Source organism: Pseudomonas delhiensis (assembly GCF_900187975.1).
GTDB lineage: Bacteria > Pseudomonadota > Gammaproteobacteria > Pseudomonadales > Pseudomonadaceae > Pseudomonas > Pseudomonas delhiensis.
In genome coordinates, this window is record NZ_FZPC01000024.1 from 55036 (window position 1) to 110450 (window position 55415).

A 55415-nucleotide genomic window follows, 5' to 3' on the forward strand; every position below is an offset into this window, starting at 1 on the left:
ACTGCGCGTGCGCAACCGCGATGGCCTGTTCGAAGCACTGGGCACCCGCTTCGTGCTGCGCCAGGACGCGCACGACAGCCTGCTCAGCGTGCAGCAGGGCGCCGTGGCCATCGCCCCGCGCCGCCTCGGCCTGGCCCGCACGGTGGTCGAGGCCGGCCATCGCTACCGCGTCGACGCCGACGGCGCCACGCCCCTGGCCGCCACCGGCATGGACAGCAGCGCCTGGGCCGAGGGCCTGATCGTCAGCCGCGACATGCGCCTGGCCGACTTCCTCGCCGAGGTCGCCCGCTACCGCCACGGCCACCTAGGCTGCGACCCGCTGGTGGCCGACCTGCGCCTGTCCGGCGTGTTCCGCCTGGACGACACCGACAAGCTGCTCGACCTGCTGCCGCGCACTCTGCCGGTACGCGTCATGCGCCGCAGCGACTGGTGGGTGACCGTCGAGGCCCGCGCCTGAACCGGACTCCCCTGTAGGAGCGAGCTTGCTCGCGAACGGAGTTTCCAGGTGGCTTAGGTGTTTTGGTTTGACTCCGTCCCCTCTCCCCAGCCCTCTCCCTGAAGGGAGAGGGGGCTTGTCCGTGCCGAGAAAGGGAATGGTTTCAACTGGAAACCTTCGGTGTTGCCGGTTAACTCTGGAATACCCACGCGCTCCGAACGGTCCCCTCTCCCTTCAGGGCGGGGCGCGCAGTCGAGGGTTAGGGAGAGGGCGCTCTCATGCCTGGCACCGCCACGACCGGGGAGCTCCATTCGCGAGCAAGCTCGCTCCTACGAAGAGCCGCATGGGCGCCATCGGAAACATTTTTCGCGGATGAGAATTATTTTTGTCGGGTTTTCCGCGCTGGCCCGGCATGGAGATAAACCCTCCCATTCCTCGCCCTGACGGATACCTCTCCATGCGTGCAGTCCCGGCTCGATCATCCGCCCCGAACTCCCCCGCCAGCCGCCTCGCCACCGCCGTGCGCGGTGCCCTGCTCTGCGCCGCCCTGGGTAGCGCCCTGCCCCTGACCGGCTTGGCCGCCGACGCCGCCGGCATCACCCGCAGCCGCGCCTACGCCATCCCCGCCGGCCCCCTGGGCGAGGTGCTCAACAGCTTCGCCCGCGAAGCCGGCATCACCCTCTCCACCACCCCGCAGCAGACCGCCGGCCTGCAGTCCGAGGGCCTCAACGGCACCTACTCGGTGGACCAGGGCCTGACCCGCCTGCTCGCCGACACCCCGCTGCAGGCCGAGGACCAGGGCGACGGCAGCTACGTGCTGCGTGCCGCCGGGCCCAAGGACGCCCTGGCCCTGCCCGCCACCAGCGTGTTCGCCCTGGGCAACGCGCTGGGCAGCGAGGACGGCTACCTGGCTACCCATAGCCAGATCGCCACCAAGACCTCCAAGGCCCTGCTGGAAACCAGCCAGAGCGTCTCGGTGGTGACCCGCGAGCAGATCGACGACCAGGGCTCGAAGACCGTGCAGCAGGCCATCCGCTACACCCCGGGCATCTTCACCGGCCAGGTCGGCGCCTCCAACCGCTACGACTACATCGTCATGCGCGGCTTCGCCGACAACAGCGTGGACAACATCTACCTGGACGGCCTCAAGGCCATGGGCGACAGCGGCACCTTCAGCTCGATGCAGATCGACCCGTACTTCCTCGAACGCATCGACGTGCTCAAGGGCCCGTCCTCGGTGCTCTACGGCCGCAGCCTGCCCGGCGGCCTGGTGGCGCTGACCAGCAAGAAGCCGCTGTACGAGGACTACCACCAGGTCACCGCCAGCGTCGGCAACATGCAGCAGAAGGAACTGGGCTTCGACTTCAGCGGCCCGCTGGACGACGAGAAGCGCATCGCCTACCGCCTGGTTGGCCTGGGCAAGGGCGCCGACACCCAGTTCGACCACACCAAGGAAGAGCGCTACGCCATCGCCCCGAGCCTGGCCATCGACTTCAGCGACGACACCACCCTGACCCTCCAGGGCTACCTGCAGCACGACCCCAACGGCGGCTACCACAGCGGCGTGCCGGCCGACGGCGCGCTGTACCACCACAACGGCCGCAAGATCGACCGCGAGTTCTTCGACGGCGAACCCGACGTCGACGACTTCGACCGCACCCAGCGCATGTTCGGCTACCAGTTGGAGCACCGCATCGACGACACCTGGTCGGCGCGGCAGAACTTCCGCTACCTGCAGTCCGACGTGAGCCTGGCGCAGGTCTACGGCTACGGCTGGACCGCGCCGGACAGCAACGAGCTGACCCGCTACTTCTCCGGCGCCCGCGAGCGCCTGGAGGCCTACATCATCGACAACATGGCCCAGGCCGAATTCGCCACCGGCGCGGCCCGCCACACCCTGCTGATGGGCCTGGACTACCAGCGCCGGCACACCTCGGTGGACTGGTCCTCGGGCTCGGTGGCGCCCATCGACGCCTTCGACCCGGTGTACGGCGACAGCGCCATCAGCTACTACCCGGACGACAACCACACCCGCCGCCTGGAACAGACCGGCGTCTACGCCCAGGACCTGATCGACCTGGACAACTGGCGCTTCTCCCTGGGCATGCGCCAGGACTGGGTGACGGTGGAAGACAAGAACCGCAGCACCGGCAGCAAGGCCGACGACGACTGGAAGAAATTCACCGGCCGCGCCGGCGTGCTCTACCTGTTCGACAACGGCGTGGCGCCCTACGTCAGCTACTCCGAGTCGTTCAACCCCAACGCCTACTCCGACCAGGACGGCACCCCGCTGGCGCCCACCGAGGGCAAGCAGTGGGAACTGGGCCTGAAGTACCAGCCGCCGGGCAGCGCCAGCCTGTACACCGCCTCGCTGTTCCACATCACCCAGGAGAACGTGGCGACCAAGGAGCCGCAGGACAACTTCTACACCTCGGTGGGCGAGATCCGCTCCCAGGGCCTGGAACTGGAAGCGCACATCCAGGCGACGCGGAACCTCAAGGTGCTCGGCAGCTACACCTACACCGACATCACCTACACCAAGTCGCTGGACGGCAACCAGGGCCACACCCCGAACCAGGCGCCCAAGCACATGGCCTCCATCTGGGCCGACTACGCCTTCGACGCCGGCCCGCTGGACGGCCTGAGCATCGGCAGCGGCGCCCGCTACGTCGGCGAGACCTGGGCGGACAAGGAAAACACCCTGCGCGTGCCCGACTACACCCTGGTCGACGCCCGCATCGGCTACGACCTCGGCAAGCTCGGCATGAAGGGCCTGGACGTCAGCCTCAACGCCAACAACCTGCTGGACAAGGACTACGTGGCCTCCTGCTACAACCTCGACTACTGCTACTTCGGCGAGAAGCGCAACGTCACCGCCACGGTCAACTACCAGTTCTGACCCCACGCCGCCCGCCCCGCGGGCAGGCATTCCCTGCAGGAGCGAGCTTGCTCGCGAACGGGCCCCGCTGCGGGAGCGGTTCGCGAGCAAGCTCGCTCCTGCAAAATCCCCTCGCGTCACCAGCCGCCTCTCCCGCCAATCCCTCGCCTTTCCCCCGCGTCCCCTGATGGCGCACTGATAGGTAGCACCCGCAGCCGATCTGCTACCTCGCTGTGCAGAAATTTCCCAATGCTGCGTAAAAACCATTCCACAGGTGAAACAAGCGGGCGTTTCACACCGGGAACGCACAACTATTTGATTAATAAGGAATAAACAAAACTCTTCGAAAGAAAAATCACGTGGCATTGTTCATGCATAAATCAACGCACCGTATATGAAACAAGGTGAGATGAATTACATGGCTGCCACCCAAGAGCTGTACGCCGTCGTCGAACCGGGAAACCCCGCCTTGCAGGCCCGGGAAGGTGCGCGGCCGGCCGACGTGGAGATCGTCTTCGAGAACGTCGGCAAGTGCTTCCCCAAGAAGGGCGAGCGCGATGCGCCCTTCGCCGTGCGCGGGCTCAACTTCAGCATCCGCAAGGGCGAGGTGGTGTCCATCATCGGCCCGTCCGGCTGCGGCAAGAGCACCCTGCTGAACATGGGCAGCGGGCTCTACACGCCCAGCGAGGGCGCCGTGTTCGTCGGCGGCGAGCGCGTCGTCAAGCCGGTGGCCAAGGTCGCCTTCATGCTGCAGAAGGACCTGCTGATGCCCTGGCGCAGCATCCGCCGCAACGTCGAGCTGGGCCTGGAGATCCAGGGCGTGCCGGCGGCGCGGCGGCGGCCGGTGGCCGAGCGGCTGATCGAGAAGTGCCACCTGGCCGGCTTCGGCGACCACTACCCGTTCCAGCTCTCCGGCGGCATGCGCCAGCGCGCGGCCCTGGCCCGCACCCTGGCCATCGACCCGCAGGTGCTGTTCCTCGACGAGCCGTTCTCGGCCCTCGACGCCCAGACCAAGATGATCCTCCAGCAGGACCTGGCGCAGACGCTTTACGAGCAGCGCAAGACCGCGCTGTTCATCACCCACGACCTGATGGAAGCCATCGCCCTCTCCGACCGCATCCTGGTCATGAGCGCCCGCCCCGGCAACATCATCGAGGAAATCGAGGTCGACCTGCCGCACCGCGACAACCCCCTGGAACGCCGCAAGCTGCCCGGCGCCGGCCCCCTGGTCGGGCGCCTGATGGACCTGCTGAAAGTCGGCGACGACCCCCTCCACTGACCCCGCACGAGGACCCACTCATGCGCAAGACCCTGCTCTCCCGCCTCGCCGGGCCGCTGCTCGCCCTCTGTGCCTTCGGTGCCAGCGCCGCACCCACCGAAGTCACCTACCTGCTGCCGGCGCCGCCCAGCTCGCCGGCCTTCGCGCCCTGGATCATCGCCCAGCAGAAGGGCTACTACGCCCGGGAGAACCTCAAGGTGACCTTCCTCGCCGGCAAGGGCGGCGTCGACGTGGCCAAGCAGATCGGCTCGGGCAACGCCCTGGTCGGCGGCGCCATCGGCGACACGCCCATCGTGGTGCGCGCCAACGGCGTGCCGGTGAAGGCCGTGGCGGTGCTCGGCGGCGGCGGCGTGACCCTGCTGGCGGCCCGTGGCGACAGCGGCATCGACTCGGTGAAGGCGCTCAAGGGCAAGACCATGACGGTGATGTCCTACTCCGACACCACCTACTACGCCCTGCTCGCCTCGCTGCGCAAGGCCGGCCTGGGGCGCGACGACGTGGACATCCAGGCCGCCGGCCCGGCCGGCGTCTGGCAGCTGTTCTCCGCCGGCAAGGCCCAGGCCATGGCCGGGGTGCCGGACTGGGTGGTCAACGCCGAGGACGCCGGATTGGAGGCGAAGCTGCTGCCCCAGGACCAGGTGTTCGAGAGCATGGCCCAGGCCATCCTCGCCTCCGACGACGCCATCGCCAACCACCCGGAGGTGGTCCAGGGCGTGGTCAGCGCCACCCTCAGGGGCATGGCCGACATCATGGCCGACCCCAGGGGCGCCGCCGCCACCTTCGCCGCCGCGGTACCGGCCTACAAGGGCAAGGAAGCCTCGCTGGAGCGCATCTTCCAGCTCTACGACGAGCACGTGTACCCGGGCCAGGCGGTCCCCGGGCAGATCGACGAGCAGCGCCTGGCCAGCGTCGCCCGCTTCTACGTCGAGGAGAAGATAGTGCCGCGCGCCACCCCGCTGGCCGAGCTCTACACCAACCGCTTCGTCGAGGCCAACGCCGCCCGCCTGGCGCAACAGTGATCCCCCGGAGTCCGACATGACGCTTTCCCGTTCGAGCGCCGGCAGCCTGGTGCTGCTGGTGCTGTTCCTCGCCCTCTGGCAATGGGGCCCCGGCCTGCTCGGCATGCCCGAGTTCGTCCTGCCCAACCTCACCCGCGTGGCCCAGGAAGCGGTGGCCATGTGGCAGACCGGCAACCTGCTGGAGCACACCCTGATCACCACCCTGGAGATCATCGTCGGCTTCGCCCTGGGCGCCCTGCTGGGCATCGTCATCGGCGTCGCCCTGGGCCTGTCGCCGGCCGCCGAGGCCATGCTCTCGCCCTACATCCTGGCGCTGCAGATCGCCCCCAAGGTGGCCTTCGCCCCACTGTTCGTGATGTGGCTGGGCTACACCGTGTACCCGAAGATCCTCATCGCCATCCTCATCGTGTTCTTCCCGGTGATGATCAACGTGCTCTCGGCGATCCGCACCGTCGACCCGGACATGATCAACCTGGTGCGCGCCCTCAGCGCCACCCGCTGGCAGCTGTTCCGCCTGGTGGAGTTCCCCTCGGCCATGAGCGCCCTGTTCTCCGGCCTGCGCATCGCCTCCACCCTGGCGGTCATCGGCGTCACCGTCGGCGAGCTGGTGGGCGGCAACAAGGGCCTGGGCTTCCTGCTGGTGGACGCCGAGGGCCAGGGCAACACCGCCGGGGTGTTCGTCACCATAGTCGCGCTGACCGTCATCGGCGTGCTCGCCTATGCCGCCGTGGTCTGGGCCGAGAAGCGCGTCCTCCACTACCTGCCCAAGGCCAACCTGGCCACGGCCTGAGGACGCGAACATGAGCACCGATACCCTCCTGCAAGGCCGCCGCATCCTCATCACCGGCGGCGCTGGCGGCCTCGGCCTGGCCTTCGCCGAGGCCGCGGCACGGGCCGGCGCCCGGGTGGCGATCGCCGACGTCCGCGACGCCGAGGTCCAGGCGGCCGCCGCCGGCCTGCGCGAACAGGGCCTCGCGGTCGACGGCCTGGCCCTCGACCTGCGCGAGCCGCAATCCATTTCCACCTGCGTGGCCCGGGCCGTGGAACGCCTCGGCGGCCTCGACGGCCTGGTCAACAACGCCGCGGTGACCCACTCCGGCGGCAAGCCCGCGCAAGCGCTGGACATCGCCACCTGGGACCTGGTCATGCAGGTCAACGTGCGCGGCACCTGGCTGATGACCAACGCCTGCCTGCCGGCGCTGCGCGAAAGCGGCCGTGGCGCCGTCGTCAACCTGGCCTCCGACACCCCGCTGTGGGGCGCCCCCAACCTGCTCGCCTACACCGCCAGCAAGGGCGCGCTCATCGCCATGACCCGCAGCCTGGCGCGGGAGCTGGGCGCCGACGGCATCACCGTCAACGCCATCGCCCCCGGCCTGGTGGAGGTCGAGGCCACCGCCTACGTCCCCGCCGAGCGCCACGCGCTGTACCGCCGGCAGCGCGCCATTTCCCGAGCGCAGCTGCCGGCGGACGTGACCGGCGCCGTGCTCTTCGCCCTGTCCGACCTGTCCCGCTTCGTCACTGGCCAGACCCTGCCGGTCAACGGCGGGTTCGTCATGCTCTGAGGAGAAAAACCGATGACCGATCTCAACGCGCAACAACAGCCCCGCACCTGGGACCGCCCCGAAGGCGCCAGCTTCGAGCAGTGGTGCAACTCGCGCATCGCCCGCTATTCCACCCGCCAGTACGACTGGAACGCGCTGAAGTTCCAGGCCGACTACGACCCCAAGTACCGCCGCGCGCAGATGCGCTACATCGGCACCGGCGGCACCGGCGTCAGCGCCGACAACAACACCATCCCGTCCGAGCACTTCACCTTTTCCACCATGGTCATCCCGGCCGGCCATGAGGGGCCGCCGCACCTGCACGTCGACGTCGAGGAGGTCTTCTTCGTGCTGCGCGGCAAGCTCAAGGTGATCCTGGAAAAGGACGGCGAGCGCTTCGAGACCATCCTCGGCGACCGCGACGTGATCTCGGTGCCGCCGGGCGTGTACCGCGAGGAAATCAACATCGGCGACGAGGACGCGCTGATGTGCGTGATGCTCGGGGCGAAGAAGCCGGTCACCCCGACCTACCCGCCGCAGCATCCGCTGGCCAGCATCAAGCGCTGAGGGCCGGACGATGACGGCGATGACCGCGGCGGCCGCCTGGCAGGCCGACCTGGAACGCGACTTCCCGCAGCGCCTGGTGCGCCACGGCGAAACCGTCGCCGCTGTGCGCGAGGCCGGCGCAACCGACGCACCGGCGCTGGTGCTGCTGCATGGCATCGGCTCCGGCGCGGCCTCCTGGCTGCCGCTGGCGCAACGCCTGAAGGACCGCGCGCGGATCATCGCCTGGGACGCCCCCGGCTACGGCGAGTCGACGCCGCTGGCCGAGGCCGCGCCGCGGGCGGAGGCCTACATGGGCCGCCTGCGCGAACTGCTGGATGCGCTGGGTGTGCGGCGTTGCCTGCTGCTCGGCCATTCCCTGGGCGCGATGGCCGCCCTGGCCCTGGCCAATGCCGAGCCGCAGCGCGTGGCCCGCCTGGTGCTGCTCAGCCCCGCGCGCGGCTACGGCGCACGCCCGGGCGAAGGCGAGGCGGTACGCAGCCGGCGCCTCGCCGGGCTGGCCAGCGAAGGCATCGCCGGCCTCGCCGAGCGCCGCGCGCCGGCCATGCTCGGCGCCAACCCGGGCGCCGCGGCGCTGGCCTGGGTGCGCTGGAACATGGCGCGGCTCAGGCCCCACGGCTACCGCCAGGCGGTGGAGCTGCTGTGCGGCGACGACCTGCTGCGCCTGGGCCGCCCGCCCGTGCCCAGCGAGGTGCTGTGCGGCAGCGAGGACGGCATCACCCCGCCCGCCGCCTGCCGCGAAGTCGCCGAAGCGCTGGCGGCGCCCTTCCAGCTCATACCCGGGGCCGGCCACGCCAGCCCCATCGAATGCCCCGAAGCCCTGGCCGGGCTGCTTGCCCGGCTTCTCGAGCACTGCCAAGGACTGAAACCATGAGTACCGACACCCTCAACGAACCCCAGGAACGCTACATGGTTCCGGGGCTGGAGCGCGGCCTGACGCTGCTGGGCGAGTTCACCCGCCACGACCGCACCCTCACCGCCCCGGAGCTGGCGCGCCGCCTGCAGTTGCCGCGCACCACCATCTTCCGCCTGCTGGCCACCCTCGAGGCCCTGGGCTTCGTCACCCGCAGCGGCAACGAATACCGCCTGGGCATGGCGGTGCTGCGCCTGGGCTTCGAGTACCTGGCCTCGCTGGAACTCACCGAGCTGGGCCAGCCGATCCTGCGGCGCCTGTGCGACGCCATCGGCTACTCCTGCAACCTGGTGGTACGCGACGGGCGCAACATCGTCTACGTGGCGAAGATCTCGCCGCCGTCGATCCTCACCAGCGCGGTCAACGTCGGCACCCGCCTGCCGGCCCACGCCACGGTGCTCGGGCGCATCCTCCTGGAGGACCTGGACCTCGCCGCGCTGCGCGAGCTGTACCCGGAGAAACAGCTGGAACGCTTCTCCGAGGGCACCCCGCGCAACGCCGAGGAACTCTTCGACCTGGTGCAGAACGACCGCCTGCGCGGCTACGCCCTCAGCGAAGGCTTCTTCGAGGCGAGCATCTCCACCGTCGCCGCGCCGGTGCGCGACCACACCGGGCGGGTCTGCGCCGCCATGGGCGTGACCATCCCCGCCACGCGCATCGCCGAGCACCTGCTGGAGCCGCTGGTGCGCCAGGTGCGCAACAGCGCCGAGGAACTCTCCGGCCTGCTCGGGCACATGCCCAACCCCAACGTGCTGTCGCTGCAGAGGGTCCACCCATGAGCCTGTGCGACCTCAGCGGCCGCGTCGCCGTGGTCACCGGCGGCAGCTCCGGCATCGGCCTGGCCACCGTCGAACTGCTGCTGGAAGCCGGCGCCGCAGTGGCCTTCTGCGGCCGCGACGGCGAGCGCCTGGCACAGGCCGAGGCCGGGCTGCGCCAGCGCTTCCCCGAGGCGCGCCTGCTGGCCGCCACCTGCGACGTGCTCGACGCCGGCCAGGTGCGCGGCTTCGCCGCGCGCTGCCAGGCACAGCTGGGCGCCGCCAGCATGCTGGTGTGCAACGCCGGGCAGGGCCGCGTCTCCACCTTCGCGCAGACCAGCGACGAAGCCTGGCGCGAGGAACTGGAGCTGAAGTTCTTCTCGGTGATCCACCCGGTGCGCGCCTTCCTCGAACAACTGGAAGGCCAGCCCGACGCCGCCATCGTCTGCACCAACTCGCTGCTCGCCAGCCAGCCGGAGCCGCACATGGTCTGCACCTCGGCGGCCCGCGCCGGGCTGAAGAACCTGGTGCGCTCGCTGGCCTGCGAGTTCGCGCCCAAGGGCATCCGCGTCAACGGCATCCTCATCGGCCTGGTGGAGTCCGGCCAGTGGCGCCGGCGCTTCGAGGCCCGCGAGCAGCGCGAGCAGGACTGGGCGCAGTGGACCGCGCAACTGGCCCGCCAGAAGCAGATTCCCCTCGGCCGCCTGGGCCTGCCGCGCGAAGCCGCCAATGCCCTGCTGTTCCTCGTTTCACCGCTGTCGGCCTACACCACCGGCAGCCACATCGATGTATCCGGAGGCCTGTCCCGCCATGCGTAACGAAAACCCGGTCACCGTGGGCGCCGTCGTCGCCGCCTTCCTCGAGCAGTGCGGGGTCAAGGCCGCCTTCGGGGTGATCTCGATCCACAACATGCCGATCCTCGATGCCTTCGCCAGCCGCGGCAACCTCCGCTTCGTGATGGCCCGCGGCGAGGCCGGCGCCACCAACATGGCCGACGCCTATGCCCGCGCCAACGGCAGCCTGGGCGTGTGCCTGACCTCCACCGGCACCGCCGCCGGCAATGCCGCCGGCGCCCTGGTCGAGGCGCTCACCGCCGGCACCCCGCTGCTGCACCTGACCGGGCAGATCGAGACGCCCTACCTGGACCAGGACCTGGCCTACATCCACGAGGCCCGCGACCAGTTGGCCATGCTCAAGGCGGTGTCCAAGGCGGCCTTCCGCGTGCGCAGCGCCGAGACCGCCCTGAGCACCCTCAAGCTCGCCGTGCAGACCGCCCTGAGCGCGCCGGCCGGGCCGGTCAGCGTGGAGATCCCGATCGACATCCAGTCCGCCCATATCCCCATGCCCGAAGACCTGGCGCCGCTGCCGGTGCCGGTCGCCGTGCCCACCGCCGAGGCCCTGGACCGCGTCGCCGAGCGCCTGGCCGGCGCACGGCGGCCGATGCTCTGGCTCGGCGGCGGCGCCCGCCACGCCGGGCGCGAGGTGAAGCGCCTGATGGACCTGGGCATCGGTGTCATCACCTCGACCCAGGGCCGCGGCGTGGTCAACGAGGACGACCCGCGCTGCCTCGGCGCCTTCTCCCAGAACAAACAGGTGGAAGCCTTCCTGCAGGGCTGCGACGCACTGCTGGTGGCCGGTTCGCGGCTGCGCAGCAACGAGACCTTCAAGTACGCCCTGAAGCTGCCCCAGGTGACCTACCGCATCGACGCCAACCCGGCCATCGAGGGCCGCTGCTACAACAGCGAGCTGTTCATCTGCGGCGACTCGGCGCTGGCCCTCGCCGGCCTGGCCGACCGCCTGGAGGGGCGGCTGCAGGTCGAGCCCGGCTTCCGCGACGAACTGCGCGGGATTCGCGAACGCTCCCGCGCACAACTGATGGACGAGCTGGGCCCCTACGCCTCGATGGTCGAACAGCTGCAGGGCATGACCGGCCGCGACTTCACCTGGGTGCGCGACGTGACCCTGTCCAACAGCATCTGGGGCAACCGCCTGATCCACCTGTTCCACCCCCAGGCCGGCATCCACGCCCTCGGCGGCGGCATCGGCCAGGGCCTGGCCATGGGCATAGGCGCGGCCATCGCGGCGGCGGAGAACGCCCCGCAGCGCAAGGTCTTCGCCCTCTGCGGCGACGGCGGCTTCATCCTCAACCTGGGCGAGATCGCCACCCTGGTGCAGGAAAAGGCCAAGGTGGTGATCCTGCTGATGAACGACCAGCGCTACGGCGTGATCCGCAACATCCAGGACGCCGTGTACGGCGGCCGACACTGCTACGTCGACCTGCACACCCCGGACTACGCGCGCCTGGCCGAGTCCGTGGGCCTGCGCCACGCGCGCATCAACGACCTCAAGGACTTCGCCGGCGTGCTGGAAAGCGCCCAGGCCAGCGACGGCCCCTTCCTGCTGGAAGTGGACATGTGCGCGGTGGGCAACTTCGCCAAGGCCTTCGCCGGCCCGCCGAACATGGAAACCCGCCACCAGAAGGCCACGGCCTGAGGACCCTGCCATGCTGCACATCGCCATGATCGGCTGCGGCGCCATCGGCCTCAGCGTGCTGGAACTGCTCAAGGACGACCGCGACCTGGCGCTCGACCAGGTGGTGGTCCCCGCCGGCCACCTCGACCAGGCGCGCCAGCGCCTGGCCGGCATCGCCGCCCAGGCCCGCGTCGGCGAGGCGCTGGACTACGCCCGGCGCCCCGACCTGCTGGTGGAATGCGCCGGCCACGCGGCCCTGGCCGAACACGTGATCCCGGCCCTGGAACGCGGCATCCCGTGCCTGCTGGTGTCCATCGGCGCGCTCTCCGAGGACGGCCTGGCCGCGCGCCTGGAAGACGCCGCGCGGCGTGGCGGCACCCGGGTGGAACTGCTCTCCGGGGCCATCGGCGGCATCGACGCGCTGGCCGCGGCCCGGGTCGCCGGGCTGGACTCGGTGGTCTACAGCGGACGCAAGCCGAGCCGCGCCTGGAAGGGCACGCCGGCCGACGAGCGCTTCGACCTCGACGGCCTCACCGAACCCACGGTGATCTTCGAAGGCAGCGCCCGCGAGGCCTCCTCGCGCTACCCGAAGAACGCCAACGTCGCCGCCACCCTGTCGCTGGCCGGCCTGGGCCTGGACGCCACCCGCGTGCGCCTGATCGCCGACCCCACCAGCGAGGAGAACGTGCACCACTACCAGGCCCGCGGCGCCTTCGGCGAATTCGAGATGACGCTGCGCGGCAAGCCGCTGGCGGCCAACCCCAAGACCTCGATGCTGACCGTGCTCAGCATCGTCCGCGCGCTGGGCAACCACGCCCACGCCGTTTCCATCTGAGGACAGCGCCATGCTCGATCTCGACGCCATCCAACCCATCTGCATCGCCGGCCAGTGGCGCCTGGGCAGCGGCGACCTCTACGCCAGCCACTACCCGGCCGACGGCTCGGTGGTCGCGCGCCTGCACGCCGCCGGCCTGGCCGACGTGGAGGAAGCCATCCAGGGCGCCCAGCGCGCCTTCCTCCACAGCGGCTGGGCGCAGCGCAAGCCCCACGAACGCGCCGCGGTGCTGTACCGCGTGGCGCAGCTGATCCGCGAGCACGCCGAGGCACTGGCGCAACTGCAGCGCCTGGACAACGGCAAGCCGATCCGCGAGACCCGCGCCCTGGTCGCCAGCGCCGCCGCCACCTTCCAGTTCTTCGCCGCGGCCTGCGAGACACTGGAGGAAAGCATCACCCCCTCGCGTGGCGACTACCTGAGCATGAGCCTGTACGAGCCCATGGGCGTGGTCGCCGCCATCACCCCGTGGAACTCGCCGATCGCCTCCGAGGCGCAGAAGCTGGCGCCGGCCCTGGCCGCCGGCAATGCGGTGCTGATCAAGCCGGCGGAGATCACCCCGCTGGCGGCCCTGGCCCTGGCGCGCCTGTGCATCCAGGCCGGGGTGCCGGCCGGGCTGCTCAGCGTGCTGCCGGGCAAGGGCTCGCTGATCGGCGACGCCATCACCCGCCACCCGCTGGTCAAGCGCGTGTCCTTCACCGGCGGCACCCGCACCGGCAAGCACATCGCGCGCATCGCCGCGGACAAGATGATGCCGGTGTCCATGGAGCTGGGCGGCAAGTCGCCGACCATCGTCCTCGAAGACGCCGACCTCGACCACGCGGTGGCCGGGGTGCTCTACGGCATCTTCAGCAGCTCGGGGGAATCCTGCATCGCCGGCTCGCGGCTGTTCGTCGCCCGGCCGCTGTACGAACCCTTCCTGCAACGCCTGGTCGAAGGCGCCGAGCGCCTGCGCATCGGCGACCCGGCCGACGAGGCTACGCAGATGGGGCCGCTGATCAGCGAGCGCCACCGCGAAAGCGTCGAGCGCTACGTCGACCTCGGCCTGTCCGAGGGCGGGCGCCTGCTCGCCGGCGGCCGCTGCCCGGAAGGCAAGGCGTACGAGCGCGGCTGGTACTACACCCCGACCATCATTGATGGCCTGCGCAACGGCGCGCGCCTGTGCCAGGAAGAGGTGTTCGGCCCGGTGCTGGTGGCCCTGCCCTTCGACGACGAGCGCCAGCTCGTCGAGCAGGCCAACGACAGCGTCTATGCCCTCGCCGCCGGCATCTGGAGCCGCGACTTCCAGCGCGCCTGGCGCCTGGGCCGCGCGGTGCAGGCCGGCACCGTGTGGATCAACACCTACAAGCAGTTCTCCATCGCCACCCCCTTCGGTGGCTGGAACGACAGTGGCCTGGGCCGTGAGAAAGGCCGCCTGGGCATCCTCCAGTACATGGAGCAGAAAGCCCTGTACTGGGGCCTCAACCAGCAGCCCATCGCCTGGGCCGGAGCGACAGCATGAGCGTACTTGGCATCGACGAGATCACCTACGGCGTGGAAGACCTGCCGCGCTGCCGGCGCTTCTTCGAGGACTGGGGCCTGGCCCTGGTCGGCGAGCAGCCCGATGAAGTGGTCTTCGAAACCCTCAACGGCTGCCGCGTGGTGCTCGCCGCCCTGGACAAGCCCGGCCTGCCGCCGGCCATCGAGCCCGGCTCGACGGTGCGCGAGGTGGTCTGGGGCGTCGAAAGCGCCGACGACCTGGCGCGCTACGCCAGCCGCATCGCCGCGGCGCCGGACTTCGTCGAGGGCGGCGGGCGCATCGGCTGCACCGACCCCAACGGCCTGGCGATCCGCCTGCAGGTCACCCGCAAGCGCGAACTGGTGCTGGAGGAGTGCGGCGCGCACAACACCTGGAACAGCAAGGCGCGGATCAACAAGCCCAGCCCGGTGTACGAGCGCGCCACCCCGGTGGAGGTCGGCCACGTGGTGTTCTTCGTCAAGGACGTCAACGCCTGCGAGGCCTTCTACCGCGAGGCCTTCGGCTTCCAGACCTCGGACCGCTACCCCGGCCGCGGGGCCTTCCTGCGCACCGCCGAGGAAGGCGGCCACCACGACCTGTTCATGCTCCAGCTGCCGGCCCCGCGCGCCGGGCTGAACCACGTCGCCTTCACCGTGCGCGACATCAACGAGGTGTTCGGCGGCGGCATGCACATCGCCCGCTGCGGCTGGGACACCGAGATCGGCCCGGGCCGCCACCCGGTGTCCTCGGCGTTCTTCTGGTACTTCAGGAATCCCGCCGGCGCGCTGGTGGAGTACTACGCCGACGAGGACCAGCTGACCGGCGACTGGCAGCCGCGCAGCTTCGAACCCGGCCCCACGGTGTTCGCCGAATGGGCCATCGCCGGCGGCCTGGACGGTGTCACCCGGCGGCAGAAAGGCGCCGAGGGTCCGCAAGGCAAATTCCTGACCGAAAAGAACAAGAACTGAGGAGAAAGCCCATGTCCAAGCTGAAGATCGGCGTGCTCGGCGCCGGCATCGGCGGCCTGTGCGCCGCCATCGCCCTGCTGCGCGCCGGGCATGACGTCATCGTCTACGAACAGGCCAAGGCGTTCCTGCGCGTCGGCGCCGACATCAACCTCACGCCCAACGCGGTCAAGGCCATCGATGGCCTGGGCGTCGGCGAAGCGGTGCGCGCCAGCGCGGCGCGCCCCACCCACCGCATCAGCCGCACCTGGGACAGCGGCGAGGAAACCTCGCGCCTGGAAATGGCCGACGCCGCCGAGCGCAAGTACGGCGCGCCGCAGCTGACCATCCACCGCGCCGACCTGCTGGCCGCCCTGGCCGCGGCCTTCCCCCTGGAGCGCGTGCGCTTCGCCCACCGCGCGCAGTCGGTGCGCCAGGCGGCCGACGGCGTGCACATCGAGTTCGCCGACGGTGGCCAGGAGCGCGTCGACGTGCTGATCGGCGCCGACGGCATCCACTCGGTGGTGCGCAGCGCGCTGTTCGGCGAGGAACACCCGCGCTTCACCGGGGTGGTCGCCTACCGCGCCGTGGTGCCGGCGGTGAAGGTCGCCCAGGTGCCGCACATCCAGGCCTTCACCAAATGGTGGGGGCCCAACCCGCAGAGCCAGATCGTCACCTTCCCGCTCAACCGCGGCCGCGACATCTTCATCTTCGCCACCACCACCCAGGACAGCTGGCACCTGGAAAGCTGGACCACCCAGGGCAGCGTCGAGGAACTGCGCGAAAGCTACGCCCACTACCACCCGCACGCCCGCGCCCTGCTGGAAGCCTGCGACGAAGTCCTGAAGACCGCGCTGTACGAACGCGACCCGCTGCCCTACTGGACCCGCGACAACCTGGTGCTGCTCGGCGACGCCTGCCACCCGATGATGCCGTTCATGGCCCAGGGCGCCGGCCAGGCCATCGAGGACGCCGTGGTGCTCGGCCGCATGCTCGCCGGTGTCAGCGCCCCGGCCGGCGTCTCGGCGGCGCTCAAGGCCTACCAGGACGCCCGCCTGGAGCGCACCAGCCAGATCCAGATCGGCTCGCGCGGCAACCAGTGGCTCAAGGCCGGCGGCAACGCCGACTGGGTCTATGGCTACGACGCCTGGGCCATCCCCGTCGACCACGCGGCCTGAGGAACGAGCATGAGCGAAACCCTGCTGCTCACCGTGCTGCTGCGCCACGACCAGTCGAAGAACCTGGAGGACATCCAGGCCCACATGAAAAAGATGGACTGGTGGGAACGCTTCCCCGGCGAAGGCGTGGAGATCGTCTCCTGGACCGTGGCCATGGGCCTGGGCCAGATCGTCACCCTGCGTCTGCCGCCGGCGCTGCTGCCGCGCGTCAACGTCGAACTGGAGCGCTCCGCCTGGGGCGTGTTCCGCACCGAATGCTACCCGACCTACGACTTCGTCCCGGTGCGCGAAAGCATCCGCGAACGGGTCCGCAATGGAGGCCAATGAAATGACCGAGCCCTACAACGAGACGCACCAGTCGCGCAGCCGCCCGAGCACGCCCTTCGAGGACCTGCTGGGCGACTCCATCGAGCGCGCCTACGCCGCCGGCAGGCACGACCTGCCGAGCCTGCTGGAGCACCTGAACCTGGCCGGCCCGCCATGCCCGCTGACTACCGGCGAGTGGACCGAAGACGCCTACAAGACCCTGATGGCCCGCCTGGGCGAATAACGGGCGAGGAACGAGAAAAATGACCGCGCAACTGACCGTCGATCCTGTCGAGAAGATCCTGGCCAATGGCCTGAAGAACCTCTGGTTCCCCGTCCTCCCCTCGCACCTGCTGGCCGACAAACCGGTGTCCGTCCGCCGCCTGGGCTACAAGATCGCCCTCTGGCGCGACAACGATGGCAGCGTCCACGCCCTTGAGGACCACTGCCCGCACCGCGGCGCGCCGCTGTCCCTCGGACCGGTGCTGGGCGACCGCCTGCAGTGCCCCTACCACGGCGTCGAGGTGCGCTGCGACGGCACCGTCACCAAGGTCCCCGGCAGCCCCGGCTGCAAGCTCGAGGGCAGCCGCCCGACGCGCATGTTCCACGTCCGCGAGGCGGCCGGCGCGATCTTCCTCTACAACGCCGCCGACCCGCACCTGGAGACTCCGCCGGAACTGGTGCTGCCCGAGCAGCTGACCTCGCCCGAATGGAGCAGCTTCATCTGCTACACCGAGTGGCGCGGCGACTACCGCTACGTCATCGACAACGTCATGGACCCGATGCACGGCACCTACCTGCACAAGATGTCCCACTCCATGAGCGAGGGCGCGGCCAGCGCGAAGTTCGTCACCCGCGACACCGAGCAGGGCTTCGTCTTCGAGAAGGAAGGCCAGCGCGGGGTGAACTTCGACTGGACCGAGTTCGTCGACAACGGCTGCCACTGGCTGCGCCTGGAAATCCCCTACCCGAAGACCGGCGGCCCGGGCGGCAACTTCACCATCGTCGGCAGCTACACGCCCAGCAGCCCGCAGCTGTGCGCGGTATTCCACTGGCGCTGCCGGCCGCTCACCGGCTGGCAGCGCGACACCTGGCGCTTCCTCTACAAGAACCGCCTGGAGGCGCGCCACTGGGCGGTGCTGGAGCAGGACCGGGTGTTGCTGGAGCACATGGAGCCGGACGCCAACCAGCGCGAGAACCTCTACCAGCACGACCTGGGCGTGGTGCGCATCCGCCGCTACCTCAAGAGCAAGGCCAAGGAACAACTGGAGCTGATCGAGGCCCGCCAGCTATGAGCGCAATCGTCCGCGTGAAGGCCGAGGCGCTGGCGGAGCCGGCCGGCGCCAGCTGGTCCAACGCCCTGCGCATCGGCAACGAGGTGGTGATGTCCGGCATGACCGGGCACCCCGCCACCCGCCAGGCCGCCGAGCGCGGCGAACCGCTGGGCGCCTACGAGCAGACGCTGCTGGTGCTGGGCAAGTGCAAGGCCCTGGTCGAGGCCGCCGGCGGCCACGTCGGCAATCTCTACCGGCTGAACGTCTACGTCACCGACATCGCCGCCAAGGACGAGGTCGGCCGCGCCCGCCGCGACTTCTTCGCCGGCCAGGCCTGCTATCCCACCTCCACCCTGGTGGAGGTCAGCGGCCTGGTGTTCCCCGAACTGCGCGTCGAGATCGAGGCCAGCGCGCGCCTGGACGTCGATCTGCGCACCGCCGAGGTACTGCCATGAGCAACGCAACCATCCCGGCGCTGGTGCACACCCTGCGCCACGAGGCCGAAGGCATCATGAGCGTGGAACTGCGCCCCTGGGGCGACACCCGCCTCCCGCCCTTCGAGGCCGGCTCGCACATCGACCTGCACCTGCCCAACGGCCTGGTGCGCAGCTACTCGCTGCTCAACTCGCCCAGCGACCAGGGGCGCTACGTGGTCGGCATCCTGCGCGACCGCAACAGCCGCGGCGGCTCGCGCTGGGTGCACGACAACCTGCGCGTCGGCACCCAGCTGCAGATCTCGGCGCCGCGCAACAACTTCGCCCTGGACGCCAGCGCCAGCCACAGCGTGCTGGTGGCCGGCGGCATCGGCATCACGCCGATCTACTGCATGTTCCGCCAGTTGCTCGCCCTCGGCCGCTCCGCCGAGCTGATCTACTGCGCCCGCTCGCGCCGCGAGGCCGCGCTGCTGGAGGAACTGCGCAGCCTCGACGCCCGGCTGCAGCTGCACTTCGACGACGAGAAAGGCGTGCCGCCGGACCTGGCCACCTACCTGGCCGGCCGCCCCGCCGACGCGCACTTCTACTGCTGCGGCCCCACGCCCATGCTCGATGCCTTCGAACGCACCTGCGAGGCCCTGGGCTACCCCAACGCGCACATCGAGCGCTTCGCCGCCGTCGAGCAGGCCGCCGCGGACGATGCGCTGGACAGCTACGAGGTGGAACTGCGCAAGAGCGGCAAGCACCTGCGCATGGAGGCCGGCATGGTGCTGCTGGACGCGCTGCTGGAACAAGGCTGCGACCTCGACTACAGCTGCCGCGAAGGCGTCTGCGGCTCCTGCGAGGTGAAGGTGCTGGAAGGCGAGGTGGACCACCGCGACGGTGTGCTGACCAAGGCCGAGCGCGCGGCCAACCGGTCGATGATGGTCTGCGTCTCGGGCTGCCGCAGCCGGCGCCTGGTGCTCGACCTGTAGCCCTCCCCGCCCTGCACGAAACGGCAGCCCATGGCTGCCGTTTTCGTTTCCGCCGGCGTTTCCCAACGCACCAGATTCGGCCCCAGCGCCCCGCGCCTGTGCATCCGTGTAACACCGACTCCGGGCCGTTTCACGGGTGGTCAAAACGTCAGCGTTTCACAGATAACACATTGATAGATAAAGAAAATATTCAAGCGAACGGCCACTCGTCCATGGCATGGAAACTGCTCCCTTCCTCGAGCTGGAAATTGAAACGTTGATTCATACAAGAAACAAGACAACCGGCCTTCGCGAAGCTGCGTGCGGTCCGCCAGGACCCACTTCCGGGGCCGCCTTTTCCGAGGTGATGCTTCCATGTCGAGACCTACCCTGCTGGCCGCACTCGCGCTGGCGTACACGCCCCTGCTGTTCGCCACCGAGCCCGGCCCGGCGCCGACCATCAGCCAGGGCATGAAGGACAAGCCCTTCCCGCACATTTCCTGGCGCAGCGAGGACGGCGACGCCAGCCTGGACATCGGCGGCGCGCTGCGCGCCAACTACCGCTACGAGGACTGGGACAGCAGCATCAACCGCCCGGCGCGCTGGCTGTTCGACACCTTCCGCCTGGACGTGCAGGGCCGCTACGAGCGGTTCAGCGTCGACGCCGGCTACTGGTTCCAGGACCGCAACAAGCGCGCGGTGGACCGCGCCTACCTCGGCTACCGCTTCGACGAGCGCTCCGACCTGCAGGTGGGCGCCCCGGCCAGGCCCTTCGGCCTGCTGCCCTACCCCCAGTTCGGTTGGAGCTACCACATCCCGTTCTTCCTCGGCTTCGGCGTCAACACCGGCACCGGCCTGAAGTACGGCTACAAGGACAGCGACTGGGACTTCCAGGCCGCCTACTACCCGCGGATGCTGCCCTCGAGCATCCGCTACGCCCCGGAAGTCGGGCGCTACGCGGACCTCAAGGACAACGCCATCCCGGCGCTGCACGGCCGCCAGGACAACGAGAAGCGCGACCAGGTCAACCTGCGCCTGGCGCGCAGCTTCCAGGCCGGCGACTGGCACAACGAGCTGGGCGCCTCGCTGGCCGCCTCGCGGTTGTACAACGCCACCACCGACAACAACGGCAGCTTCTGGGCCGCCGGCGCCCACGGGGTATTCAAGAACGGGCCCTGGACGATCTCGACCCAGGCGATCCGCTACGAGTACGACCCGAAGAACCCCAGCGGCGTCAGCGACGATGCCGTGCTCATGGGCGGCAACGGCCTGACGCCGGCCTTCCTGATCGCGGCCAAGGGCAGCATCGGCGGGCTCAACGTCGGCTACGACGTCGCCACGCCCTGGCTGGGGCCGGTGAAGAAGGTGAAGCTGTACAACGACTACAGCCGGCTGTGGAAGGACAAACGCGGCTGGGACGACTCGCAGATGTACACCGCCGGCATCCAGTTCTTCGCCCTGCCGGTGATGGTCTGGCTGGACTTCACCTGGGCGCGCAACGCCAACCCCTGGGGCGGCGCGGAGAACGGCACGGGCTGGACCTCGACCACCTCCTCGGGCAGCAACGACTGGTATTTCCGCACCAACCTGAACATCGGCTACTACTTCTGAGCCGGGCGGCGGGGCCGGGCTCGCGCCTGGCCCCGCCGGCCCTCAGAAGCGCTCCGCCGCCTGGGCGTGGCGCCGCGCCTCGTCCTGCTCCAGGCTCTGGCGGTAGGCGTGGGCTTCCTGCTCGCTGTAGAACACGCCGACCAGCAGGCCCTGCTGGTGCACGTCCCAGCAGCGCCGGCCGAGGGCGCGGAATTCGCGGGATTTGTGGTCTTCGTCGCGCTCGGTGACAACTACGCTCATCGTTCTTCTCCGTTGTTTGACTTGCATCAAGGCGGAGTCAGATTCACTTAATTAGCCAGCTAACGAAATAGCCGAATCAGCAAAGGTTTTTTGCGAAAAGCGTGGGGAACGCGAGCCCCTCTCTGCCCTACGCCAAGCCCTCCCATGCCGTAGGGCGAATAACCGTTCGCGGTTATCCGCCGTTGGCCGTGCCACCGGGATGTCCGGCATGGCCGGTGAATCCAATCGCGGACAAGGTCCTACGACCGTGCTTCCTGGAATCGTAGGAGCGAGCTTGCTCGCGAACGGCGTTTCCCGGCGGCCACGGTGCTTGGGGTTGGTTCCGCCCCCTCTCCCCAACCCTCTCCCTGAAGGGAGAGGGGGCCGTCCGGCGTAGGCGGAAGGTTCGGTGTCAACCTGTAGGAGCGGACGCTTTGCAGGCAGGCATGAAAAAGCCCGGCATCCCCTGGGGGAATGCCGGGCTTCTTTGCGAACAGTCCGACGCTTAGAACGGAATGTCGTCGTCGAAGCTGTCGTAGTCGGCGGCCGGCTGCGGGGCCGGGGCCTGCTGTTGCGGGGCCGGGCGCGGGGCCTGTTGCGGGCGCTGCTGGGGTTCGCGCGGCGCGCGCGGGGCGTCGTCGCCGCCGGCGCCCGGACGGCCGCCGAGCAGTTGCATGTTGCCGTTGATGTCCACCACGATCTCGGTGGTGTAGCGGTCCTGACCGTCCTGGCCCTGCCACTTGCGGGTGCGCAGGCTGCCTTCGACGTAGATCTGCGAGCCCTTGCGCACGTACTCGGCGACGATCTCCGCCAGGCGGCCGAAGAACACCACGCGGTGCCATTCGGTACGTTCCTGCTGCTGGCCGGTCTGCTTGTCCTTCCAGCTCTCGCTGGTGGCCAGGGTGACGTTGGTCACCGCGTTGCCGTTGGGCAGGTAGCGGGTTTCCGGATCGCCACCGACGTTACCAACCAGAATGACTTTGTTAACCCCACGGGCCATGACGCTCTCCTAAAGGCTTCAGCACGTCGCCGGCTCGGCGCCTGCCAGGCGCTCGAGGGACGTGCGATCCACTTGTTGGGAATCTACTTTGACATAAGCGGCGGCCTCTTCGGCGACCACCATCACATCGCTCACACCGGGCAATGCCTTGAAACGCTCGGCCAACGAGGCATCGCGCAGCGCCTCGTCAGACAGGGGCAGGCGGATGCTCGTTACATACGGCGGTTCGCGCATGGTAACAGCAATCGCCAGCCAGATGGCAGCCAGCGCCGCGCAGCCGATGAACACACCGTCCAGCCCGCCGTGCTGGAACATCCAGCCGCCGAGGATGCCGCCCACAGCGGCGCCGAGGAACTGGCTGGTGGAGTACACGCCCATCGCCGTGCCCTTGCCGCCGGCCGGCGACACCTTGCTCACCAGCGACGGCAGCGAGGCCTCCAGCAGGTTGAAGGCGGTGAAGTAGACGACGATGCCGAACAGCAGTTCCTTCAGGCTGTAGCCGAACTCCCAGAAGAACAGTTCGCACAGCAGCAGGGTGGCCACCGCGCCGGCCAGCACGCGCTTCATCTGGCGCTTCTTCTCGGCGTAGATGATGAACGGCACCATGCCGAAGAAGCCCACCAGCAGCGCGGTCAGGTAGACCCACCAGTGCTCTTCCTTGGGCAGCCCGGCGCGCTCCACCAGGGCCAGCGGCAGGGCCACGAAGCTGGCCATGAGGATGGCGTGCAGCACCAGGATGCCGGCGTCCAGGCGCAGCAGGTCGGCATTCTTCAGGGTCGGGATCAGCGCCTGGGCGGCCACGCTGGATTCGCGGTGCTGCAGGCGGTGGTCCGGGCTAGGGACGAAGAACAGGATGATCAGCAGGCCGACCAGGGCCATGCCAGCGGTGAACCAGAACAGCCCGTGCAGGCCGAACAGGTGCGTCAGCACCGGGCCGGCGACCATGGCCACGGCGAAGGACACGCCGATGCTCATGCCGATGGTGGCCATGGCCTTGGTGCGGTGCTGCTCGCGGGTGAGGTCGGAGAGCATGGCCATGACCGCGGCGGAGATCGCCCCGGCGCCCTGGATCACCCGCCCGGCGATGACGCCCCAGATGCCGTCGGCGTTGGCCGCCACGGCCGCGCCGAGGGCGAACACCAGCAGGCCGACGACGATGATCGGCCGGCGGCCGATGCGGTCGGACAGGGTGCCCAGGGGTATCTGCAGGATGGCCTGGGTCAGGCCGTAGGCGCCGATGGCCAGGCCGATCAGCGCCGGGGTCGCGCCGGTCAGGTCCTGGCCGTAGGTAGCCAGGACCGGCAGGACCATGAACATGCCGAGCATGCGGAACGCGAAGACCAGGGAAAGGCCGACGGCCGCGCGGGTTTCGGTGCCACTCATGCGCTCAGTGTGGGTATCGTGCATAAGTCCCTCAGGGGAATGACTGGAGCGGGCTTGTGCTTCTTGCTCCCGCAATGGCGTGCCCATCCGTTCCCGGATGGCCGGCTGCCGCCGACGCCGAAAAATAGCCGGGCATTCTAGCAGCCCTGCCGCCCGACGGCACAGACGCGCCACTTTGCCGCGTACCGGCGGGGAAACGTATACTCAGCGGTTTTCGCCCGCCATGCGAGGCCGCTGTGGACAAGATCCTCATCCGTGGGGCACGTACCCACAACCTGAAGAACATCGACCTGACCCTGCCCCGCGACAAGCTGATCGTGATCACCGGCCTGTCCGGCTCCGGCAAGTCCTCCCTGGCCTTCGACACCCTCTACGCCGAGGGCCAGCGCCGCTACGTGGAGTCCCTGTCGGCCTATGCCCGGCAGTTCCTCTCGATGATGGAAAAACCCGACGTCGACACCATCGAGGGTCTGTCGCCGGCGATTTCCATCGAGCAGAAGTCCACTTCGCACAACCCGCGCTCCACCGTGGGCACCATCACCGAGATCTACGACTACCTGCGCCTGCTCTACGCCCGCGTCGGCATCCCGCGCTGCCCGGACCACGACATCCCGCTGGAGGCGCAGACCGTCAGCCAGATGGTCGACCAGGTGCTGGCGCTGCCCGAGGGCCGCCGGCTGATGCTGCTGGCCCCGGTGATCCGCGAACGCAAGGGCGAGCACCTGGCGGTATTCGAGGAGATGCGCGCCCAGGGCTTCGTCCGCGCGCGGGTCGACGGCAAGCTCTACGAGCTGGACGAGCTGCCCAAGCTGGACAAGAAGCAGAAGCACTCCATCGACGTGGTGGTGGACCGCTTCAAGGTCCGCGGCGACCTGCAGCAGCGCCTGGCGGAGTCCTTCGAGACGGCCATCAACCTGGCCGACGGCATCGCCCTGGTGGCGCCCCTCCCCGACGAAGACGACAAGAAGCAAGGGGAGGAAGGCGAGGAGATGATCTTCTCCGCGCGCTTCGCCTGCCCGGTGTGCGGCCACTCCATCAGCGAGCTGGAACCCAAGCTGTTCTCCTTCAACAACCCCGCCGGCGCCTGCCCCACCTGCGACGGCCTGGGCGTGAAGCAGTTCTTCGACGCGCGCCGGGTGGTCAACGACGAGCTGACCCTGGCCGAGGGCGCCATCCGCGGCTGGGACAGGCGCAACGTCTACTACTTCCAGATGCTCGGCTCGCTGGCCGCGCACTTCGGCTTCAGCCTGGAGGTGCCCTTCCAGGAGCTCTCCGCCGAGCACCAGAAGTTCATCCTGAACGGTTCGGGCCGCGAGAACGTCGAGTTCCGCTACCTCAACGACCGCGGCGACATCGTCAAGCGCGCCCACCCCTTCGAGGGCATCCTGCCGAACCTGGAGCGCCGCTACCGCGAGACCGAGTCCATGACCGTGCGCGAGGAGCTGGCCAAGTTCCTCAGCACCCAGCCCTGCCCGGACTGCCACGGCACCCGCCTGCGCCGCGAGGCGCGCCACGTGTGGGTGGGCGACAGGACCCTGCCGGCGGTCACCGCCATGCCGGTGGGCGAGGCCTGCGACTATGCCTCGGGCCTGACCCTGACCGGCCGCCGCGGCGAGATCGCGGCGAAGATCCTCAAGGAGATCCGCGAGCGCCTGCAGTTCCTGGTCAACGTCGGCCTCGACTACCTGACCCTCGACCGCAGCGCCGACACCCTGTCCGGCGGCGAGGCCCAGCGCATCCGCCTGGCCAGCCAGATCGGCGCCGGCCTGGTGGGGGTGATGTACATCCTCGACGAGCCCTCCATCGGCCTGCACCAGCGCGACAACGAGCGCCTGCTGGCCACCCTCACCCACCTGCGCAACCTGGGCAACACGGTGATAGTGGTGGAGCACGACGAGGACGCCATCCGCCTCGCCGACTACGTGGTGGACATCGGCCCCGGCGCCGGTGTGCACGGCGGGCGGATCGTCGCCGAGGGCACCCCCGAGCAGGTCATGAGCCACCCGGACTCGGTCACCGGCAAGTACCTCTCCGGCCGCCAGAAGATCGTGGTGCCGGCCACGCGCACGCCGCGCAACAAGAAGCAGTTGCTAAAGCTCAAGGGCGCGCGCGGCAACAACCTGCGCAACGTCAACCTGGAGCTGCCGGTCGGCCTGTTCACCTGCGTCACCGGCGTGTCCGGCTCGGGCAAGTCGACGCTGATCAACAACACCCTGTTCCCGATCACCGCCACCGCGCTGAACGGCGCCACCAGCCTGGAGGTCGCGCCCTACGATTCCTTCGACGGCCTGCAGCACCTGGACAAGGTGGTGGACATCGACCAGAGCCCGATCGGCCGCACCCCGCGCTCGAACCCGGCGACCTACACCGGCCTGTTCACCCCCATCCGCGAGCTGTTCGCCGGGGTGCCGGAAGCCCGCTCGCGCGGCTACGGCCCGGGGCGCTTCTCGTTCAACGTCAAGGGCGGCCGCTGCGAGGCCTGCCAGGGCGACGGCGTGATCAAGGTGGAGATGCACTTCCTGCCGGACATCTACGTGCCCTGCGACGTCTGCAAGGGCAAGCGCTACAACCGCGAGACGCTGGAGATCCGCTACAAGGGCAAGAGCATCACCGAGGTGCTGGACATGACCATCGAGGACGCCCGGGCGTTCTTCGACGCCGTGCCGGCCATCGCCCGCAAGCTGCAGACGCTGATCGACGTGGGCCTGTCGTACATCAAGCTGGGGCAGAGCGCGACCACCCTGTCCGGCGGCGAGGCTCAGCGGGTGAAGCTGTCCCGCGAGCTGTCCAAGCGCGATACCGGCAAGACCCTGTACATCCTCGACGAGCCGACCACCGGCCTGCACTTCGCGGACATCCAGCAGTTGCTCGACGTGCTGCACCGCCTGCGCGACCACGGCAACACAGTGGTAGTGATCGAGCACAACCTGGACGTGATCAAGACCGCCGACTGGCTGGTCGACCTCGGCCCCGAGGGCGGCTCCAAGGGTGGCCAGATCATCGCCAGCGGCACGCCGGAGCAGGTGGCGGAGATGGAGGCGTCGCACACCGGGCGCTTCCTCAAGCCGCTGCTGGAGCGCGATCGGGCCTGACAGGAAAAAACCCCGCCGAAGCGGGGCTTTCTCTTTTCAGCTGACGAACATCAGGCCAGGTCGAAACGGTCCAGGTTCATCACCTTGGTCCAGGCGGCGACGAAGTCCTTGACGAATTTCTCCTTGGCATCGCTGCTGGCGTAGACCTCGGCCAGCGCACGCAGCACCGAGTGCGAACCGAAGATCAGGTCGGCGCGGGTGCCGGTCCACTTCAGTTCGCCGCCCTTGCGGGCACGGCCTTCGAAGACTTCCGCGGAGCCGTCCACAGGCGCCCAGACGGTGCCCATGTCCAGCAGGTTGACGAAGAAGTCGTTGCTGAGCACGCCGGGCTTGTCGGTGAACACGCCGTGGGCACTGCCGTCGTAGTTGGCCCCCAGCACGCGCAGGCCGCCGAGGAGCACGGTCATTTCCGGCGCGGTCAGGGTCAGCAGCTGGGCCTTGTCGACCAGCAGCGCCTCGGTGGAAGTACCGGGGTTGGCGCTCTTGTAGTTGCGGAAGCCATCGGCGATGGGCTCGATCACCTCGAAGGACTGGACGTCGGTCTGGTCCTGGCGGGCGTCCACGCGGCCCGGGGCGAAGGGCACGTCGATGTTCACGCCGGCGGCCCGGGCAGCCTGCTCGACGCCCACGTTGCCGGCCAGCACGATCACGTCGGCCAGCGAGGCCTTGCCGGTGCTCCTCTGGATCTCATCGAGCTTGGCCAGCACCTTGGCCAGTTGCGGCGGGTTGTTGACCTCCCAGTCCTTCTGCGGCACCAGGCGAATGCGCGCGCCATTGGCGCCGCCGCGCTTGTCGCCACCGCGGAAGGTGGAGGCCGAGGCCCAGGCTGTGGACACCAGCTCGGCGATCGACAGGCCGGACTCGGCGATCTTCGCCTTCAGCTCGGCGATGTCCGCGGCGCTCGGGTTGTGCGTGGCCGGCGGCAGCGGGTCCTGCCAGATCAGCTCTTCCTTCGGCACTTCCGGGCCGAGGTAGCGGGCCTTCGGCCCCATGTCGCGGTGGGTCAGCTTGAACCAGGCGCGGGCGAAGGCGTCGGCGAAGGCCTGCGGGTCGTTGAGGAAGCGCCGCGAGATCTTGCCGAACTCGGGGTCGAAACGCAGGGTCAGGTCGGTGGTGAGCATGGTCGGCTTGCGCTTCTTCGACGGATCGAAGGGGTCGGGAATGATCTCCGGCGCGTCCTTGGCGACCCACTGGATGGCCCCGGCGGGCGAACGGGTCTGCTCCCATTCGTACTTGAACAGGTTTTCGAAGAAGAAGTTGCTCCACTGGGTGGGGGTCTGCGTCCACACCACCTCGATGCCGGAGGTGATGGCGTCGGCACCGACGCCGGAGCCGTAGCTGCTGGCCCAGCCCATGCCCTGTTGCTCCAGGCCCGCGGCTTCGGGCGCTGCGCCGACGTTATCGGCCGGGCCGGCGCCGTGGGTCTTGCCGAGGGTATGGCCGCCGGCGATCAGGGCGACGATTTCCTCGTCGTCCATCGCCATGTTGCCGAAGGTGGCACGGATGGCCGGCGCGGCCGAAAGCGGGTCGCCGCTGGCGTTCGGGCCTTCCGGGTTCACGTAGATCAGGCCCATCTCGGTGGCGGCCAGGGGGTTCTTGGCCAGGGCCTCGGGGTCGCGGTGCACCAGCCAGGCCTTCTCGTCGCCCCAGTTGACGTCGGTATCCGGCTCCCACACGTCCTCGCGGCCGGCGCCGAAACCGAAGGTACGGAAGCCCATGGTTTCCAGGGCCACGTTGCCGGCGAGCACCATCAGGTCGCCCCAGGAAATCTTCTGGCCATACTTCTGCTTGATCGGCCAGAGCAGGCGCCGCGCCTTGTCCAGGCTGACGTTGTCCGGCCAGGAGTTCAGCGGGGCGAAGCGTTGTTGCGCACGGCCGGCGCCGCCACGGCCGTCAGCGATGCGGTAGGTCCCGGCGGCGTGCCAGGCCATGCGGATCATCAGGCCGCCGTAGTGGCCCCAGTCGGCCGGCCACCATTCCTGGGAGTCGGTCATCAGGTGTTTCAGGTCGGCCTTCAGGGCCGAGTAGTCGAGTTTCTTGAACTCGTCGCGATAGTTGAACTTCTCGCCCAACGGGTTGGATCTTTCCGAATGCTGGTTCAGCACTTCCAGCTTCAGTTGATTCGGCCACCAGTCCTGGTTGGTGGTGCCGCCACCAGCAACATAATGGAACGGGCATTTCGCTTCATTCGACATTGCTTTCTCCTTTGTCCTCATCGGGTCGGTCTGATCGACAGCTTGCCGACGGTGGATTAAGACTAGTACCGCTCCGCTGAAGGGACCAATTTATGAAAAGCAACGGCACGATAGTTTTTATCTCTTATCGGAACCGCGCCTGATAGCGCCCCGAACAGCGGAAATACGCCATTGCAACCCTCCCGGCAAAAACGTGATGGCAACAAAAAAGCCCCTGCGTCCGGTGGGCGCGAGGGGCTTCTTTCAGTGCCGGTGGAAGCTCATATCTGCGACTGCAGGTAGTTCTCCAGGCCTATCTTGGCGATCAGTCCGAGTTGCTGTTCCAGCCAGTAGGCATGGTCTTCCTCGGTGTCGGCCAGTTGGGCCTTGAGGATGTCGCGGCTGACGAAATCCTTGTGCTGCTCGCACAGGGCGATGCCCTTGGCCAGGGCTGCACGCACCTGGCGCTCCAGCTTGAGGTCGGCCTCGAGCATCTCCGGCACGGTACGGCCCGGGTGGATATCGTCGGGGCGCATGCGCGGCGTACCTTCCAGCAGCAGGATGCGGCGGATCAGGGCATCGGCGTGCTGGGTTTCCTCTTCCATCTCGTGGTTGAGGCGCTCGTAGAGCTTGGCGAAGCCCCAGTCCTCGTACATGCGCGAGTGGATGAAGTACTGGTCGCGCGCAGCCAACTCGCCGGTCAGCAGGGTATTGAGGTAGTCGATTACTTCAGCATGGCCTTGCATCAGTCAGCTCCATGAATCCGATGAGGAATTGAAGAGAATTGGCTCCTCGACGACCATGATCCGCGTCAAGTCGAGGATAGCCCCGACGGCGCGGCAGCGCCTCACCAGGCACGTGGACCAGGGGGCCGAAGGGAACGAGATACATTTCCGGCGGGCAATAAAAAACCGGGCCTGGGCCCGGTTTTTCACGAGTGGCTTTCGCCTTACTCGGCAGCTTCAACCGCTTCGCCGCCTACAGCACGATCAACCAGCTCGACGTACGCCATGGGGGCGTTGTCGCCAGCGCGGAAACCGCACTTGAGGATGCGCAGGTAGCCGCCCGGACGGTTGGCATAGCGCTTGCCCAGCTCGTTGAACAGCTTGCCTACGGCTTCTTTCGAACGAGTACGGTCGAAAGCCAGACGACGGTTGGCGACGCTGTCTTCCTTGGCCAGGGTGATCAGCGGCTCGGCAACGCGGCGCAGTTCCTTGGCTTTGGGCAGGGTGGTTTTGATCAGCTCGTGCTCGAACAGCGACACAGCCATGTTCTGGAACATGGCCTTGCGGTGCGAGCTGGTACGGCTCAGGTGACGACCACTTTTACGATGGCGCATGGTTCAATTCCTTTCCAAACTTTACGTTCGGTAGCTACGACGATCAGGCAGTAGCCTTGTCGTCTTTCTTAAGACTTGCCGGCGGCCAGTTGTCGAGGCGCATACCGAGGGACAGACCGCGAGAGGCCAGAACGTCCTTGATTTCGGTCAGGGACTTCTTGCCCAGGTTCGGAGTTTTCAGCAGCTCTACTTCGGTGCGCTGGATCAGGTCACCGATGTAGTAGATGTTCTCCGCCTTCAGGCAGTTGGCCGAACGAACGGTCAGCTCCAGGTCATCGACCGGACGCAGCAGGATCGGATCGATCTCGTCTTCCTGCTCTTCAACGACGGGCTCGCTGTCGCCCTTGAGGTCCACGAACGCTGCCAGCTGCTGTTGCAGGATGGTAGCGGCGCGACGGATAGCCTCTTCGGGGTCCAGGGTGCCGTTGGTTTCCAGATCGAGGACCAGCTTGTCCAGGTTGGTACGCTGTTCGACACGGGCGTTCTCGACCACGTAGGCAACACGACGTACGGGGCTGAACGAGGCGTCGAGCTGCAGACGGCCGATGCTGCGGCTTTCGTCTTCATCGCTCGAGCGGGCATCGGCCGGCTCGTAGCCACGGCCACGAGCGACTTTCAGCTTCATGTTCAGCGCACCGTTATCGGCCAGGTGGGCGATAACATGGTCACCGTTGACGATCTCGACATCATGATCCAGCTGAATATCGGCAGCGGTCACCACACCCGAGCCCTTTTTCGCCAGGGTCAGCGTCACTTCGTCACGGCCGTGCAGCTTGATGGCCAGACCTTTCAGGTTGAGCAGGATCTCGATGACGTCTTCCTGCACACCTTCGATCGCCGAGTACTCGTGGAGTACGCCGTCGATCTCGGCCTCGACCACTGCACAGCCAGGCATGGAGGACAACAGGATGCGACGCAGCGCGTTGCCCAGGGTATGGCCGAAGCCACGCTCGAGAGGCTCGAGCGTGATCTTGGCGCGGGTTTGGCTGACCACCTGCACATCGATGTGGCGGGGGGTCAGGAACTCATTTACCGAACTCTGCATGGATGCACCTATTTTCTAGCCCTTACTTGGAGTAGAGCTCGACAATCAGGTTTTCGTTGATGTCGGCGGACAGGTCGGCACGAGCCGGAACGCTCTTGAAGGTACCGGCCTTCTTGTCGGTGTCCACTTCGACCCACTCAACGCGACCGCGCTGGGCGCACAGTTCGAGGGCTTGAGCGATACGCAGCTGGTTCTTCGATTTCTCGCGAACAGCAACCACGTCGCCGGCCTTCACCTGATAGGACGGGATGTTGACGGTCTGACCGTTCACGCTGATGGTCTTGTGGGACACCAGCTGACGGGATTCCGAACGGGTGGAACCGAAGCCCATACGATAGACGACGTTGTCCAGACGGCATTCCAGCAGTTGCAGCAGGTTCTCACCAGTGGAGCCCTTGCGGCGGGAAGCCTCTTGGTAGTAGCCACGGAACTGACGCTCCAGAACGCCGTAGATGCGGCGGACTTTCTGCTTCTCACGCAGCTGCAGACCATAGTCGGACAGACGGCCGCGACGGGCGCCGTGCTGGCCAGGAACCTGTTCGGCCTTGCACTTGGAGTCCAGAGCGCGAGCGCCGCTCTTCAGGAACAGGTCGGTGCCTTCACGGCGAGACAGTTTGCATTTGGGACCAATGTAACGAGCCATTTCTCACTGTCTCCTATTACACGCGACGCTTTTTCGGCGGGCGGCAGCCGTTGTGCGGGATCGGGGTTACGTCGGTGATGCTGGCGATCTTGTAACCGCAGGCATTCAGCGCACGAACAGCCGATTCGCGACCCGGGCCCGGGCCTTTGACGTTGACGTCAAGGTTCTTCAGACCGTATTCCAGAGCAGCCTGGCCGGCACGCTCGGCCGCTACCTGGGCAGCGAACGGGGTGCTCTTACGCGAGCCGCGGAAGCCCGAACCACCGGAAGTGGCCCAGGACAGGGCGTTGCCCTGACGGTCGGTGATGGTAACGATGGTGTTGTTGAAGGACGCGTGGATATGCGCGATCCCGTCAACCACCGTCTTTTTGACTTTCTTACGAGGACGAGCAGCAGGTTTTGCCATGACTATATTCCTAAGCGATTACTTGCGGATCGGCTTACGCGGGCCCTTGCGGGTGCGCGCGTTGGTCTTGGTACGCTGACCGCGAACCGGCAGACCGCGACGATGACGCAGACCGCGGTAGCAACCGAGGTCCATCAGACGCTTGATGTTCATGTTGATTTCGCGGCGCAGGTCACCCTCGGTGGTCAGCTTGGCCACCTCGTTGCGCAGCGAATCGATCTGCTCTTCGCTCAGGTCCTTGATCTTCACTACCGGGCTGATGCCGGTGGCAGCGCAGATGCTCTGTGCGGTGGTGCGACCTACACCATAGATGTAGGTCAGCGAGATAACAGTGTGCTTGTTATCCGGAATGTTTACGCCTGCAATACGGGCCATTCAGAAAAACTCCAATTGACAGCTACCCGGCGCCCAGGAAGCCAAGAAAGGGCGCGGATATTAGCGCTGTAATAACAAATAATCAACCCGGCAGCGCACTAGCTGCCGGGCTATAACGCGTGGTTCACACTCAGCCTTGGCGCTGCTTGTGACGCGGCTCCGCGCTGCAGATCACGCGAACGACGCCTTCGCGACGGATGATCTTGCAGTTGCGGCACAGCTTCTTAACCGATGCACGAACTTTCATCAGTGACTCCTACTAACCTTACGGGCCGGTCAGCGCAGCATGCTGCTGCCGCCATAACCCTTCAGGTTGGCTTTCTTCATGAGGGATTCGTACTGGTGAGAAACGAGGTGCGATTGTACTTGGGCCATAAAGTCCATCACAACCACGACCACGATCAGCAACGAGGTCCCGCCGAGGTAGAACGGAACGTGAGCAGCCACCACCAGGAACTGGGGCAACAGGCACACCGCCGTCATGTACAGGGCACCGAACATGGTCAAACGGGTCAGCACGCCATCGATGTAGCGAGCGGACTGTTCGCCCGGACGAATACCCGGAATAAATGCACCGGACTTCTTGAGGTTTTCCGCCACGTCCTTGGGGTTGAACATCAGCGCTGTGTAGAAGAAGCAGAAGAAGATGATCCCTGCACTAAACAGCAGAATGTTCAGCGGCTGCCCCGGCGCGATCGCTTGCGCGACGTCCTGCAGCCACCCCAGGCCCTCCGACTGACCGAACCAGGCGCCCAGGGACGCCGGGAACAGCAGGATGCTGCTGGCGAAGATGGCCGGGATCACGCCCGCCATGTTCACTTTCAGCGGCAGATGGCTGGTTTGCGCGGCAAACACCTTGCGACCTTGCTGGCGCTTGGCGTAATGCACGGCGATGCGGCGCTGACCGCGCTCGATGAACACCACGAACGCGATGATCGCGACGGCCAGCAGGCCTACGGCGATCAGGGCGAAGATGTTGATGTCACCTTGGCGGGCGGACTCGAAGGACTGCCCGATGGCGCGCGGCAGGCCGGCGACGATCCCGGAGAAGATCAGCATGGAGATACCATTGCCGACGCCCCGCTCGGTGATCTGCTCGCCCAGCCACATCATGAACAGCGCACCCGCCACGAAGGTGGTGACTGCCACGAAGTAGAAGCCGAAGTCATTGGAGAAGGCCACGCCCTGGCTGCCCAGACCAACGGCCATGCCGATGGCCTGGACCAGTGCCAGGACGAGCGTTGCGTAGCGGGTGTACTGGCTGATCTTGCGACGCCCAGACTCACCCTCTTTCTTCAACTGCTCCAGCTGCGGGCTGATAGCGGTCATGAGCTGCATGATGATCGATGCCGAGATGTACGGCATGATCCCCAGTGCGAAGATGCTCATGCGCTCCAGCGCGCCGCCGGAAAACATGTTGAAGAGGCTAAGAATGGTCCCCTCGTTCTGCCGGAACAGTGCCGCCAAGCGATCGGGGTTGATGCCCGGAACCGGGATGTGCGCACCTATCCGATAGACGATGATCGCCAGGAACAGGAAACGCAGACGTGCCCAGAGCTCGGACAGACCGCCACCGTTGCTCAGCGCAGAGAGAGCACCTTGCTTAGCCATTTAGTCCTCGATTTTGCCGCCAGCTGCTTCGATAGCCGCACGAGCGCCCTTGGTGGCGCCGATGCCTTTCAGGGTGACCGCGCGGGCAACTTCACCGGACAGCACGACTTTGACGCGCTGTACGTTGCGGTTGATCACGTTGGCATCCTTCAGGGCCTGCACGGTGACGACTTCGCCTTCGACCTTGGCCAGCTCGGAGGTACGAACCTCGGCGCGATCCAGGGCTTTCAGGGACTTGAAGCCGAACTTCGGCAGACGGCGGTGCAGCGGCTGCTGGCCACCCTCGAAGCCCGGGGCAATGGTGCCGCCGGAGCGAGAGGTCTGACCTTTGTGACCACGGCCACCGGTCTTGCCCAGACCGCTACCGATGCCACGGCCCGGACGCAGCTTCTCGCGACGGGCACCCGGCGCGGAACGCAGATCGTTCAGTTGCATGGATTAACCCTCCACACGCAGCAGGTAGTAGGCCTTGTTGATCATGCCGCGGTTCTCAGGAGTGTCCTGAACTTCGACGGTATGATTGATGCGACGCAGGCCCAGGCCTTTGACGCAAGCCTTGTGATTGGCCAGACGGCCGTTCAGGCTTTTGATCAGGGTAACTTTGACAGTTGCCATGGTTAGAGAATCTCCTCGACGCTCTTGCCACGCTTGGCCGCTACCGACTCGGGGGACTGCATGTTCTTCAGGCCCTTGAAGGTGGCGTATACCACGTTGACCGGGTTGGTCGAACCGTAGCACTTGGCCAGAACGTTCTGCACACCGGCCACTTCCAGGACGGCACGCATGGCGCCGCCGGCGATGATGCCGGTACCTTCGGAAGCCGGCTGCATGTACACCTTGGAGGCGCCATGGGCGGACTTGGTCGGGTACTGCAGGGTGGTGCCGTTCAGATCCACCTGGATCATGTTGCGGCGGGCAGCTTCCATGGCCTTCTGGATGGCGGCCGGCACTTCACGCGCCTTGCCACGGCCGAAGCCGACACGGCCCTTGCCATCGCCAACCACGGTCAGCGCGGTGAAGGCGAAGATACGGCCACCTTTTACGGTTTTGGCGACGCGGTTAACTTGAACCAGCTTCTCGATGTAGCCTTCGTCGCGCTTTTGATCGTTGTTTGCCATAACTTAGAACTCCAGACCGCCTTCGCGAGCGGCATCAGCCAGGGCCTTGATACGGCCGTGGTACTTGAAGCCAGAACGGTCGAACGCCACCTGAGTGACGCCGGCAGCCTTGGCGCGTTCGGCGACCAGTTGACCAACTTTCTTGGCTGCGTCGACGTTGCCGGTGGCACCTTCGCGCAGTTCCTTGTCCAGGGTCGAGGCGCTGGCCAGGACCTTGCCGCCGTCGGCCGCGATGACCTGGGCGTAAATGTGCTGGGAGGAGCGGTACACGCAAAGGCGTACGGCTTCCAGCTCGCGCATCTTCAGGCGTGCCTTGCGAGCGCGACGCAGACGGGTTTCTTTCTTGACGCTCATTTGCTATGCCCTACTTCTTCTTGGCTTCTTTACGAAGTACGACTTCGTCCGAATACCGCACGCCCTTGCCTTTGTACGGCTCCGGCGGACGGAAATCGCGGATCTCCGCGGCAACCTGGCCGACCAGCTGCTTGTCGATGCCCTTGATCAGGATATCGGTCTGGCTGGGGGTTTCGGCGACGATGCCGGCGGGCAGTTCGTAATCGACCGGGTGGGAGAAGCCGAGGGCCAGGGACAGCACTTGGCCTTTGGCCTGCGCCTTGTAACCAACGCCGACCAGCTGGAGCTTGCGCTCGAAGCCCTGGCTGACGCCGATCACCATGTTGTTGACCAGGGCGCGGGTGGTACCGGCCATGGCACGGGTCTGCTGGTCGCCGTTACGGGCGGCGAAACGCAGCTCACCGTTGTCCTGGATGACTTCTACGGACGGGTGGACTTTCAGTTCCAGGGAGCCTTTGGCGCCCTTGACCGAGAGCTCTTGACCGGCCAGCTTGATTTCGACGCCGGCGGGCAGCTTGACGGGGTTCTTAGCAACGCGAGACATGCTGATTCCCCTTAGAACACAGTGCAGAGCACTTCGCCACCAACGCCAGCGGCACGGGCAGCGCGGTCGGTCATCACACCCTTGTTGGTGGAGACGATCGACACACCCAGACCGCCGCGGACTTTCGGCAGCTGATCTACGGACTTGTACTGGCGCAGGCCAGGACGGCTGATTCGCTTCACTTCTTCGATGACGGGCTTGCCTTCGAAGTACTTCAGCTCGATGGACAGCTGAGGCTTGGCCTCGGCGCTGACCTGATAGTCCGCAATGTAACCTTCGTCCTTCAGGACTTTGGCTACTGCTGCCTTCAGCTTGGAAGACGGCATGCTCACGACGGTCTTCTCAGCCATCTGGGCATTACGGATGCGAGTTAGCATGTCTGCTAACGGGTCCTGCATACTCATGGGCTTAATGCTCCTGATACAAAAGATAAGCCTTCAACGATACTCACCCTCAAAACACAGGGCGAGAAAAACCCAGGCTCAGGGGAGCCGGGTATTCTAGAGATCGCTCAAAAACGAATCAAGCCCCACGAGGGGGCTTGATTCGCAAAGCGATCAACGGAGCCGTTGCCGGCCCCGTCTCGACCGACTTACCAGCTGGCTTTCACCAGGCCCGGTACGTCGCCGCGCATGGCGGCTTCACGCAGCTTGTTACGGCTCAGGCCGAACTTGCGGTAGAAGCCGTGCGGACGACCGGTCAGGCGGCAACGGTTACGCAGGCGGCTGGCGCTCGCGTCACGCGGTTGCTTCTGCAGGGCGACCTGCGCATTCCAACGCTCTTCCTGGGAGGAGTTCGGATTAGCGATGATCGCTTTCAGCTCGGCACGCTTCTGGGCGTACTTGGCTACCGTGCGCTGACGCTTCAGCTCACGGTTTTTCATGCTCTCTTTGGCCATGGTCCTACTCCAATCAGTTGCGGAACGGGAAGTTGAAGGCGCGCAGCAGAGCGCGACCTTCATCGTCCGTACGGGCGGTGGTGGTCAGAGTGATGTCCATGCCGCGCAGAGCATCGATCTTGTCGTAGTCGATTTCCGGGAAGATGATCTGCTCTTTCACGCCCATGCTGTAGTTGCCGCGGCCATCGAAGGACTTGGCATTCAGGCCGCGGAAGTCACGCACGCGCGGCAGCGAGATGGCGAGCAGGCGGTCCAGGAATTCGTACATGCGGTCGCCACGCAGGGTGACCTTCACGCCGATCGGCCAGCCTTCACGGATCTTGAAGCCGGCGATGGACTTACGAGCGTAAGTCACGACCGGCTTCTGGCCTGCGATCTTTTCCAGATCGGCCACGGCGCTCTCGATGACTTTCTTGTCACCGACAGCTTCGCCAAGACCCATGTTCAGGGTGATTTTGGTAACGCGCGGAACTTCCATCACGTTCGCCAGCTGAAGCTCTTGCTTCAGCTTGGGCGCGATTTCCTTCCGGTACAGTTCTTTCAATCGTGCCATGGTATCTACCTACTCCCTCAAGCCTGGACCGGTTTCTGGGTCGACTTGAAGACACGAACCTTCTTACCGTCTTCTACCTTGAAGCCAACGCGGTCAGCCTTGCTGGTTTCCGGGTTGAAGATGGCGACGTTGGAGACGTGCAGAGGCGCCTCCTTCTCGACGATCCCGCCTTGCTGGTTGAGCATGGGGTTGGGCTTGGTGTGGCGCTTGATCAGGTTCACACCGCCGACGACCAGACGGTCGTCAGCGAGAACTTTCAGCACCTTGCCACGCTTGCCCTTGTCCTTGCCGGCAATGACGATGACTTCGTCGTCACGACGAATTTTTTGCATGACGGCTACTCCTTACAGCACTTCAGGGGCGAGCGAGACGATCTTCATGAACTTCTCGGTACGAAGTTCACGAGTCACGGGCCCGAAGATACGGGTGCCGATCGGCTCCTGCTTGTTGTTCAGCAGGACGGCGGCGTTACCGTCGAAGCGGATGATGGAGCCGTCGGTGCGACGAACGCCGTGCTTGGTGCGAACGACCACGGCAGTCATGACCTGGCCTTTCTTCACCTTGCCGCGCGGAATCGCTTCCTTGACGGTGACTTTGATGATGTCGCCAATGCCGGCGTAGCGACGGTGGGAACCGCCGAGCACCTTGATGCACATTACGCGACGCGCGCCGCTGTTGTCAGCGACATCGAGCATGGATTGAGTCTGAATCATTGTCTATCTCCGACCCTTAGACTTCCACCGCGCGCTCGACGATATCAACCAGGGTCCAGGCCTTGGTCTTGGCCAGCGGACGGGTTTCGCGAATGGTGACCAGGTCACCAATGCGGCACTGATTGGTTTCGTCGTGGGCGTGCAGCTTGGTCGAACGCTTCACGTATTTGCCGTAGATCGGGTGCTTGACGCGACGCTCGATCAGAACGGTGACGGTCTTGTCCATCTTGTCGCTGACGACGCGGCCGGTCAGCGTACGGACGGTTTTCTGAGCTTCAGCCATGTTCACTTACCTGCTTGCTGATTGAGCACAGTTTTGACGCGAGCGATGTCGCGCTTCACCTGCGAGAGCAGGTGGGACTGCGCCAACTGGCCAGTTGCTTTCTGCATGCGCAGATTGAACTGGTCGCGCAGCAGGCCGAGCAGTTGCTCGTTCAGCTGCTCCACGGATTTCTCACGAAGTTCATTCGCTTTCATCACATCACCGTCCGCTTAACAAAGGAGGTGGCGAGCGGCAGCTTTGCAGCAGCCAGGGCGAATGCCTCACGCGCCAGCTCTTCGGATACACCCTCGATCTCGTACAGGACCTTGCCCGGTTGAATCTGGGCTACCCAGTACTCGACGCCGCCCTTACCTTTACCCATACGAACCTCGAGGGGCTTCTTGGTAACCGGCTTGTCGGGGAATACGCGGATCCAGATCTTGCCGCCACGTTTTACGTGACGGGTCAGCGCACGACGTGCGGACTCGATCTGACGCGCGGTGAGACGGCCACGGCTGGTCGCCTTGAGGGCGAACTCGCCGAAGCTGACTTTGCTACCGCGATGAGCCAGGCCACGGTTGTGACCGGTCATTTGCTTGCGGAACTTCGTACGCTTGGGTTGCAGCATTTGCGTACTCCTTACTTAGCAGCTTTTTTACGAGGAGCGGGCGCTACCGGCTTGAGCTCTTCCTGGCGGCCACCAATGACCTCGCCTTTGAAGATCCAAACCTTGACACCGATCACACCGTAGGTGGTGTGCGCTTCGTAGGTGGCATAGTCGATATCGGCGCGCAGGGTGTGCAGGGGCACACGACCTTCGCGATACCATTCGGTACGAGCAATTTCAGCGCCGCCCAAACGACCGCTCACCTGGATCTTGATGCCCTTGGCACCAATACGCATGGCGTTCTGCACGGCGCGCTTCATGGCGCGACGGAACATGACGCGGCGTTCCAGCTGCTGAGCTACGCTCTGCGCAACCAGCATGCTATCGAGTTCCGGCTTGCGGATTTCCTCGATGTTGATGTGCACGGGCACACCCATTTGCTTGGTCAGGTCCTGACGCAGCTTCTCGACATCCTCACCTTTCTTGCCGATCACGATACCGGGACGGGCGGTGTGGATGGTGATGCGTGCGGTTTGAGCCGGACGATGGATATCGATACGGCTTACGGACGCGCTTTTTAGTTTGTCTTGGAGGTACTCACGAACCTTCAGGTCGGCGAACAGATAATCGGCGTAATTGCGCTTATCTGCGTACCAAACGGAGGTGTGCTCCTTGACGATACCCAGGCGGATGCCATTGGGATGTACTTTCTGACCCATCTGATCGACTCCGTTACTTGTCCGCAACCTTGACAGTGATATGGCAAGACCGCTTGACGATGCGATCAGCACGGCCTTTGGCGCGCGGCATGATGCGCTTGAGCGAACGACCTTCGTTGACGAAGACGGTGGAGACCTTCAGGTCGTCCACATCGGCGCCTTCGTTGTGCTCAGCGTTGGCAACAGCCGACTCCAGCACTTTCTTCATGATCTCGGCGGCTTTCTTACTGCTGAAAGCCAGGAGGTTGAGCGCTTCGCCCACCTTCTTCCCGCGGATCTGGTCGGCGACCAAGCGGGCTTTCTGGGCGGAGATACGAGCGCCCGACAGCTTAGCGGCTACTTCCATCTTCCTTACCCCTTAACGCTTGGCTTTCTTGTCCGCAGCATGCCCACGATAAGTGCGGGTAGCAGCGAACTCGCCGAGTTTGTGACCGACCATGTCTTCGTTGACCAGGACCGGCACGTGTTGACGGCCGTTGTGGACAGCGATGGTCAGACCAACCATATGCGGCAGAATCATCGAACGACGCGACCAGGTCTTGATCGGCTTACGGTCGTTCTTTTCCACCGCCACTTCGACCTTCTTCAGCAGGTGAAGATCGATAAAAGGACCTTTTTTCAGAGAACGCGGCACTGTCGTATCCCTCTATTTACTTGCGGCGACGGACGATCATGTTATCGGTACGCTTGTTCGCGCGAGTCTTCTTACCCTTGGTCTGAAGACCCCACGGCGATACCGGATGACGACCAGCAGAGGTACGACCTTCACCACCACCATGCGGGTGGTCGACCGGGTTCATGGCGACGCCACGAACGGTCGGGCGAATGCCGCGCCAGCGTTTGGCACCAGCTTTACCCAGCGAACGCAGGCTGTGCTCGGAGTTCGAGACTTCACCCAGGGTCGCACGGCAGTCAGCCAGGACTTTACGCATTTCACCGGAACGCAGACGCACGGTTACGTAAGCGCCTTCACGGGCTACCAGCTGGGCCGAGGCGCCAGCGGAGCGAACCAGCTGGGCGCCTTTGCCCGGCTTCAGCTCGATACCGTGGATGGTGCTACCCACCGGGATGTTGCGCAGCGGCATGTTGTTGCCGGCCCTGATCGGAGCGCCGATGCCGGAGATCAGTTGATCGCCAGCCACCACGCCTTTGGGGGCGATGATGTAACGACGCTCGCCGTCCGCGTATTTCAGCAGAGCGATGTGAGCGGTACGGTTCGGATCGTATTCCACGCGCTCGACGATGGCAGGGATGCCATCCTTGTTGCGGCGGAAGTCGACCAGACGGTAGTGCTGCTTGTGACCACCGCCGATGTGGCGGGTGGTGATACGACCGTTGTTGTTACGGCCGCCCGACTTGGACTTCTTCTCGACCAGGCCAGCGAACGGAGCACCCTTGTGCAGGTTCTGGTTCACGACCTTGACGACGAAGCGACGACCAGCGGAAGTCGGTTTGCATTTAACGATTGCCATGATGCACCCCTTTACTCAGCGCCAGCTGCGAAATCGAGATCTTGGCCGGGCTGAAGGGCGATGTACGCCTTCTTCCAGTCGTTACGCTTGCCCAGGCCGCGAACGGTACGCTTGGTCTTGCCCTGAACGTTCAGGGTGGTGACGCGACGTACTTTCACGCCGAACAGGCTTTCGACGGCCTTCTTGATTTCCAGCTTGGTTGCATCAGTGGCAACCTTGAAAACGAATTGGCTCTTGCCGTCCGCAAGCCCGGTGGCTTTCTCGGAAACATGCGGGCCCAGCAGCACTTTGAATACGCGTTCCTGGTTCATGCCAGCAGCTCCTCGAACTTCTTCACGGCGGACACGGTGACGAGCACCTTGTCGTAGGCGATCAGGCTGACCGGGTCGGAACCCTGGACGTCGCGTACATCGACGTGCGCCAGGTTGCGCGCAGCCAGGTACAGGTTTTCATCAACGCCATCGGTGACGATCAGCACGTCTTTCAGGCCCAGGCCGTCCAGCTTGCTGACCAGACCTTTGGTTTTCGGTGCATCGACGGCGAAGTCGGCAACGACAACCAGGCGGTCCAGACGGACCAGCTCGGAGAGGATGGAGCGCAGGGCTGCGCGGTACATCTTCTTGTTGAGCTTCTGGGAGTGATCCTGCGGTTTGGCGGCGAAAGTGGTGCCGCCCCCACGCCAGATGGGGCTGCGGATGGTGCCAGCGCGAGCACGACCGGTGCCCTTCTGACGCCACGGCTTCTTGCCGCCACCGGAAACTTCGGAACGAGTCTTCTGAGCACGGGTGCCCTGACGACCGCCAGCCATGTAGGCGACGACAGCCTGGTGAACCAGAGTCTCGTTGAATTCGCTGCCAAAGGTACGCTCGGAGACTTCGATAGCCTGAGCGCCGTTCACATTAAGTTGCATCTCAGCTTCCCCTCTTAACCGCGAGCCTTGGCTGCCGGACGCACGAACACGTCACCACCGGTAGCGCCGGGAACGGCACCCTTGACCAGCAGCAGATTACGTTCGGCATCGACACGCACGACCTCAAGGGATTGAACGGTTACGCGCTCAGCACCCATGTGACCGGACATTTTCTTGCCCTTGAACACTCGACCAGGAGTCTGGCACTGGCCGATCGAACCCGGGACGCGGTGGGAAACGGAGTTACCGTGGGTATTGTCCTGACCACGGAAGTTCCAGCGCTTGATGGTACCGGCGTAGCCTTTACCCTTGGACTCGCCGGTAACGTCTACCAGTTGGCCCGCCTGGAACAGATCGACGGAGATGGAATCGCCTGCCTTGAACTCCTCTTCGCCCAGACGGAATTCCCACACGCCGCGACCGGCGGCGACATTCGCCTTGGCAAAGTGACCGGCCTGGGCCTTGGTCACGCGAGAAGCACGACGCTCGCCGGCAGTCACCTGCACAGCGCGATAGCCATCGGTCTCTTCGTTCTTGAACTGGGTGACGCGATTCGGCTCGACCTCAATGACCGTGACCGGAATGGAGACACCATCTTCGGTGAAAATGCGGGTCATGCCGCACTTACGACCGACAACACCAATTGTCATCTTAAGAACCTCTTTAGTGTACGGGGCTTTCACCCGCTATGGCCGCCCATTTCAGAGCGTTACACGACCAATGCCGAAGGCATTAGCCGAGGCTGATCTGTACTTCGACGCCAGCAGCAAGGTCGAGCTTCATCAGCGCGTCGACGGTCTTGTCGGTCGGCTGAACGATGTCGAGCACACGCTTGTGGGTACGAATTTCGTACTGGTCACGAGCGTCCTTGTTGACGTGCGGGGAAATCAGCACGGTGTAACGTTCCTTGCGGGTCGGCAGAGGAATCGGACCACGCACCTGAGCGCCAGTACGTTTCGCGGTTTCCACGATTTCCTGGGTAGATTGGTCGATCAGGCGATGGTCAAAAGCCTTCAACCGAATACGGATTTGTTGATTTTGCATTTGACCTCAGACTCCAAGTTGCCATTCCCAACGGGCGGACTCCGCCCGTTAAAAGGAGGCGCAATTGTACGGATGCCCCTGGAGGGTGTCAATATTTAACCAATCCAACGAAAAAGGGGCCCCAAAGGGCCCCTTTTCCTCATGCGCTAGATCAAGGATTACTCGATGATCTTGGCAACCACGCCGGCACCAACGGTACGGCCGCCTTCGCGGATCGCGAAGCGCAGGCCGTCTTCCATGGCGATCGGGGCGATCAGGGTGACGGTCATCTTGACGTTGTCACCCGGCATTACCATCTCGACGCCTTCCGGCAGCTCGCAGTTGCCGGTCACGTCGGTGGTACGGAAGTAGAACTGCGGACGGTAGCCCTTGAAGAACGGGGTGTGACGACCGCCTTCTTCCTTGGACAGCACGTACACTTCGCACTCGAACTTGGTGTGCGGCTTGATGGTGCCCGGCTTGGCCAGAACCTGGCCACGCTCCACGTCTTCACGCTTGGTGCCGCGCAGCAGGACGCCGACGTTCTCGCCAGCACGACCTTCGTCGAGCAGCTTGCGGAACATTTCCACGCCGGTGCAGGTGGTCTTGGTGGTCGGACGGATGCCGACGATTTCCACTTCTTCCTGGACCTTGACGATGCCGCGCTCGACACGACCGGTCACCACGGTGCCACGGCCGGAGATCGAGAACACGTCTTCGATCGGCATCAGGAAGGGCTGGTCGATGGCACGAACCGGCTCGGGGATGTAGGAGTCCAGGGTTTCCACCAGCTTGCGCACGGCGGAAACGCCCATCTCGTTGTCGTCCTGGCCGTTCAGGGCCATCAGCGCGGAACCAATGACGATCGGGGTGTCATCACCCGGGAAGTCGTAGGTGTTCAGCAGGTCGCGAACTTCCATCTCGACCAGTTCCAGCAGCTCGGCGTCGTCGACCATGTCGGCCTTGTTCAGGAACACGACGATGTAGGGAACGCCTACCTGGCGGGACAGCAGGATGTGCTCGCGGGTCTGCGGCATGGGGCCGTCGGCAGCCGAGCAAACCAGGATCGCGCCGTCCATCTGGGCAGCACCGGTGATCATGTTCTTCACGTAGTCGGCGTGGCCCGGGCAGTCTACGTGAGCGTAGTGGCGTACCGGCGAGTCGTATTCGACGTGCGAAGTGTTGATGGTGATACCACGGGCTTTCTCTTCCGGCGCGTTGTCGATCTGGTCGAAGGCGCGAGCGGAGCCACCCCAGGTCTCGGAGCAGACCTTGGTCAGAGCAGCGGTCAGAGTGGTCTTACCGTGGTCAACGTGACCGATGGTGCCGACGTTGACGTGCGGTTTGTTACGTTCAAATTTTTCCTTAGCCACGACAGTAACCTCTTACTTAAAGGGCTGAATCAAGCTTGTTTTTTAACCAGCGCTTCGACGATGTTCGACGGAGCTTCGGCGTATTTGGAGAATTCCATGGAGTAGCTCGCGCGACCCTGGGACATGGAACGTACGTCGGTCGCATAACCGAACATCTCGCCCAGCGGAACCTCGGCACGGATAACCTTACCGGAAACCGAGTCTTCCATCCCCTGAATCAGACCGCGACGACGGTTCAGGTCGCCCATCACGTCGCCCATGTAGTCCTCAGGAGTCACCACTTCCACCTTCATGATCGGCTCGAGCACCTTGCCGCCGCCCTTCTGGGCCAACTGCTTGGTCGCCATGGAAGCAGCGATCTTGAACGCCATCTCGTTGGAGTCGACGTCGTGGTAGGAGCCATCGAACACGGTGGCCTTCAGACCGATGAGCGGATAGCCGGCAACGACGCCGTTCTTCATCTGCTCTTCGATGCCCTTCTGGATCGCCGGGATGTATTCCTTCGGAACCACACCACCCACGACTTCGCTGGTGAACACCAGACCTTCGGTGATGTTGCCCTTCTCGTCCACATCCGGAGTCGAGAAGCGGATCCAGCAGTGACCGAACTGACCGCGACCACCGGACTGACGAACGAACTTGCCTTCGATCTCGACGTTGTCCTTGGAGATGGTTTCGCGGTAGGAAACCTGCGGCTTGCCGATGTTGGCCTCGACGCCGAACTCGCGCTTCATGCGGTCGACGAGGATGTCCAGGTGCAGCTCACCCATGCCGGAGATGATGGTCTGGCCGGTTTCTTCGTCGGTCTTGACGCGGAACGACGGGTCTTCCTGGGCCAGCTTGCCGAGGGCGATGCCCATCTTCTCCTGGTCAGCCTTGGTCTTCGGCTCTACAGCTACCGAGATGACCGGCTCCGGGAAGTCCATGCGCTCGAGGATGATCGGCTTCTCGATGTCGCACAGGGTGTCACCGGTGGTGACGTCCTTCATGCCGATCAGAGCCGCGATGTCGCCAGCGCGCACTTCCTTGATCTCGTCACGCTGGTTGGCGTGCATCTGCACCATACGACCAACGCGCTCTTTCTTGCCCTTCACGGAGTTGATGACCGACTGGCCGGACTCCAGGACGCCCGAGTAGACGCGGACGAAGGTCAGGGTACCGACGAACGGGTCGGTAGCGATCTTGAACGCCAGGGCGGAGAACGGAGCGTTGTCGTCAGCCGGACGCTCGTCGTGGATTTCGTTGTCATCAGTGCTGTCCGGGTGGACGCCCTGGATGGCCGGAATCTCGGTCGGAGCAGGCAGGAAGTCGATGACGGCGTCCAGAACCAGGGGCACGCCCTTGTTCTTGAAGGACGAACCGCAGACCGCCGGAACGATTTCGCAGGCGATGGTACGCTGGCGCAGGCCGGCCTTGATCTCTTCGATCGACAGCTCACCTTCTTCCAGGTACTTGTTCATCAGCTCTTCGTTGGCCTCGGCAGCAGCCTCGACCATGTTGTTGCGCCATTCGTTGGCCAGGTCCAGCAGCTCGGCGGGAATCTCTTCCTCGCGGTAGCTGGTGCCCTTGTCGTCTTCGTTCCAGTAGATGGCCTTCATCTTCATCAGGTCGATCTGACCCTGGAAGTCATCTTCTGCACCGATGGCCAGTTGAACCGGAACCGGGGTGTGCCCCAGGCGGTTCTTGATCTGACCGACGACGCGCAGGAAGTTGGCGCCGGCGCGGTCCATCTTGTTCACGTAGACGATACGCGGAACGCCGTACTTGTTGGCCTGACGCCATACGGTTTCGGACTGCGGCTCAACGCCGGAGGTGCCGCAGAACACCACGACAGCACCGTCCAGCACGCGCAGGGAACGCTCCACCTCGATGGTGAAGTCCACGTGGCCGGGGGTGTCGATGACGTTTACGCGGTATTTGTCGTACTGGCCGCGCGAACCTTCCCAGAAGGTCGTGATCGCAGCGGAGGTGATGGTGATGCCACGCTCCTGCTCCTGCACCATCCAGTCGGTGGTAGCAGCGCCGTCGTGTACCTCACCCATCTTGTGGCTGAGACCTGTGTAGAACAGGATCCGCTCGGTAGTGGTGGTCTTGCCCGCGTCGACGTGGGCGCAGATACCAATGTTCCGGTAGCGGTTAATTGCTGTGGTACGAGCCATAAAGCCCTCGCAAAAGAATGGAAGCCGCGATTAGAAGCGGTAGTGGGAGAAGGCCTTGTTGGCTTCAGCCATACGGTGCACGTCTTCACGCTTCTTGACGGCGGCGCCTTTGCCTTCGGCGGCATCCAGCAGTTCGCCGGCGAGGCGCAGGGCCATGGACTTCTCGCCGCGCTTGCGCGCGTAGTCCACCAGCCAGCGCATGGCCAGGGCATTACGACGGGACGGACGTACTTCGACCGGAACCTGGTAGGTAGCACCGCCGACACGGCGGGACTTCACTTCGACCAGCGGAGCGATGGCGTCGAGAGCTTTCTCGAAGAGTTCCAGGGGGTCACCTTTACTGCGCTCTTTGACCTTGTCCAGAGCACCGTAAACGATACGCTCGGCAACGGCTTTCTTGCCGCTTTCCATCACGTGGTTCATGAACTTGGCCAGAATCTGGCTTCCGTATTTCGGATCGGCCAGGATCTCACGTTTGGCCGCTACACGACGTCTTGGCATTGATAAGCCCTCAAACGGTCTTCAGGTTAGCCCGGGACTGCAACACTTTGGTTACGCGCCCGACCTTACTCTTATCGACTCAGCAAATAGGAAAAAACGATTACTTCGGACGCTTGGCGCCGTACTTGGAACGACCCTGCTTACGATCCTTGACACCCGAGGTGTCCAGCGAACCGCGCACGGTGTGGTAACGCACACCCGGAAGGTCCTTTACACGACCGCCACGGATCAGCACTACGCTGTGCTCTTGCAGGTTGTGACCTTCACCACCGATGTACGAAGTGACTTCGTAGCCGTTGGTCAGACGCACACGGCACACTTTACGCAGTGCCGAGTTCGGCTTTTTCGGCGTGGTGGTGTATACGCGGGTGCATACGCCACGACGTTGCGGGCAGTTCTGCAGCGCCGGCACGTCGCTCTTGTCGACCATGCGCTTGCGCGGCTTACGCACCAGCTGGTTGATAGTTGCCATCTATAGCTCCACTGATTGTCTTACGACACTTAAACGAAATGGCAGAGCAAGCGCCCTGCCAATTTTCGGGGTACAAAATACTAAAGAGCTTCCAGCACCCCGTCAAGACAAAGCCCCGGCTGTCAAGACAGCCAGGGCTTCGGTCAAGGCTTAGTTGCCACTCAGGTTGAGCGCTTCGGCCAGTGCTGCTTCGGCTTCGCTGGCGCTCACACGCTGCGGTTTGCCGAGTTCGCGCTGACGCTTGCGCTCGCTGTGGTAGGCCAGGCCGGTACCGGCCGGGATCAGGCGACCGACCACCACGTTTTCCTTCAGGCCGCGCAGGAAGTCGCGCTTGCCGGTGACCGCCGCCTCGGTGAGGACGCGGGTGGTCTCCTGGAAGGAGGCCGCGGAGATGAACGACTCGGTCGACAGAGAGGCCTTGGTGATACCCAGCAGGACGCGCTCGTACTTGGCCGGGAACTTGTCCACGGTGGCCAGCACTTCGTTCTCTTCCAGCACCTGGACCAGTTCGACCTGGTCGCCCTTGATGAAGGAGGAGTCGCCCGACTCGGCCACTTCGACCTTGCGCAGCATCTGCCGCAGGATGGTCTCGATGTGCTTGTCGTTGATCTTCACGCCCTGCAGGCGGTACACGTCCTGGATCTCGTTGACGATGTACTTGGCCAGCGAGCTGACGCCGAGCAGACGCAGGATGTCGTGCGGGTTGCTCGGGCCGTCGGAGATCACTTCGCCGCGGCTTACCTGTTCACCTTCGAACACGTTCAGGTGACGCCACTTCGGAATCAGCTCCTCGTACGGATCGCTACCGTCGGTGGGGGTGATGACCAGGCGGCGCTTGCCCTTGGTTTCCTTGCCGAAGGAGATGGTGCCGCTGATTTCCGCCAGGATCGAAGGCTCTTTCGGACGACGAGCCTCGAACAGGTCGGCAACGCGCGGCAGACCACCGGTGATGTCGCGGGTCTTCGACGTTTCCTGCGGGATACGCGCGATAACGTCACCGACACGCACCTTGGCACCGTCGTTCAGGTTGACCAGGGCGTTGGCCGGCAGGAAGTACTGGGCCGGTACGTCGGTACCCGGCAGCAGCAGGTCCTTGCCCGCGGCGTCGATCAGCTTCACGGCCGGACGGATGTCCTTGCCGGAAGCCGGGCGATCCTTCGGATCCATCACCTCGATGTTGGTCAGGCCGGTGAGTTCGTCGGTCTGGCGCTTGACGGTGATGTTCTCTTCCATGCCGGCGAAGGCAACGGTACCGTCCATCTCGGTGATGATCGGGTGGGTGTGCGGGTCCCACTTGGCGACGATGGCGCCCGGGTCGACCTTGTCGCCTTCCTTGACCGAAATCACCGCACCGTACGGCAGCTTGTAGCGCTCGCGCTCGCGACCGAAGTCGTCGGCCACGGCCAGCTCGCCGGAACGCGATACCGCCACCAGCGCGCCGTCGGCACGCTCGACGTGCTTCAGGTTGTGCAGGCGGATGGTGCCGCCGTTCTTGACCTGGACGTTGTCCACGGCGGAGGTCCGGCTGGCCGCACCACCGATGTGGAAGGTACGCATGGTCAGCTGGGTACCCGGCTCACCGATGGACTGGGCGGCGATGACGCCGACCGCTTCACCGATGTTGACGCGGTGGCCACGGGCCAGATCGCGGCCGTAGCACATGGCGCAGATGCCATGGCGGGTTTCGCAGGTGATCGGCGAACGCACCACGACTTCGTCGACGCTCATCTGCTCGAGGAAGTCGACCCACTTCTCGTCGATCAGGGTGCCGGCCGGGACGATGACGTCATCGCCACCGGGCTTGAACACGTCACGCGCGATCACGCGGCCGAGCACGCGCTCGCCCAGCGGCTCGACGACGTCGCCGCCTTCGATGTGCGGGGACATGACCAGGCCATGCTCGGTGCCGCAGTCGATCTCGGTCACCACCAGGTCCTGGGCCACGTCGACGAGACGACGGGTCAGGTAACCGGAGTTCGCGGTCTTCAGTGCGGTATCCGCCAGACCTTTACGCGCACCGTGGGTGGAGATGAAGTACTGGAGTACGTTCAGGCCTTCACGGAAGTTCGCGGTGATCGGCGTCTCGATGATCGAGCCGTCCGGCTTGGCCATCAGGCCACGCATGCCGGCCAGCTGACGGATCTGGGCCGCGGAACCCCGCGCGCCGGAGTCCGCCATCATGTACATGGAGTTGAAGGACTCCTGGTCGACTTCCTTGCCTTCGCGGTCGATGACCTTCTCTTTCGAGAGGTTGGCCATCATCGCCTTGGAAACTTCGTCGTTGGCCTTCGACCAGAGGTCGATCACCTTGTTGTACTTCTCGCCCTGGGTTACCAGGCCGGAGGCGTACTGGCTCTCGATCTCCTTCACTTCCTCGGTGGCGGCGTTGATGATGCGCGCCTTCTCGTCCGGGATGACGAAGTCGTTCACGCCGATCGACACACCGGAGATGGTCGAGTAGGCGAAGCCGGTGTACATCAGCTGGTCGGCGAAGATGACGGTGTCCTTCAGACCCACCACGCGGTAGCAGTGGTTGATCAGCTTGGAGATCGCCTTCTTCTTCATCGGCTGGTTGACCACGTCGAACGGCAGGCCTGCCGGCACGACCTGGAACAGCAGGGCACGGCCGACGGTGGAGTCGACGATGCGGGTGTTGGCGACCAGTTGGCCGTCCTCGCCCTTGACCTTCTCGTTGATGCGCACTTTCACGCGGGCGTGCAGGGATACCTGGCCGCTGCGGTAGGCGCGGTCGACTTCCTGCAGGTCGGCGAAGGCCATGCCCTCGCCTTTCGCGTTCACGGCTTCACGGGTCATGTAGTACAGACCCATCACCACGTCCTGCGACGGCACGATGATCGGCTCGCCGTTGGCGGGCGAGAGGATGTTGTTGGTGGACATCATCAGCGCGCGCGCTTCCAGCTGGGCCTCGAGGGTCAGCGGGACGTGGACGGCCATCTGGTCACCGTCGAAGTCGGCGTTGTACGCCGCGCAAACCAGCGGATGCAGCTGGATCGCCTTGCCTTCGATGAGCACCGGCTCGAACGCCTGGATGCCCAGACGGTGCAGGGTCGGCGCGCGGTTCAGCAGCACGGGGTGTTCGCGGATGACTTCGGCGAGAACGTCCCAGACCTCGGGCAGCTCGCGCTCGACCATCTTCTTCGCGGCCTTGATGGTGGTGGCCATGCCACGGGCTTCGAGCTTGCCGAAGATGAACGGCTTGAACAGCTCGAGGGCCATCTTCTTCGGCAGACCGCACTGGTGCAGGCGCAGGGTCGGGCCTACGGTGATCACCGAACGGCCGGAGTAGTCCACGCGCTTGCCGAGCAGGTTCTGACGGAAGCGACCTTGCTTGCCCTTGATCATGTCGGCCAGGGACTTCAGCGGGCGCTTGTTCGAGCCGGTGATGGCACGGCCGCGGCGGCCGTTGTCCAGCAGGGCATCGACGGCTTCCTGCAGCATGCGCTTTTCGTTGCGCACGATGATGTCCGGCGCGGCCAGGTCGAGCAGGCGCTTCAGACGGTTGTTACGGTTGATCACCCGGCGGTACAGATCGTTCAGATCCGAAGTCGCGAAGCGGCCGCCATCCAGCGGAACCAGCGGACGCAGGTCCGGCGGCAGCACCGGCAGGACGGTCAGCACCATCCACTCCGGATGGTTGCCGGAGCCCTGGAAGGCTTCCATCAGCTTCAGGCGCTTGGACAGCTTCTTGATCTTGGTTTCCGAGTTGGTCTGCGGAATCTCTTCGCGCAGGCGGCCGATCTCGTGGTCCAGGTCGATCTGGTTGAGCAGCTCGCGGACGGCCTCGGCGCCCATGCGCGCGTCGAAGTCGTCACCGAACTCTTCGAGGGCTTCGAAGTACTGCTCGTCGTTCAGCAGCTGGCCCTTCTCCAGGGTGGTCATGCCCGGGTCGATCACCACGTAGCTCTCGAAATAGAGCACGCGCTCGATGTCACGCAGGGTCATGTCCAGCAGCAGGCCGATACGGGACGGCAGGGACTTCAGGAACCAGATGTGGGCGACCGGCGAGGCCAGCTCGATGTGGCCCATGCGCTCGCGGCGCACCTTGGCCAGCGCGACTTCCACGCCGCACTTCTCGCAGATCACGCCACGGTGCTTCAGGCGCTTGTACTTACCGCACAGGCACTCGTAGTCCTTCACCGGGCCGAAGATCTTGGCGCAGAACAGGCCATCGCGCTCCGGCTTGAAGGTACGGTAGTTGATGGTCTCCGGCTTCTTAACTTCGCCGAACGACCAGGAACGAATCATCTCGGGCGACGCCAGACCAATACGGATGGCATCGAACTCCTCGATTTGACCCTGGTTTTTCAACAGATTGAGCAAGTCTTTCAAGGCCTTTCCTCCTCACGGACCCGGTGCGGCGGCTGACCGCCGCACCGTTCTAGCGTCACGTGTTATTCGGTTTCCAGTTCGATATCGATGCCGAGCGAGCGGATCTCTTTGATCAGCACGTTGAAGGACTCGGGCATGCCGGCCTCCATGCGGTGATCCCCGTCCACGATGTTCTTGTACATCTTGGTACGGCCGTTCACGTCGTCCGACTTCACGGTCAGCATTTCCTGCAGGGTGTAGGCGGCGCCGTAGGCTTCCAGCGCCCAGACCTCCATCTCCCCGAAACGCTGGCCACCGAACTGCGCCTTGCCACCCAGCGGCTGCTGGGTGACCAGGCTGTAGGAGCCGGTGGAACGTGCGTGCATCTTGTCATCGACCAGGTGGTTCAGTTTGAGCATGTACATGTAGCCGACGGTGGTCGGACGCTCGAACTGGTTGCCGGTGCGGCCGTCGAACAGGCGCATCTGGCCGCTCTCCGGCAGGTCGGCCAGCTTCAGCATGGCCTTGATCTCGCGCTCCTTGGCACCGTCGAACACCGGGGTAGCCATGGGCACGCCGCCCTTGAGGTTGTTGGCCAGAGCGACGATCTCGTTATCGGACAGCTCTTCCAGGCTTTCCTGGCGGCCACCGATCTCGTTGTAGATCTCGTTCAGGAACTGGCGCAGCTCGGCGATCTTGCGCTGCTCTTCGAGCATGCGGTTGATCTTCTCGCCCAGGCCCTTGGCCGCGAGGCCCAGGTGGGTTTCGAGGATCTGGCCGACGTTCATCCGCGAGGGTACGCCCAGCGGGTTCAGAACGATGTCCACCGGCGTGCCGTTGGCGTCGTGCGGCATGTCTTCGACCGGCATGATCACCGAGACCACGCCCTTGTTACCGTGACGGCCGGCCATCTTGTCGCCCGGCTGGATGCGGCGCTTGATGGCGAGGTAGACCTTGACGATCTTCAGCACGCCCGGCGCCAGGTCGTCGCCCTGCTGCAGCTTGCGCTTCTTGTCCTCGAACTTGTCGTCGAGCATCTGACGGCGGTCGCTGAGGTAGGCCTGGGCCTTCTCCAGCTGCTCGTTCAGGGCGTCTTCGGCCATGCGCAGCTTGAACCACTGGCCGCGCTCGAGGCCGTCGAGGTACTCGTCGGTGATCTCGGTGCCTTTCTTCAGCGCCGGGCCGCCATCGGCGACGGCGCCGACCAGGGCCGAACGCAGACGCTCGAAGGTGGCGCCTTCGACGATGCGGAACTCTTCGTTGAGGTCCTTGCGGATCTCGTCCAACTGCATCTTCTCGATGGACAGGGCGCGGCTGTCGCGCTCCACGCCGTCGCGGGTGAAGACCTGGACGTCGATCACGGTGCCCTTGGTGCCGGTCGGCACGCGCAGGGAGGTGTCCTTCACGTCGGACGCCTTCTCACCGAAGATCGCACGCAGCAGCTTCTCTTCCGGGGTCAGCTGGGTCTCGCCTTTCGGGGTGACCTTGCCGACCAGGATGTCGCCGGCCTGCACTTCGGCGCCGACGTAGACGATGCCGGCTTCGTCCAGCTTGTTCAGCGCGGCCTCACCCACGTTCGGGATGTCCGCGGTGATTTCTTCCGGGCCGAGCTTGGTGTCACGGGCGACGCAGGTCAGTTCCTGGATGTGGATCGTGGTGAAACGATCTTCCTGGACCACGCGCTCGGACAGGCAGATGGAGTCTTCGAAGTTGAAGCCGTTCCAGGGCATGAACGCGACGCGCATGTTCTGGCCCAGGGCCAGTTCACCCATGTCGGTGGACGGACCGTCGGCGAGGATGTCGCCGCGGGCGATCACGTCACCCTTGCTGACCAGCGGACGCTGGTTGATGCAGGTGTTCTGGTTGGAACGGGTGTACTTGGTCAGGTTGTAGATGTCGACGCCGGCTTCGCCGGTCTCGACTTCGTCGTCCGCCACGCGCACCACGATACGGCTGGCGTCGACCGAATCGATCACGCCGCCGCGGCGGGCCACGACGCAGACGCCGGAGTCACGGGCGACGTTGCGCTCCATGCCGGTACCCACCAGCGGCTTGTCGGCGCGCAGGGTCGGAACGGCCTGACGCTGCATGTTCGAACCCATGAGCGCACGGTTGGCGTCGTCGTGCTCGAGGAACGGGATCAGCGAGGCAGCAACGGAAACGACCTGCTTCGGCGAAACGTCCATGAGGGTGACGTCTTCCGGCGCCTTCACGGTGAATTCGTTCAGGTGACGTACGGCGACCAGTTCGTCGATCAGGCGGCCCTGCTCGTCGAGGGTCGCGGACGCCTGGGCGATCACGTGGTCGGCCTCTTCGATGGCGGAGAGGAACACGATCTCGTCGCTGACCAGGCCTTCCTTCACCACGCGGTACGGGCTTTCCAGGAAGCCGTACTTGTTGGTGCGGGCGTAGGTCGCCAGGGAGTTGATCAGGCCGATGTTCGGACCTTCAGGGGTTTCGATCGGGCATACGCGGCCGTAGTGGGTCGGGTGTACGTCACGCACCTCGAAGCCCGCGCGCTCACGGGTCAGACCGCCCGGGCCGAGTGCGGAGACACGGCGCTTGTGGGTGATCTCGGAGAGCGGGTTGTTCTGGTCCATGAACTGCGACAGCTGGCTGGAGCCGAAGAACTCCTTGATCGCGGCAGCCACCGGCTTGGCGTTGATCAGGTCCTGCGGCATCAGACCTTCGCTTTCGGCCATGGACAGGCGTTCCTTGACCGCGCGCTCGACGCGCACCAGGCCCACGCGGAACTGGTTCTCGGCCATTTCGCCGACGCAGCGCACGCGACGGTTGCCCAGGTGGTCGATGTCGTCGACGATGCCCTTGCCGTTACGGATGTCGACCAGGGTACGCAGGACGTCGACGATGTCTTCCTTGCTCAGCACGCCCGGACCTTCGATCTCGGTGCGGCCGATACGGCGGTTGAACTTCATGCGGCCGACGGCGGACAGGTCGTAGCGCTCGGCGCTGAAGAACAGGTTGCCGAACAGGGTCTCGGCGGCTTCCTTGGTCGGCGGCTCGCCCGGGCGCATCATGCGGTAGATCTCGACCAGGGCTTCCAGCTGGTTGCCGGTGGAGTCGATCTTCAGGGTGTCGGAGATGAACGGGCCGCAGTCGATGTCGTTGGTGTACAGGGTTTCCAGGCGCACGACCTGGGCCTTGGCGATCTTCGCCAGGACGTCGACGGACAGCTCGGTGTTGCACTCGGCGATGATCTCGCCGGTAGCCGGG

At 65.2% G+C, this 55415-nt stretch carries 61 protein-coding genes (2 of these 61 only partly in view); 22 read left to right on the forward strand and 39 right to left on the reverse strand.

The features are described from left to right. The 21 genes from CHC02_RS21195 to CHC02_RS21295 all read left to right on the forward strand — a co-directional run. Window positions 1-457 carry the end of a FecR domain-containing protein gene (locus CHC02_RS21195; RefSeq protein ID WP_089393411.1) on the forward strand. Its footprint begins 521 nt before the window's first position, so 457 of the gene's 978 nt are visible here — the last part of the coding sequence; the start codon falls outside the window, past its left edge; it ends in the stop codon at window positions 455-457. A 436-nt stretch (window positions 458-893) separates the two neighbouring features. Further along, window positions 894-3335, forward strand: coding sequence for a TonB-dependent siderophore receptor (locus tag CHC02_RS21200; RefSeq protein WP_425262409.1), 2442 nt, complete (start codon window positions 894-896; stop codon window positions 3333-3335). Window positions 3336-3732: 397 nt separating this feature from the next. Then, window positions 3733-4593, forward strand: a complete 861-nt coding sequence (locus CHC02_RS21205) for an ABC transporter ATP-binding protein (protein WP_089393453.1) — start codon at window positions 3733-3735, stop codon at window positions 4591-4593. Window positions 4594-4613: 20 nt separating this feature from the next. Further along, entirely contained in the window at window positions 4614-5612 is a 999-nt protein-coding gene (locus CHC02_RS21210) for an ABC transporter substrate-binding protein (protein WP_089393413.1), read from the forward strand. 16 nt (window positions 5613-5628) lie between these two features. Continuing rightward, window positions 5629-6402 carry an ABC transporter permease gene (locus CHC02_RS21215; RefSeq protein WP_089393414.1) on the forward strand — a complete coding sequence of 258 codons (774 nt, stop codon included), beginning with the start codon at window positions 5629-5631 and terminating at the stop codon, window positions 6400-6402. A gap of 10 nt (window positions 6403-6412) precedes the next feature. After that, the gene (locus tag CHC02_RS21220; protein WP_089393415.1) at window positions 6413-7174 is read left to right on the forward strand and encodes an SDR family oxidoreductase; all 762 of its coding nucleotides are present in this window, start codon (window positions 6413-6415) and stop codon (window positions 7172-7174) included. A gap of 12 nt (window positions 7175-7186) precedes the next feature. Beyond that, on the forward strand, window positions 7187-7720 hold the full coding sequence (locus CHC02_RS21225; protein ID WP_089393416.1) for a cupin domain-containing protein: 534 nt from the start codon (window positions 7187-7189) through the stop codon (window positions 7718-7720). A gap of 10 nt (window positions 7721-7730) precedes the next feature. Then, a complete protein-coding gene (locus CHC02_RS21230; RefSeq protein ID WP_244160959.1) occupies window positions 7731-8591 on the forward strand; it encodes an alpha/beta fold hydrolase in 861 nt (286 codons plus the stop codon). After that, a complete protein-coding gene (locus CHC02_RS21235; RefSeq protein ID WP_089393418.1) occupies window positions 8588-9409 on the forward strand; it encodes an IclR family transcriptional regulator in 822 nt (273 codons plus the stop codon). The genes CHC02_RS21230 and CHC02_RS21235 overlap by 4 nt, the downstream gene beginning before the upstream one ends. Then, a complete protein-coding gene (locus CHC02_RS21240; RefSeq protein WP_089393419.1) occupies window positions 9406-10203 on the forward strand; it encodes an SDR family oxidoreductase in 798 nt (265 codons plus the stop codon). The genes CHC02_RS21235 and CHC02_RS21240 overlap by 4 nt, the downstream gene beginning before the upstream one ends. After that, window positions 10196-11878: a thiamine pyrophosphate-binding protein gene (locus CHC02_RS21245; RefSeq protein ID WP_089393420.1), complete on the forward strand. Its 1683-nt coding sequence runs from the start codon at window positions 10196-10198 to the stop codon at window positions 11876-11878. The genes CHC02_RS21240 and CHC02_RS21245 overlap by 8 nt, the downstream gene beginning before the upstream one ends. 10 nt (window positions 11879-11888) lie before the next feature. Further along, window positions 11889-12692 carry an aspartate dehydrogenase gene (locus CHC02_RS21250; RefSeq protein ID WP_089393421.1) on the forward strand — a complete coding sequence of 268 codons (804 nt, stop codon included), beginning with the start codon at window positions 11889-11891 and terminating at the stop codon, window positions 12690-12692. Window positions 12693-12702: 10 nt separating this feature from the next. Then, window positions 12703-14190, forward strand: a complete 1488-nt coding sequence (locus CHC02_RS21255; RefSeq protein ID WP_089393422.1) for an aldehyde dehydrogenase — start codon at window positions 12703-12705, stop codon at window positions 14188-14190. After that, window positions 14187-15155, forward strand: coding sequence for a VOC family protein (locus CHC02_RS21260; protein ID WP_089393423.1), 969 nt, complete (start codon window positions 14187-14189; stop codon window positions 15153-15155). Before CHC02_RS21255 ends, CHC02_RS21260 begins: the two co-directional genes overlap by 4 nt. Before the next feature lie 11 nt (window positions 15156-15166). After that, the gene (locus CHC02_RS21265) at window positions 15167-16309 is read left to right on the forward strand and encodes an FAD-dependent monooxygenase (protein WP_089393424.1); all 1143 of its coding nucleotides are present in this window, start codon (window positions 15167-15169) and stop codon (window positions 16307-16309) included. Between the two features lie 9 nt (window positions 16310-16318). Then, window positions 16319-16636, forward strand: a complete 318-nt coding sequence (locus CHC02_RS21270; protein ID WP_089393425.1) for a hypothetical protein — start codon at window positions 16319-16321, stop codon at window positions 16634-16636. 1 nt (window position 16637) lies between these two features. Further along, window positions 16638-16859, forward strand: a complete 222-nt coding sequence (locus CHC02_RS21275) for a recombinase-like helix-turn-helix domain-containing protein (RefSeq protein WP_089393426.1) — start codon at window positions 16638-16640, stop codon at window positions 16857-16859. Between the two features lie 19 nt (window positions 16860-16878). Next, window positions 16879-17910 carry an aromatic ring-hydroxylating oxygenase subunit alpha gene (locus CHC02_RS21280; protein WP_089393427.1) on the forward strand — a complete coding sequence of 344 codons (1032 nt, stop codon included), beginning with the start codon at window positions 16879-16881 and terminating at the stop codon, window positions 17908-17910. Beyond that, a complete protein-coding gene (locus CHC02_RS21285; RefSeq protein WP_089393428.1) occupies window positions 17907-18344 on the forward strand; it encodes a RidA family protein in 438 nt (145 codons plus the stop codon). The genes CHC02_RS21280 and CHC02_RS21285 overlap by 4 nt, the downstream gene beginning before the upstream one ends. Continuing rightward, complete coding sequence (locus CHC02_RS21290; protein ID WP_089393429.1) at window positions 18341-19297, forward strand: PDR/VanB family oxidoreductase; 957 nt, start codon at window positions 18341-18343, stop codon at window positions 19295-19297. The genes CHC02_RS21285 and CHC02_RS21290 overlap by 4 nt, the downstream gene beginning before the upstream one ends. A gap of 354 nt (window positions 19298-19651) precedes the next feature. After that, a complete protein-coding gene (locus CHC02_RS21295; RefSeq protein WP_089393430.1) occupies window positions 19652-20887 on the forward strand; it encodes a hypothetical protein in 1236 nt (411 codons plus the stop codon). A gap of 42 nt (window positions 20888-20929) precedes the next feature. Here CHC02_RS21295 and CHC02_RS21300 read toward each other — a convergent pair whose 3' ends face one another. The 3 genes from CHC02_RS21300 to CHC02_RS21310 form a co-directional block, all read right to left on the reverse strand. Continuing rightward, complete coding sequence (locus CHC02_RS21300; protein ID WP_089393431.1) at window positions 20930-21127, reverse strand: hypothetical protein; 198 nt, start codon at window positions 21125-21127, stop codon at window positions 20930-20932. Window positions 21128-21611: 484 nt separating this feature from the next. Then, on the reverse strand, window positions 21612-22106 hold the full coding sequence (gene ssb / locus CHC02_RS21305; protein ID WP_089393432.1) for a single-stranded DNA-binding protein: 495 nt from the start codon (window positions 22104-22106) through the stop codon (window positions 21612-21614). A gap of 18 nt (window positions 22107-22124) precedes the next feature. Next, window positions 22125-23513, reverse strand: coding sequence for an MFS transporter (locus CHC02_RS21310; RefSeq protein ID WP_089393433.1), 1389 nt, complete (start codon window positions 23511-23513; stop codon window positions 22125-22127). Between the two features lie 212 nt (window positions 23514-23725). Between CHC02_RS21310 and uvrA the strand changes: the two genes are divergently transcribed. After that, window positions 23726-26581 carry an excinuclease ABC subunit UvrA gene (gene uvrA, locus CHC02_RS21315; RefSeq protein ID WP_089393434.1) on the forward strand — a complete coding sequence of 952 codons (2856 nt, stop codon included), beginning with the start codon at window positions 23726-23728 and terminating at the stop codon, window positions 26579-26581. A 50-nt stretch (window positions 26582-26631) separates the two neighbouring features. On the opposite strand, the gene katG is transcribed toward uvrA, so the two are convergent. The 36 genes from katG to rpoB all read right to left on the reverse strand — a co-directional run. Then, window positions 26632-28776 carry a catalase/peroxidase HPI gene (gene katG, locus CHC02_RS21320; RefSeq protein ID WP_176450339.1) on the reverse strand — a complete coding sequence of 715 codons (2145 nt, stop codon included), beginning with the start codon at window positions 28774-28776 and terminating at the stop codon, window positions 26632-26634. Between the two features lie 260 nt (window positions 28777-29036). Then, window positions 29037-29501 (reverse strand): bacterioferritin, encoded by a 465-nt coding sequence (gene bfr / locus CHC02_RS21325; protein WP_089393436.1) that lies wholly within the window; start codon window positions 29499-29501, stop codon window positions 29037-29039. Window positions 29502-29704: 203 nt separating this feature from the next. Beyond that, window positions 29705-30094 (reverse strand): 50S ribosomal protein L17, encoded by a 390-nt coding sequence (gene rplQ, locus CHC02_RS21330; RefSeq protein WP_089393437.1) that lies wholly within the window; start codon window positions 30092-30094, stop codon window positions 29705-29707. A gap of 43 nt (window positions 30095-30137) precedes the next feature. Beyond that, entirely contained in the window at window positions 30138-31139 is a 1002-nt protein-coding gene (locus tag CHC02_RS21335) for a DNA-directed RNA polymerase subunit alpha (RefSeq protein WP_009617182.1), read from the reverse strand. A 22-nt stretch (window positions 31140-31161) separates the two neighbouring features. Further along, window positions 31162-31782: a 30S ribosomal protein S4 gene (rpsD, locus tag CHC02_RS21340; RefSeq protein ID WP_009617181.1), complete on the reverse strand. Its 621-nt coding sequence runs from the start codon at window positions 31780-31782 to the stop codon at window positions 31162-31164. Window positions 31783-31798: 16 nt separating this feature from the next. After that, window positions 31799-32188, reverse strand: a complete 390-nt coding sequence (rpsK, locus tag CHC02_RS21345) for a 30S ribosomal protein S11 (RefSeq protein ID WP_003093689.1) — start codon at window positions 32186-32188, stop codon at window positions 31799-31801. Between the two features lie 18 nt (window positions 32189-32206). Next, the gene (rpsM, locus tag CHC02_RS21350) at window positions 32207-32563 is read right to left on the reverse strand and encodes a 30S ribosomal protein S13 (protein ID WP_009617178.1); all 357 of its coding nucleotides are present in this window, start codon (window positions 32561-32563) and stop codon (window positions 32207-32209) included. 130 nt (window positions 32564-32693) lie between these two features. Continuing rightward, a complete protein-coding gene (rpmJ, locus tag CHC02_RS21355) occupies window positions 32694-32810 on the reverse strand; it encodes a 50S ribosomal protein L36 (RefSeq protein ID WP_002555468.1) in 117 nt (38 codons plus the stop codon). 29 nt (window positions 32811-32839) lie between these two features. Further along, on the reverse strand, window positions 32840-34174 hold the full coding sequence (gene secY / locus CHC02_RS21360) for a preprotein translocase subunit SecY (RefSeq protein ID WP_009617177.1): 1335 nt from the start codon (window positions 34172-34174) through the stop codon (window positions 32840-32842). Continuing rightward, entirely contained in the window at window positions 34175-34609 is a 435-nt protein-coding gene (rplO, locus tag CHC02_RS21365) for a 50S ribosomal protein L15 (protein ID WP_009617175.1), read from the reverse strand. It abuts the gene before it with no gap. A gap of 3 nt (window positions 34610-34612) precedes the next feature. Then, the gene (gene rpmD / locus CHC02_RS21370; protein WP_009617174.1) at window positions 34613-34789 is read right to left on the reverse strand and encodes a 50S ribosomal protein L30; all 177 of its coding nucleotides are present in this window, start codon (window positions 34787-34789) and stop codon (window positions 34613-34615) included. Window positions 34790-34791: 2 nt separating this feature from the next. Continuing rightward, a complete protein-coding gene (gene rpsE, locus CHC02_RS21375) occupies window positions 34792-35292 on the reverse strand; it encodes a 30S ribosomal protein S5 (protein ID WP_009617173.1) in 501 nt (166 codons plus the stop codon). A 3-nt stretch (window positions 35293-35295) separates the two neighbouring features. Further along, on the reverse strand, window positions 35296-35646 hold the full coding sequence (gene rplR / locus CHC02_RS21380) for a 50S ribosomal protein L18 (RefSeq protein WP_009617172.1): 351 nt from the start codon (window positions 35644-35646) through the stop codon (window positions 35296-35298). A gap of 10 nt (window positions 35647-35656) precedes the next feature. Next, a complete protein-coding gene (gene rplF, locus CHC02_RS21385; RefSeq protein ID WP_089393438.1) occupies window positions 35657-36190 on the reverse strand; it encodes a 50S ribosomal protein L6 in 534 nt (177 codons plus the stop codon). Window positions 36191-36201: 11 nt separating this feature from the next. Beyond that, the gene (rpsH, locus tag CHC02_RS21390; RefSeq protein ID WP_009617170.1) at window positions 36202-36594 is read right to left on the reverse strand and encodes a 30S ribosomal protein S8; all 393 of its coding nucleotides are present in this window, start codon (window positions 36592-36594) and stop codon (window positions 36202-36204) included. 188 nt (window positions 36595-36782) lie between these two features. Beyond that, window positions 36783-37088, reverse strand: coding sequence for a 30S ribosomal protein S14 (gene rpsN / locus CHC02_RS21395; RefSeq protein ID WP_009617169.1), 306 nt, complete (start codon window positions 37086-37088; stop codon window positions 36783-36785). 13 nt (window positions 37089-37101) lie between these two features. Then, window positions 37102-37641, reverse strand: a complete 540-nt coding sequence (gene rplE, locus CHC02_RS21400; protein WP_089393439.1) for a 50S ribosomal protein L5 — start codon at window positions 37639-37641, stop codon at window positions 37102-37104. 17 nt (window positions 37642-37658) lie between these two features. Beyond that, window positions 37659-37973, reverse strand: coding sequence for a 50S ribosomal protein L24 (gene rplX / locus CHC02_RS21405; RefSeq protein WP_009617167.1), 315 nt, complete (start codon window positions 37971-37973; stop codon window positions 37659-37661). 12 nt (window positions 37974-37985) lie between these two features. Further along, the gene (gene rplN / locus CHC02_RS21410; RefSeq protein ID WP_003093714.1) at window positions 37986-38354 is read right to left on the reverse strand and encodes a 50S ribosomal protein L14; all 369 of its coding nucleotides are present in this window, start codon (window positions 38352-38354) and stop codon (window positions 37986-37988) included. A 16-nt stretch (window positions 38355-38370) separates the two neighbouring features. Beyond that, window positions 38371-38637, reverse strand: coding sequence for a 30S ribosomal protein S17 (gene rpsQ, locus CHC02_RS21415; RefSeq protein ID WP_009617165.1), 267 nt, complete (start codon window positions 38635-38637; stop codon window positions 38371-38373). Between the two features lie 2 nt (window positions 38638-38639). Next, the gene (gene rpmC / locus CHC02_RS21420; RefSeq protein ID WP_009617164.1) at window positions 38640-38831 is read right to left on the reverse strand and encodes a 50S ribosomal protein L29; all 192 of its coding nucleotides are present in this window, start codon (window positions 38829-38831) and stop codon (window positions 38640-38642) included. Continuing rightward, window positions 38831-39244 carry a 50S ribosomal protein L16 gene (rplP, locus tag CHC02_RS21425; RefSeq protein ID WP_009617163.1) on the reverse strand — a complete coding sequence of 138 codons (414 nt, stop codon included), beginning with the start codon at window positions 39242-39244 and terminating at the stop codon, window positions 38831-38833. The genes rpmC and rplP overlap by 1 nt, the downstream gene beginning before the upstream one ends. Window positions 39245-39255: 11 nt before the next feature. Then, window positions 39256-39942, reverse strand: coding sequence for a 30S ribosomal protein S3 (gene rpsC / locus CHC02_RS21430; protein WP_089393440.1), 687 nt, complete (start codon window positions 39940-39942; stop codon window positions 39256-39258). Between the two features lie 13 nt (window positions 39943-39955). Continuing rightward, window positions 39956-40288, reverse strand: coding sequence for a 50S ribosomal protein L22 (gene rplV, locus CHC02_RS21435; protein ID WP_003103908.1), 333 nt, complete (start codon window positions 40286-40288; stop codon window positions 39956-39958). Window positions 40289-40300: 12 nt separating this feature from the next. After that, window positions 40301-40576 (reverse strand): 30S ribosomal protein S19, encoded by a 276-nt coding sequence (gene rpsS, locus CHC02_RS21440; RefSeq protein ID WP_003093734.1) that lies wholly within the window; start codon window positions 40574-40576, stop codon window positions 40301-40303. A gap of 16 nt (window positions 40577-40592) precedes the next feature. Beyond that, window positions 40593-41414, reverse strand: coding sequence for a 50S ribosomal protein L2 (gene rplB, locus CHC02_RS21445; protein WP_089393441.1), 822 nt, complete (start codon window positions 41412-41414; stop codon window positions 40593-40595). A gap of 11 nt (window positions 41415-41425) precedes the next feature. Further along, window positions 41426-41725 carry a 50S ribosomal protein L23 gene (gene rplW / locus CHC02_RS21450; RefSeq protein ID WP_009617150.1) on the reverse strand — a complete coding sequence of 100 codons (300 nt, stop codon included), beginning with the start codon at window positions 41723-41725 and terminating at the stop codon, window positions 41426-41428. Further along, a complete protein-coding gene (gene rplD, locus CHC02_RS21455) occupies window positions 41722-42324 on the reverse strand; it encodes a 50S ribosomal protein L4 (RefSeq protein WP_009617148.1) in 603 nt (200 codons plus the stop codon). The genes rplW and rplD overlap by 4 nt, the downstream gene beginning before the upstream one ends. 14 nt (window positions 42325-42338) lie before the next feature. Continuing rightward, window positions 42339-42974 carry a 50S ribosomal protein L3 gene (gene rplC, locus CHC02_RS21460; RefSeq protein ID WP_089393442.1) on the reverse strand — a complete coding sequence of 212 codons (636 nt, stop codon included), beginning with the start codon at window positions 42972-42974 and terminating at the stop codon, window positions 42339-42341. An 82-nt stretch (window positions 42975-43056) separates the two neighbouring features. After that, on the reverse strand, window positions 43057-43368 hold the full coding sequence (gene rpsJ, locus CHC02_RS21465) for a 30S ribosomal protein S10 (RefSeq protein ID WP_003243886.1): 312 nt from the start codon (window positions 43366-43368) through the stop codon (window positions 43057-43059). Between the two features lie 158 nt (window positions 43369-43526). After that, window positions 43527-44720 (reverse strand): elongation factor Tu, encoded by a 1194-nt coding sequence (gene tuf / locus CHC02_RS21470; RefSeq protein ID WP_009617114.1) that lies wholly within the window; start codon window positions 44718-44720, stop codon window positions 43527-43529. Between the two features lie 29 nt (window positions 44721-44749). After that, window positions 44750-46879 (reverse strand): elongation factor G, encoded by a 2130-nt coding sequence (gene fusA / locus CHC02_RS21475; RefSeq protein WP_089393443.1) that lies wholly within the window; start codon window positions 46877-46879, stop codon window positions 44750-44752. A 30-nt stretch (window positions 46880-46909) separates the two neighbouring features. After that, window positions 46910-47380, reverse strand: a complete 471-nt coding sequence (gene rpsG / locus CHC02_RS21480; protein ID WP_009617132.1) for a 30S ribosomal protein S7 — start codon at window positions 47378-47380, stop codon at window positions 46910-46912. Window positions 47381-47480: 100 nt separating this feature from the next. Next, window positions 47481-47852: a 30S ribosomal protein S12 gene (rpsL, locus tag CHC02_RS21485; protein ID WP_009617130.1), complete on the reverse strand. Its 372-nt coding sequence runs from the start codon at window positions 47850-47852 to the stop codon at window positions 47481-47483. Between the two features lie 150 nt (window positions 47853-48002). Further along, on the reverse strand, window positions 48003-52202 hold the full coding sequence (gene rpoC, locus CHC02_RS21490; protein WP_089393444.1) for a DNA-directed RNA polymerase subunit beta': 4200 nt from the start codon (window positions 52200-52202) through the stop codon (window positions 48003-48005). A gap of 62 nt (window positions 52203-52264) precedes the next feature. Further along, on the reverse strand, window positions 52265-55415 hold the 3' portion of the coding sequence (rpoB, locus tag CHC02_RS21495) for a DNA-directed RNA polymerase subunit beta (RefSeq protein ID WP_089393445.1). Its footprint extends 923 nt past the window's final position; the window shows 3151 of its 4074 coding nt (coding positions 924-4074); its start codon lies off the right edge, out of view — the gene reads right to left on this strand; the stop codon is at window positions 52265-52267.

Excerpts from the sequence above, each read along its gene's own strand:
- CHC02_RS21200 (WP_425262409.1), top strand. The coding sequence starts at position 894 with ATGCGTGCAGTCCCGGCTCGATCATCCGCCCCGAACTCCCCCGCCAGC.
- CHC02_RS21205 (WP_089393453.1), top strand. The coding sequence starts at position 3,733 with ATGGCTGCCACCCAAGAGCTGTACGCCGTCGTCGAACCGGGAAACCCC.
- CHC02_RS21210 (WP_089393413.1), top strand. The coding sequence starts at position 4,614 with ATGCGCAAGACCCTGCTCTCCCGCCTCGCCGGGCCGCTGCTCGCCCTC.
- CHC02_RS21215 (WP_089393414.1), top strand. The coding sequence starts at position 5,629 with ATGACGCTTTCCCGTTCGAGCGCCGGCAGCCTGGTGCTGCTGGTGCTG.
- CHC02_RS21220 (WP_089393415.1), top strand. The coding sequence starts at position 6,413 with ATGAGCACCGATACCCTCCTGCAAGGCCGCCGCATCCTCATCACCGGC.
- CHC02_RS21225 (WP_089393416.1), top strand. The coding sequence starts at position 7,187 with ATGACCGATCTCAACGCGCAACAACAGCCCCGCACCTGGGACCGCCCC.
- CHC02_RS21230 (WP_244160959.1), top strand. The coding sequence starts at position 7,731 with ATGACGGCGATGACCGCGGCGGCCGCCTGGCAGGCCGACCTGGAACGC.
- CHC02_RS21235 (WP_089393418.1), top strand. The coding sequence starts at position 8,588 with ATGAGTACCGACACCCTCAACGAACCCCAGGAACGCTACATGGTTCCG.
- CHC02_RS21240 (WP_089393419.1), top strand. The coding sequence starts at position 9,406 with ATGAGCCTGTGCGACCTCAGCGGCCGCGTCGCCGTGGTCACCGGCGGC.
- CHC02_RS21245 (WP_089393420.1), top strand. The coding sequence starts at position 10,196 with ATGCGTAACGAAAACCCGGTCACCGTGGGCGCCGTCGTCGCCGCCTTC.
- CHC02_RS21250 (WP_089393421.1), top strand. The coding sequence starts at position 11,889 with ATGCTGCACATCGCCATGATCGGCTGCGGCGCCATCGGCCTCAGCGTG.
- CHC02_RS21255 (WP_089393422.1), top strand. The coding sequence starts at position 12,703 with ATGCTCGATCTCGACGCCATCCAACCCATCTGCATCGCCGGCCAGTGG.
- CHC02_RS21260 (WP_089393423.1), top strand. The coding sequence starts at position 14,187 with ATGAGCGTACTTGGCATCGACGAGATCACCTACGGCGTGGAAGACCTG.
- CHC02_RS21265 (WP_089393424.1), top strand. The coding sequence starts at position 15,167 with ATGTCCAAGCTGAAGATCGGCGTGCTCGGCGCCGGCATCGGCGGCCTG.
- CHC02_RS21270 (WP_089393425.1), top strand. The coding sequence starts at position 16,319 with ATGAGCGAAACCCTGCTGCTCACCGTGCTGCTGCGCCACGACCAGTCG.
- CHC02_RS21275 (WP_089393426.1), top strand. The coding sequence starts at position 16,638 with ATGACCGAGCCCTACAACGAGACGCACCAGTCGCGCAGCCGCCCGAGC.
- CHC02_RS21280 (WP_089393427.1), top strand. The coding sequence starts at position 16,879 with ATGACCGCGCAACTGACCGTCGATCCTGTCGAGAAGATCCTGGCCAAT.
- CHC02_RS21285 (WP_089393428.1), top strand. The coding sequence starts at position 17,907 with ATGAGCGCAATCGTCCGCGTGAAGGCCGAGGCGCTGGCGGAGCCGGCC.
- CHC02_RS21290 (WP_089393429.1), top strand. The coding sequence starts at position 18,341 with ATGAGCAACGCAACCATCCCGGCGCTGGTGCACACCCTGCGCCACGAG.
- CHC02_RS21295 (WP_089393430.1), top strand. The coding sequence starts at position 19,652 with ATGTCGAGACCTACCCTGCTGGCCGCACTCGCGCTGGCGTACACGCCC.
- CHC02_RS21300 (WP_089393431.1), bottom strand. The coding sequence starts at position 21,127 with ATGAGCGTAGTTGTCACCGAGCGCGACGAAGACCACAAATCCCGCGAA.
- ssb (WP_089393432.1), bottom strand. The coding sequence starts at position 22,106 with ATGGCCCGTGGGGTTAACAAAGTCATTCTGGTTGGTAACGTCGGTGGC.
- CHC02_RS21310 (WP_089393433.1), bottom strand. The coding sequence starts at position 23,513 with ATGCACGATACCCACACTGAGCGCATGAGTGGCACCGAAACCCGCGCG.
- katG (WP_176450339.1), bottom strand. The coding sequence starts at position 28,776 with ATGTCGAATGAAGCGAAATGCCCGTTCCATTATGTTGCTGGTGGCGGC.
- bfr (WP_089393436.1), bottom strand. The coding sequence starts at position 29,501 with ATGCAAGGCCATGCTGAAGTAATCGACTACCTCAATACCCTGCTGACC.
- rplQ (WP_089393437.1), bottom strand. The coding sequence starts at position 30,094 with ATGCGCCATCGTAAAAGTGGTCGTCACCTGAGCCGTACCAGCTCGCAC.
- CHC02_RS21335 (WP_009617182.1), bottom strand. The coding sequence starts at position 31,139 with ATGCAGAGTTCGGTAAATGAGTTCCTGACCCCCCGCCACATCGATGTG.
- rpsD (WP_009617181.1), bottom strand. The coding sequence starts at position 31,782 with ATGGCTCGTTACATTGGTCCCAAATGCAAACTGTCTCGCCGTGAAGGC.
- rpsK (WP_003093689.1), bottom strand. The coding sequence starts at position 32,188 with ATGGCAAAACCTGCTGCTCGTCCTCGTAAGAAAGTCAAAAAGACGGTG.
- rpsM (WP_009617178.1), bottom strand. The coding sequence starts at position 32,563 with ATGGCCCGTATTGCAGGCGTAAACATTCCGGATAACAAGCACACTGTT.
- rpmJ (WP_002555468.1), bottom strand. The coding sequence starts at position 32,810 with ATGAAAGTTCGTGCATCGGTTAAGAAGCTGTGCCGCAACTGCAAGATC.
- secY (WP_009617177.1), bottom strand. The coding sequence starts at position 34,174 with ATGGCTAAGCAAGGTGCTCTCTCTGCGCTGAGCAACGGTGGCGGTCTG.
- rplO (WP_009617175.1), bottom strand. The coding sequence starts at position 34,609 with ATGCAACTGAACGATCTGCGTTCCGCGCCGGGTGCCCGTCGCGAGAAG.
- rpmD (WP_009617174.1), bottom strand. The coding sequence starts at position 34,789 with ATGGCAACTGTCAAAGTTACCCTGATCAAAAGCCTGAACGGCCGTCTG.
- rpsE (WP_009617173.1), bottom strand. The coding sequence starts at position 35,292 with ATGGCAAACAACGATCAAAAGCGCGACGAAGGCTACATCGAGAAGCTG.
- rplR (WP_009617172.1), bottom strand. The coding sequence starts at position 35,646 with ATGAGCGTCAAGAAAGAAACCCGTCTGCGTCGCGCTCGCAAGGCACGC.
- rplF (WP_089393438.1), bottom strand. The coding sequence starts at position 36,190 with ATGTCTCGCGTTGCTAAGAACCCCGTCAAGCTGCCCGCCGGCGTCGAA.
- rpsH (WP_009617170.1), bottom strand. The coding sequence starts at position 36,594 with ATGAGTATGCAGGACCCGTTAGCAGACATGCTAACTCGCATCCGTAAT.
- rpsN (WP_009617169.1), bottom strand. The coding sequence starts at position 37,088 with ATGGCCAAAGAGAGCATGAAAAACCGTGAGCTGAAGCGTCAGCGCACG.
- rplE (WP_089393439.1), bottom strand. The coding sequence starts at position 37,641 with ATGGCACGATTGAAAGAACTGTACCGGAAGGAAATCGCGCCCAAGCTG.
- rplX (WP_009617167.1), bottom strand. The coding sequence starts at position 37,973 with ATGCAAAAAATTCGTCGTGACGACGAAGTCATCGTCATTGCCGGCAAG.
- rplN (WP_003093714.1), bottom strand. The coding sequence starts at position 38,354 with ATGATTCAGACTCAATCCATGCTCGATGTCGCTGACAACAGCGGCGCG.
- rpsQ (WP_009617165.1), bottom strand. The coding sequence starts at position 38,637 with ATGGCTGAAGCTCAGAAAACCGTCCGTACGCTGACCGGCCGCGTCGTC.
- rpmC (WP_009617164.1), bottom strand. The coding sequence starts at position 38,831 with ATGAAAGCGAATGAACTTCGTGAGAAATCCGTGGAGCAGCTGAACGAG.
- rplP (WP_009617163.1), bottom strand. The coding sequence starts at position 39,244 with ATGCTGCAACCCAAGCGTACGAAGTTCCGCAAGCAAATGACCGGTCAC.
- rpsC (WP_089393440.1), bottom strand. The coding sequence starts at position 39,942 with ATGGGTCAGAAAGTACATCCCAATGGCATCCGCCTGGGTATCGTCAAG.
- rplV (WP_003103908.1), bottom strand. The coding sequence starts at position 40,288 with ATGGAAGTAGCCGCTAAGCTGTCGGGCGCTCGTATCTCCGCCCAGAAA.
- rplB (WP_089393441.1), bottom strand. The coding sequence starts at position 41,414 with ATGGCAATCGTTAAATGCAAACCGACTTCCGCTGGTCGTCGCTTCGTC.
- rplW (WP_009617150.1), bottom strand. The coding sequence starts at position 41,725 with ATGAACCAGGAACGCGTATTCAAAGTGCTGCTGGGCCCGCATGTTTCC.
- rplD (WP_009617148.1), bottom strand. The coding sequence starts at position 42,324 with ATGCAACTTAATGTGAACGGCGCTCAGGCTATCGAAGTCTCCGAGCGT.
- rplC (WP_089393442.1), bottom strand. The coding sequence starts at position 42,974 with ATGACAATTGGTGTTGTCGGTCGTAAGTGCGGCATGACCCGCATTTTC.
- rpsJ (WP_003243886.1), bottom strand. The coding sequence starts at position 43,368 with ATGCAAAATCAACAAATCCGTATTCGGTTGAAGGCTTTTGACCATCGC.
- fusA (WP_089393443.1), bottom strand. The coding sequence starts at position 46,879 with ATGGCTCGTACCACAGCAATTAACCGCTACCGGAACATTGGTATCTGC.
- rpsG (WP_009617132.1), bottom strand. The coding sequence starts at position 47,380 with ATGCCAAGACGTCGTGTAGCGGCCAAACGTGAGATCCTGGCCGATCCG.
- rpsL (WP_009617130.1), bottom strand. The coding sequence starts at position 47,852 with ATGGCAACTATCAACCAGCTGGTGCGTAAGCCGCGCAAGCGCATGGTC.